This is a genomic window from Streptomyces sp. NPDC005566 (assembly GCF_040605575.1).
Classification (GTDB): Bacteria; Actinomycetota; Actinomycetes; order Streptomycetales; family Streptomycetaceae; genus Streptomyces.
Genome location: NZ_JBEXDB010000001.1, coordinates 219491 through 276384 on the forward strand (window position 1 = coordinate 219491; position 56894 = coordinate 276384).

Sequence of the window (56894 nt, forward strand, 5' to 3'; positions counted from 1 at the left end):
GCGGTCGTTCGCCAGGGACCGCAGAGCGTACGTCTGGGTGTTCTCGTTCCACTCGAAGGCGAAGCCCTCCCAGGCTCCGCCGACGTCGGCGGAGCGGGCGCGCAGCACACCGGTGTTCGGGGCGACGTAATTCACCTCGGTGGCGACGAACTTCCCGTTGCGGGCCGACTGCAGGGCAGTGAGCTCGGGTTCCGCGGCCGTGACGGAAGCACCGGCGGCGGACGGGGCACGCCGGGTGTCCGTCTCCCCGGATATCCGGGCCGGTTCGGCGCCCTCGACCGCTTCCCACCCGCTGGGCACCGCGGCCGGCCGGTCGGCCCCCGGGGCGGCTCCGGCCGTGGGTACGGACAGCGCCGAGGACGCCAGCAGGGCGGTCAGGGACAGCAGGACGGAGGTCATGCGTCTCACAGGTCTTCCTCGTCTTTCGTCAAAAGGATTCCGGGGCGGCGGGACAACGGGTCGACTGCGGAATTCCGGCCGCGTGCTCGGGAGATTCACGGAATTACTTCCTCCGCTGGGAAAAATCATCCTTGAATTCTTCCCGAGCGGCCTCAGCGTAACGGCGGGAGGCTACATCCATCAGCGATTTTGCGGTGGCCCGGAGAATTTCGACGGGGGTCGCACTGCATTTCCGATTCCGCAGTTCTCCGTTAAGGCCGGTGAAACTTCTTGTTTCATTTGACGGTCAAGTCCGACCTGACGTGGGCGTGGACGCGACCATGACCGAGGAAACGGAAAGGCCCCCGGGGACCGGGAACGAGCCGGTCTCCAGGGGCCCTGTCACTTCGGCCGTCCGGCTGAGGGATCCGCACGCTACGTGCCTCGGACACCGGCCAGATGGGCGACGAGCCTTGGCCCGTCGTTCTCGACGCGCTCCAGAATGGCCTCCGCCGTCTCTCGGCGTCGGGTGCCCAGCTCGCGGTAGACGAGCCACAGACCGGTGCGCGCCGCATCCCGGCAGCGGTCACCCAGGTCGGCGTGACCCAGGGCGGCCTCGGTCTCGTCGGACTCGCCCATGACGATCTGCTGAAGGAGTTCCAGGACCATGTCCCGGGCGTCCGCCGACAGTTCGTCGAGCAGGCCCGCCAGAAGGACGGAGACCGTCGGCAGCGCGGCACTGTGCAACTGCCCCTGCACGACCACGACGTTCTCGAGGTCCCAGTAGGCCCCCATGGCCTCGTCCTCGTCGACGGCCGCGATCAGTCGGCGCAGTGCCTCGGGCACACCCCTGGACCGGTTGCCGAGCGTGCGGAAATCCTCCCAGCGCGTGCGGGCGATCTCCACCTCGGCCAGTTGTCCGCCCACCGAACACCCTCCCTGTTCTCGCGCGTCGATCGGGCACGGCTCGGTGTGGTCCGGCGCGGGGCGCCACGGAAGCGCCCGCGCTTCGAGCCGCCGTACCGAAAAGGGCCTCCGAGGTCGGAGGCCCTTTTCAGAGGCAGAAACGCAAAGGCGGCAGACGAGTCGGGCTGTACGCCGGGTTCTGTCGCCCGGTCGCCTCGCGGCGGCCGGGGAGACGGCCATCCATCTAGGACCGGCATTGCTGCCGGTCTCGTGCGGTCTACCCGCGAACTCGGGCGAGCAGCCCTCGGACGTTCGCGCAGGACCGTCTTGCGACGGCCCCTCTTGACCTTGCTCCGGGTGGGGTTTACCTAGCCGCCTGAGTCACCTCAGGCGCTGGTGGTCTCTTACACCACCGTTTCACCCTTACCCGGGACCGAGGTCCCGGGCGGTCTGTTTTCTGTGGCACTGTCCCGCGAGTCACCCCGGGTGGCCGTTAGCCACCACCCTGCCCTGTGGAGCCCGGACGTTCCTCGGGAGGATCCGGAGATCCTCACGCGGCCGTCCGCCCGGCTCGTCTGCCGTGTCGACCATGTTACCCGGCGGGGCGGGGCGCTCGGTTCGCCGTCAGCCCGCGAAGGCCGCGATTCCGGCCTCCCAGGCCGCCGAGAGGTCGGTGCCCGGCGGGAAACGGCCGTTGAGTTCCAGGACCACCATCCCGTGGGCGAAGGCCCAGGCCGCCCGGCCCCGGTCCTCGTCACCACCGGCGGCGCGGAACAGGGGGGCCGCCGCGGCGTCCTGCACCCCGGCGGCGGGCTTCACGGGGCGGCCCATGGTGAGGAGGTAGAGGTGCGGGTGGGCCAGCGCGTAGGTGCGGTATGCCGCGGCGAGGGCCGAGAAGGATCCAGGAGCCTCCCGTTCCGCGGCTTCCAGCACCTCTGCGGCCTCCCCGAGCATCTCGCCGGCCAGGGCGGCCACCACGGACGACTTGTCCGGGAAGTACTTGTAGAGGGAGGGCGCCGTGAAGCCCACCCGGTCGGCCAGCCGGCGCATGGTGAGCGCCTCCGGGCCCTCCTCCTCCAGGAGTGCCCGGGCGGCGGCGATGATCTGCCGGGGCCTGCTGGTCTCCTGGCCGGTGGCGAGGTCGCTCACGCGTGAAACCTTCCTTGGTACGGAGTGCGGGAGTCCGTGTCCGAAGGCGCGATCGTACGAGACGGGGACAAGCCGCCCGCACCCGGCAGGTACGGAGGGCCGCCGTGGAGCCGTCGGAGCCGTCCGGACTGGAGCCGCTTGACCTTGCCGCAGCGTCAGGGTTTCTACTGGCCTCATGCGCATCGGAGAGCTCGCCGCGCTCGTCGGAGTCACCTCCCGGGCCGTTCGGCACTACCACCACATCGGTCTGCTGCCCGAGCCCTCGCGCCGGGCCAACGGCTACCGGGCCTACAGCGTCCGCGACGCGGTCCTGCTGGCCAGGATCCGGCGGCTCACCGAGCTCGGTCTCGGTCTCGACGAGGTGCGGGACGTGCTTGCCGACGATGCCGGACGTGAGCTCGTCGAGGTGCTGGGAGAGCTCGATGCCGACCTTGCCCGGCAGGAACACGAGATCCGGGAGCGGCGGCGCCGGCTGGCCGGGCTGCTGGAGGGGCCGGTCAGCGGACACGAACCCGTCTCCCCCGCACTCGGCGCACTGCTCGGCGCGTCGCCGGACACGGACTCCCCCACGGCGGCCAAGGACCGTGAGCACCTGGCGCTGCTCGATGGGACCGACGGCGCCGAGGAGATGTACGCCGCCCTGCGGCCGCTGGCCGAGGACCCTGCCGTCCTGCGCCTGTACGAGCGGCTCGACGAGCTGGCCGCGGCTCCGGTGGACGACCCGCGGATCGCCCCGCTGGCCGCGGACCTGGCCGCTGTCGTGCCGGACGGGGTGCTCGCCCTGTTCCCGTCCGACGGACCGGTCATGACGGGTTTCGGAGAGGCTCTGCTCAACGACTACGCGCCCGCGCAGGCGGCGGTGGTGCGCCTGTTGATGGCCGGGCTGACGGCACGGGTGAACGGGGAGAGGAACCGATGAGCGTACGGACGGCTCGCGCCGTGGTGTGGGCGGTCCTGCCCGCCGAACTGGCCGTCATGGTCTGCCTGGTGGCGGGCGTACGGATACCCGCGGCCGCGCTGCTCGCGACCGAGGCACTGGTGCTTGCCGCGGTGGCTCTGGAGGCCTGTGTCCTGTGGCCGTTGTACGCCGGGCGGCGGCGGGCGGGTTCGGGCCGCCGGGAGGCGCTGCGGTCTGCACTGCGGGTCCTCGTCCCCGTCACGGTCCGCCGCCTGGTCGCGCACGAGGTGCGGGCCCTGCACAGCCTGTGGCTGTGGCTGCTGAGGCGGCGTCACGGGGTGCCGCCCGAGGCGCTGGCCGTCCCGTACACCGGGCCGCAGACCGCGATGATGTACGGGCTCCTCTTCGTCTCCGTCGTCGAGACGGTGATGCTGGCCCTGGTGGTTCCCTGGCCCGTGGTGCACCGCGTCCTGCTCGTACTGGACGTGTACGGAGTGGTTCTGGTCCTCGCCCTGCACGCCGCCTGTGTGACCCGGCCGCACGTCGTGGGCGCGGACGGCTCCCTGCGCCTGCGCTACGGCGGGCTCTTCGATCTGCGGATCCCCGCGTCCTCGGTCACCGCCGCGCGCGTCGAACGGCGTTACCCCGAAGGCAGGCTGGTCCAGTTGGACCCGGACGGGGTGCTCGATCTCCCGGTGGGCAGTCAGACCACGGTGACCGTGGTGCTCACCGGTCCGGTCACGTTCGTACGGCCGCTGGGGAGGACCGGCGTCGCGCACACCGTCCGCTTCCACGCCGATGACCCGCGCGCCGCGGTCGCCGCCCTCATGCGGGCGCGAACAGCACCTTCGACGAGCCAGGGTCCGCCTGCGTGAGCCGGACCCGCAGCCGTTCGCCGAGCGGGAGGGCGGTGCCGCCCTCGATCCGGGCGACGATCGCCGGGTCCTCGATGTGGACGGTACCGACGGCCGGTTCGTTGTCCTTGACGTCGATCACGTACCCGTCGAAGACCGCGCCCACCTGGTCCTTGAGCAGCGCGGCCTCGACGAGGTCGACGCACTCGCGCTCCACGGTGTTGGCCCGGCGGGTTCCCTCCGCCATCTCCTTCGGCAGTGCGGGCAGCGCCCGGAGCACCCACTCGGGCGGCTCTTGGCCGGCGACCGCCGCGAGGCACAGTTCGGCGGCGTACCGGTCGACGAGGCGGCGCAGCGGCGCGGTGCAGTGCGTGTAGAGCTCGGCGACGGCGGCGTGCACAGCGGGGGTGGGGAGGTCGCCGTGCTCGAAGACGGTGTAGCCGGCGCCGCGCAGGAGGGTGGTGCACTCCTGCAGGAACGCGGCGTGGTTGCCCTGGTGAGGATCGAGCGAGCGGACGACCTCGGCGTACGGGACGTGGTGGGGCCAGTCGATGCGCAGGGCTTGTGCACAGAGTCTGAGGCGAGAGACGGCGCCGTCGGGGGCGACCGGCAGCGTGCGGAGGATGCCGGTGCCCGACTCGGTCATGATCCGGGCGGCGGCCATACCGGTGAGCAGGGAGATCTGGGCGTTCCAGCCGTCGGCGGGCAGAGGCACGCGGTAGTCGAGGTCCAAGGTGCCGTCCCGCTCGACGATCTCCTGTTCGGGCACGTTGAGCGAGATGCCGCCCCGGGCGACTTCCTGCTCCTCGCGCAGCAGTCCGATGTCCCTGAGCAGGGCGAGGGGTTCCTCCGCGGTGCCTGCGTCGATCTGCCGCTGAACGCCCGCGTAGTCGAGCTTGGCCCTGCTGCGTACGAGGGCCCGGCGCACTTCGCAGGCGGTCTGGCGCCCCTCGGAGTCGAGGTCGATCCGCCAGAGCGCGGCCGGGCGGGTCTCTCCGGGGAGGAGGCTGGCCGCCCCCTCGGAGAGCGGGGTGGGGTGCAGGGGCACTTTGCCGTCGGGGAAGTAGAGGGTGGTCACCCGGTGGTGCGCCTCGGCGTCCAGCGCCGAGCCCGGCCGGACGAACGCGGCGACGTCGGCGATGGCGTAGTGCACCCGGAAGCCCTTGCCGCGCCGTTCCAGGTGCATCGCCTGGTCCAGGTCCGTGGAGGTGGGCGGGTCGATCGTGAGGAAGGGCAGGTCCGTGGCGTCCTGGTGGCCCGACAGGACCGGGGAACCGGCGGCCTCGGCCGCCTCGGCGAGCGCGGCGGCCGGGAAGTCGGCCGGCAGATCGAGCTCGGCACGCAGGCCGCGCAGGGCCGCCCGCAGCGGGGTGTCGGCTGCGCCGGTCATGTGGAGCTGGCGGCGAGGCATGCCACCGAGCGTAGGCCGGGGCGGGGCGGTCGGCATCCCGGTCGCCCTGCGGGCGGGCGGCGGGCTCGCCGCGCCCGGCCCGTACCCTTGCCGAGGGGTTCCCGCGCCGCCGGGGGGCCCTCTGTCACGTACGAAGGAGACACCCGTGCTCGTGCTGTTGCCGCCCTCCGAGGGAAAGGCTGCTTCGGGGCGCGGAGCACCCCTGAAGCCGGAGGCCCTCTCGCTTCCGGGCCTCGCCGGGGCGCGGGCCGCGATCCTCGACGAGCTGGTCGAGCTGTGCATGGCCGACGAGGAGAAGGCACGTGAGGTGCTCGGCCTGAGCGAAGGGCTGCGGGGCGAGATCGCGAAGAACGCGGAGCTGCGCACGGCCGGTACCCGGCCGGCCGGGGAGATCTACACCGGAGTGCTGTACGACGCCCTGGACCTGGCCTCGCTGGACCCGGCGGCCCGGCGTCGGGCGGGTAAGTCCCTGCTGGTCTTCTCCGGGCTGTGGGGCGCCGTGCACATCGGCGACCGGATTCCTTCGTACCGCTGCTCGATGGGCGTGAAGCTGCCGGGTCTGGGTGCGCTCAACGCGTACTGGCGCGCCCCCATGGCCTCGGTCATGCCGGAGGCGGCCGGGAGCGGGCTCGTGCTGGACCTCCGGTCATCCGCTTACACCGGGGCGTGGAAGCCGGCGGGCGAGGTCGCGGAGCGCACGGCGAGCGTGCGGGTGCTGCAGTCGCAGAGGGTGAACGGGGTGGAGAAGCGGTCGGTGGTCAGCCACTTCAACAAGGCGACCAAGGGCCGGATGGTCCGTGACCTGCTGCTCGCGGGTGCGCGGCCGAAGGGCCCGGCGGAGCTGGTGGAGGTGCTGCGGGACCTCGGTCATGTGGTCGAGGCGCAGGCTCCGGAGCGGGCCGGCCGGGCGTGGGCGCTCGATGTGGTGGTCACCGAGATCCACTGACGTTGCAGCATGCGCAACGGTCGTTGCGTAGAGTGCGGTGGGCGCGGCAGGATGAGGTCATGACCTCCTCCGGACCTTCCGCATCCCCTTCCGTGCTGGACCTCGCCCCCGTCGTCCCCGTCGTCGTTCTCCAGGACGCGGCCGACGCGGTGCCGCTGGCCCGCGCACTCGTCGCGGGCGGGCTCCCGGCGATCGAGGTGACGCTGCGGACGCCCGCCGCACTCGACGCGATCCGGGCGATCGCCGCGGAGGTACCGGACGCCGTGGTGGGTGCGGGCACGGTGATATCCGCGTCGCACGTGACCGAAACGGTGGCCGCCGGGGCGCGCTTCCTGGTCAGTCCCGGCTGGACGGACGCACTGCTGGACGCGATGAAGGCGTCGGGTCTGCCGTTCCTGCCGGGGGTCTCGACGACGTCCGAAGTGGTCGCGCTGCTGGAGCGCGGGGTCACTGAGATGAAATTCTTCCCGGCCGAGGCGGCCGGTGGTACCGCCTATCTCAAGGCCCTGTCCGCGCCCCTGCCGCAGGCCAGGTTCTGCCCGACGGGCGGGATCTCGCTCGCGTCGGCACCGTCGTACCTGGCCCTGCCGAACGTCGGCTGCATCGGCGGCAGTTGGATGGTGCCCGGCGACGCGGTGGCCGCGAAGGACTGGGCGCGGGTGGAGCGACTGGCACGCGAGGCGTCCGCGCTGCGGGGCTGAGCCGGAGGGCTGATCGGCTGAGTCGCGGTCAGCGCACGACCTGGACGGCGTACAGCGCGCCGATGCCCAGGGCCAGGGAACCCAGCAGGAGCCGCAGCGCCTTCTCGGGAAGGCGGGGCTGGAGGCGCGCCCCGAGGTAGCCGCCGCAGAGTCCGCCCAGACCGCAGACCAGTCCGAGTGGCCAGTCCGGTGCGATGTCGCCCCTGGCGGTCAGGGACAGCAGTGCGTAGGTGCCCGCCCCCGCGAGGGAGGTCACGAACGTGCAGGCGAGGGCCGCCGGTGCGACCTTCGCGACGGGGACCCCGCGCCCGACGAGGATCGGACCGAGGAGGGAACCGCCGCCGATCCCGTAGACGCCGCCCGCGATACCGACCGCGAGGGCGAGAGCGGTGGTGGCACGCGGCGAAGGCTGGGCGGAGGCGGCGGCGCGGCGTGAGGGGCGCAGGGTCCGGGCGCACAGCCAGGCGCCCAGGGGGAGCAGCAGGACGGCGATGAACAGACGGAAGACGACCGGCCCCGGCACGGCGAAGACCCGGATCACCGCACCGATCACGACACCCGGCACCGCGCCCACGACGAGCAGCCGGGTCAGCGGCCCGCGCAGTCGGCCGCTGTTGCGGTAGCGCAGCAGGGCCCCGGGGCAGGACACCACGTTGTACAGCAGGTTGGTGGGGGTCACGGCGGGGCTCGGCACGCCGAGCACGCTGACCTGGACCGGCAGCAGGAACACCGCGCCGGACACGCCCACGGGCGCCGTCGCCACCGATATCAGCAGGCCCGCCAAGAAGCCGAGCAGTCCCGTGGACCAGGTCACCGCATCCCGCTACCGCAGGTGCGAGGTGTCGTTCAGGAGCCTCAACGAGGCGTTTCCGTCCGCGTAGTAGGCGACCGTCGAGACGGAGGCGGGGAGAAGCTCCATCCGGAACATGGAGTCCGGCGGGGCTCCCAGCGCCAGTCTGACCAGGGTCTTGATCGGGGTGACGTGGGTGACCACGAGCGCCGTGCGGCCCGCGTACCGGGAGATCAGGCGGTCGCGGGCCGCGGACACCCGGTCGGCCACCTCGGCGAAGCTCTCGCCGCCGCCCGTCGGTGCCGCGTCGGCGGAAGCCAGCCAGGTGGTCAGGTCGGGGCCGTAGCGCTCGCGTACCTCGGCGAAGGTGAAGCCCTCCCACGCACCGAAGTCCGTCTCGCGCAGACCCTCCTCGATGCGGACCTCCAGGCCGAGCCGGTCGGCGACGGCGGCGGCCGTCTCGCGGCACCGGCGCAGCGGCGAGCTGACGATCTCCTGGACCGTGCCGCGGGCCTCGAACGCCTCCGCGGCACAGGCGGCCTGGTGGCGGCCGGTGGCCGAGAGCTCGGGGTCGCTGCCGCCACTGCCGGAGAACCGCTTCTCGGGGGTGAGGGCCGTCTCACCGTGCCGGAGCAGGACGAAGGTGGCGGGCGCACCCAGGTCGGGTGAACTCCCCCAGCCCGCCTGCGGGGTGACCGCCGCGGCCGGGCGGGCCGCGGCCATCGCGGCGCGTACCTTCGCCGCGCCCGCGACCGCGTCCCCGGGCGGACCTGCCGGGGACTGGTCCGGGGCGGCGGGCGTACGCCGCGGGGCGTCCAGGGCGGCCGTCGAGGACGACGGCTCCCACTGGCCGCCCCGCTTGCCGGCGTCCATCGCCTCGTTGGCGAGCCGGTCGGCGTGCTTGTTCTCGGCGCGCGGGATCCACTCGTACGTGACGGAGGCGGCGGGCAGGATGCGTGCGGCCTCCGCCGCGAGCGGCTTCATGTCGGGGTGCTTGATCTTCCAGCGGCCCGACATCTGCTCGACCACCAGCTTGGAGTCCATCCGGACACGCACCTGCACGGCCTCGTCCGGGAACAGGGCCTTGGCCGCCTTCAGACCGGCGATCAGGCCCCTGTACTCGGCGACGTTGTTCGTCGCGACGCCGATGTACTCGGCGGCCTCGGCGAGCGTCTCGCCGGAGACCGGGTCGATGACGGCCGCGCCGTAGCCGGCGGGCCCCGGGTTGCCCCGGGAGCCTCCGTCCGCCTCGACGACCAGCTGGTGGGGAGCGGCCATTACAGACCCGACTCCGAGGTGCGGATCAGGATGCGGTGGCAGTTCTCGCAGCGCAGCACGGTGTCCGGGGACGCCGCCTTCACGTCGTTGACCTCGGTGATGTTGAGCTCGAGACGGCAGCCCTCGCAGCGGCGCTGGTAGAGCCGGGCCGCACCGACACCGCCCTGCTGGGCGCGCAGCTTGTCGTACAGCTTCAGCAGGTCGGAGGGGATCGCGCCCGCGACGACCTCGCGGTCCTTGGCGACGGTGTCGGACTCGGCGTCGAGCTCCTTGGTCGCGGCGTCCCGGCGGGCGGTCGCGTCGTCGAGCTTGGCCTGGACGGCGCCGACGCGCTCGGTCAGCTCGGTGACGCGCTCCTGGGCGGACTCGCGGCGCTCCATGATCTCGAGGACGACGTCCTCCAGGTCACCCTGGCGCTTGGCGAGCGAGGTGAGCTCGCGCTGGAGGCTCTCCAGGTCCTTCGGCGAGGAGACCGCACCGGAGTCGAGCCGCTGCTGGTCGCGGACGGCGCGCTGGCGCACCTGGTCGACGTCCTGCTCCGCCTTCGTCTGCTCGCGGGTGGTGTCGCTCTCCTCGGTCTGCGAAGCGACCAGCAGGTCGCGCAGTTGGGCGAGGTCGCTGTTGAGCGAGTCGATCTCGGCGTGCTCGGGCAGGGACCTGCCCTTGTGGGAGAGCTGCGACAGACGTACGTCGAGGGCCTGGACTTCGAGGAGTCGGATCTGGTCGGCGGGCGCGGCGTTCAGTTGGGGGCTCCAGAAGAGTGGTGGGTGGTCCAGGGGTCGGTGACCTGCTTCGAGACGTGGACCCGCAGGTCCCATCCGTGGCGGTCGGAAACTGCGTCGAGCTGCGCGGCTGCCTGCTCGCACCAGGGCCACTCGGTGGCCCAGTGTGCGGCATCGACCAGGCCGAGCGTCGAGTGCTGGACGGCCTCGGAGGCCGGGTGGTGGCGCAGGTCGGCGGTGAGGAAGGCGTCGACGCCGGAGGCGCGTACCGCGTCGAAGAGGCTGTCGCCGGATCCGCCGCTCACCGCGACCCGTCGCACGACGGCGTCCGGGTCGCCCGCCAGCCTGATGCCCTGCGCAGTGGCGGGGAGGCGTGCGGCGGCGCGTGCGGCGAGGTCACGGAGGGTCTCGGGGTGGTCGAGCTCGCAGATCCTGCCGAGGCCGCGACGGCCCTCGGGGTCGGTGGGGTCGGGGACGAGGGGGCCGGTGACGCGCAGGTCGAGGGCGCCGGCGAGGGCGTCCGAGACACCGGGGTCGGCACTGTCGGCATTGGTGTGCGCGACGTGCAGCGCGATGTCGTGCTTGATGAGGCCGTGCACGACGCGGCCCTTGAAGGTCGAGGCGGCGACCGTCGTCGTACCGCGCAGATAGAGCGGGTGGTGGGTGACGATCAGCTGGGCACCGAGGCTGCGTGCCTCGTCGGCGATCTGCTGTACGGGGTCGACGGCGAACAGCACACGGTCGATCTCCGCCCCGGGATCGCCGCACACCGTGCCGACCGCATCCCATCCCTCGGCACGCTCGGGGGGCCAGAGGGCGTCCAGCTCGGCGATGACTTCAGACAGACGGGGCACGGAGGAAAGGCTACCTGCCCTCCGTGCCCCGTCGGCCATGGCTGCGGACACCCGTGCGGGCGGACCGGCAGCCGGTGTCAATCGTTACTTCACGAGGTCGGCGCGGAGGTCGCCGGGGACCGGGTCGGCGGAGGTGACGCCGGGGCCGAGGTACCAGGTCTCGTCCGAGACGTCCTTGGCACGGGTGCCGACGTCCTTCGGTTTGCCCGCGTCCTTCTTCAGGTGCGTGGGGATGGCCGCGTCGGCCCTCGGAGGGGGTGCGGCCGACGGGCTTCACCCCGAGCGGGACGACGTCGCCGAACTCGTCCTCGCCGCGCCGCGGGAGTCCTTGCCGCCCGTGGCGACAGCGGCCTTCTTGTCGCCATGGGCGACGGCGGCGGCCGGACCGCCCGATGCGTCGTCTCCCCCGCATGCCGAGAGGGAGAGTGCGGCAGCCACTGCCAGGCCTACAGCGGCGGATCCGCGGCGTCGGAGGGACATCACGTGCTCCGGTTGAAGATCACGCAGGGAATTCTTAGGAGCGCCTCACCTTGGTCACGCGTGTCACCGCGGTGCACAGTCACCCCCTTCCCCTCAGCCGAATCCGAACATCGCCACCCTTACGTGTGAAGTGCGATGGCTCGTGTTGTTCGGCAGGAAGTGCGAAAACTAGCTTCGGTTGCCGGAGGTGACCGAACCATGACTGCCTGTGTCATCGAGAACAAGTCCATGGGGGCCTCGGGGGCTGCCGCGACGGACGGACCCGTACCGGAAGAAGCCGCTGAGCCGGACGACCCGGCGGAGCCCGAGAAACCCCGCAGAACCGGCATGACCGGCGGAACCGACCCGGCCGGCGGGCCCGCACCCGCCGCCGAGTCCTACGAGAGCACCGCGCCGGGCGGTACCGGCAACGCCGCCGCCCCCGCTGCCCGGGGCGTGGCGCCCGGAACCGCGGACCGGCTCCCCGGGGCGCACACGCCCCCCGGTACAGGCGCGGCAGGCGTGTCCGCCGCCGCGGGTGCGCCGCTCGGGATCGGCATCTCCCTCGGGACGTACGGGCCGCGCGGGACCGGCATGACGTCGGGGACGTACGGGCCGCGCGGGACCGGCATGACGTCGGGGACGTACGCCCCGCCCGGGACCGGCACGACGGGGACGTACGCCCCGCCCGGGACCGGCACGGCCCCGGGAACGTACGCGACCCTCGGGACAGGCGTGTCCCTGGCGCCCGGTGGGACGGACAGCACCCCCAGCACTCCCAGGCCCACCGAGGGCACCCGGAGCGCCGCCACCTCCGGCAGCAGGGGCGAGGAGCACGGCCCGGCCGGAACGCCCGGAACACCCGGTGGCACCGATGCCGCAGACGGGAGCGGCGAGCCCGCCGCTCCCCCGGCACCGCCCCGGGGCGCCGCACCGGCCGCATCCGGCCACCGCGCAGCGCCCTCCGCCCCGCCCCGTACGGAAACGCCCGTACGCTGCCTGCCGCCCGTCCTCACCATCGCCGCGGACCGTTCGTACGCGGCGCGGCTCACCAGCGCCGCCGCCACCTCCGATCCCGCCTGGTTCCCGGAACGCTGGACGCTCGACGGCCCCGAGCCCTACGCCGTTCCCCTGCCCCTCGGCCAGCCGGAGGAGCCGGACTCCGAAGTGCTGCCGCTCTCCGACGGGCGGGTACTGATCCGGCGGCGAGTGGCGGACCGGCACACGTTCTCACTGCTCTATCCGACCGGTCCCGGCACCGGTGAACTTCCGCTGGGCGCCATCGAATGCGGGGACCTGTCGCTCCTGCCGCCGTCACCGGACGGCGTGAGCGCCTACGCCCTGCTCCCCGGCGAACGCAGTACCGGCGTCTGGCTGGTCGCGGGCGGCGCCTTCGGCCCCGAGCACGTCGCCGATGTGCCGGGCCACTGCTCGGGCGGGACCTGGCTCGACCGCGAGGGGCGACTGCTCGCGCTGGACCGGCAGTTGCCCGGCGGCGGGCCGGTGAAGGCGGTGGCCGTGGACCTGGGGCGGGGCGGCGAGGTGACGCCGTTGCTGCAGATCGCGCCGGAGAGCAACGACCGGCTGCTGCTCGCCGATGCGGACAGCGGGCTGCTGCTGCTCCGTTCGGACGCGCCCGGTCACGACCGCCTCGGCTGGGGTGTGCTGGGCAGCTGCCTGCCGGTGCGATTCCCGGAGTGCCTGCGCCCGGCGGACGTGGCCGTGACGCCGTTCGCCGTTCAGCCGGGCCAGGTGCTGATGCCGGAGAGCTGCGCGGTGGCATTGCGGATCGACGGAGCCGCGGGCAGCTGGGTGGGCGTCTGGCGTCCGGCGGGACGACGGCTGCACCATCTCGCCGCGCCGGAGGGCTGGTTGACCGGTTCCGGCTTCTGGAGTCGGGAGGGGGTGCTCCACCTGCCGTACGAGCAGACCGGTGCGCCGTGCGGCGTGGCACTGCTGGACGCCCCGGCCGACGACGTTCACGGAGTGGGCGCGAACGGAACGCAACCATCCGTGGAGGCTGTGCCTCCTGCTGTGTGCAGGCCCGTCCCGCTGGGCCGGGCGCCTCTCACCGGGCGCCGGGTACCTGGATAAACTCTGACCAGGGCTACGCAGCCGTTCCGCGTGGGTGCCGACGGTGACCACGTCGGGTGGCGGTGGCGGGGCTTGCGACACACACGTAAGCGATAGCAACGGGGTGACTTCCCACATGTCTGAAGCCCGAACCGACACGACCCAGACGCGTTCGCCGGGGGCGGACGCCGCACGGGCCGAAGCCGGCGGCTCCGGAAAGCACCGAGGGGGTGCGTCGGCGGAGAACACGAGCGTGCAGCCGCACGGCCGTCACCGCCGTCCCTCCGAAGGGGGTGGCGGAGCGGCAGCCTGATCCGCGCCGCACGGGGAAGAGGGCCGTCACAGCCGCGAGGCTGTGGCGGCCCTCTGTTCTGCCCTGCCGGCGCCACCCGGACCGACCACCAACACCGCTGCTCCCCATGACATTTGTCATCGCGGACTCCATACACGCGCCCCTGCCGTCCGCACGCCGTGCTCCGTAGCGTCGTGGTCATGACGCAGACAACGGGGACCACGACGAGCGGACCCGCGGTGGTCTTCACCGCGGTGGTCAAGACGTTCGGCAGGGCGGAACGCACCGTCCGGGCCGTGGACGGCATCGATCTGACCGTCGGGAGGGGCGAGACCGTGGCCCTGCTGGGCCGTAACGGCGCGGGCAAGTCCACAGCCATCAGCCTCCTGCTCGGGCTCGACGACCCCGACACCGGTACGGTGCAGCTCTTCGGCCGCAGTCCCGACCGGGCGGTGCGGGCCGGACTGGTCGGTGCCATGCTCCAGGACGGGCGCCCGATCCCCCGGGTGACCGTGCGCGAGCTGATCACCTTCGTCGCGTCCACCTATCCCCATCCGATGCCGGTGGCCGAAGCGCTCACCCTCGCGGGAGTCGCGGAGTACGCGGACCGGCGCATCGACAAGCTCTCCGGCGGCCAGACCCAGCGCGTCCGTTTCGCCGTCGCGCTGGCCGGCAATCCGCAACTGGTCGTGCTGGACGAACCGACCGCGGCCCTGGACGTGGAGGCTCGCCGGGCGTTCTGGGACTCCATGAGGTCCTTCGCGGGGCGCGGCAACACCGTCCTGTTCTCCACGCACTACCTGGAGGAGGCCGACGAGAACGCCGACCGGATCGTGGTCATCGACCACGGCCGGATCGTCGCGGACGGCAACGGCGACCTGATCAGGCGTTCCGCGGGCGGCAGCCTGGTCTCCTTCGACCTGGTCGGCCGGACGGCCGGAGGCCTGGAGTCGCTGCCGGGAGTCGTGGGCGTCGAGGTGCGCGGGGACCGGGCCCTGCTGCGTACGGAGGACTCGGACGCGACCGTCGTCGAACTGGCCAGGATCGGGGCCGTACGCGGTCTCCAGGTCACCAGGGCCACGCTTCAGGACGCTTTCCTCGCCCTGACCGCGCCTGCGGACCGGGCCGCCGACCACCACAAGGAGACCGTGTGATGTTCCCGTACATCGTGCTCGAGATCCGGCGGACCCTGCGCGACAGCGTGTTCCTCGTCTTCGGGACCGGCATGCCCGTGATGATGTACCTCCTCTTCACCAACCTCGGCGGGGCCGGCGACTACGGCGACTGGAAGGCCGCGTCGATGGTCGGTATGGCCGCGTACGGGGCGCTCGGGTCGGCCATGGCCATCGGTACGGGCATCGCGTCCGACAAGTCCCTCGGCTGGCTGCAGCAGTTGCGGATCACGCCGCTGGACCCGGGCCGTGCCGTGGCGGGCCGCGCGATCAGCGGATCGGTGACGGTACTGCCGACCATCCTGGCCGTTCTGCTCGCGGGTGCGCTGGTCAACGGGGTACGGCTGGCGGCCTGGCAGTGGGTCGCACTGGTGCTGATGCTGTGGATCGGCGCGCTGCCGTTCACCCTGCTCGGCATCGGCAACGGCTACCGGCTCACCCCGCAGGGCACGGGTGTGGTCAATGTGGCCTGCCTGATGGGTTTCGCGATCGTCGGCGGACTGTGGTTCCCGCTCTCGGAGTTCCCCGGATGGGTACGCTCCATCGGCGAGTTCACCCCCGCCCACGGGTTCGCGGACCTCGGCTGGGCAACCGTCGCCGGCCATGCGCCGGGCGCCGGGTCGGTCACCGTACTCGCCGCGTGGCTGCTGCTGTTCGGCGGATACGCCATGATCTCCTACCGTCGGTCCGCGAGAACCGTGTGAAGGAAGCGATGATGGCGCGCACAGGAAAGAAGCCCCGGCGTCCCCGGCCGCCCGGCCCCTACGCCCTGGTGCCCTGGCTGCTGATGGGGCTCGGCGCGTTCTCCAACCTGTGGCAGGGCGAGTCGCCGAACCCCTGGGTCGGCGGCCTCGGCCTCCTCGCCTTCAACTCCCTCTACATCGCGGTGGTGTTCCGGGGGTTCAACCGGACCACGCGGAACAGCCCCACCTCGTACGCACTGCTGGCCGCGATGGGCGTGATCACCTTCGGTCTGGCCATCGGCTACGGCGGCAGCTGGCTGCTGTTCTTCCCGCTGCTCTCCCTGGCCTGCGGCACGATCCTGCGGGGCAAGCAGCTGGGGGCGGCTCTGATCCTCCTCGCCGCGTGCGCGGTGACCGTCGCCGTATGGCGCGGCGACCACGTGTCGGAGCCGTGGACGATCGGCTACGGCACGTTCCTCTCCGGTGCTGTGACGGCCGCGATCCTCACCCTGTCGGAGACGGTGACGGAACTGCGGGCGACCCGGCAGGAACTGGCCCGCAGCGCGGTGGAGAAGGAACGGCTGCGCTTCTCGCGCGACCTGCACGATCTGCTGGGGCACACGCTGTCGGTCATCGTCATCAAGTCGGAGGCCGCGCGCAGGCTCGCGCCACGCGACATCGACGCCGCACTCGCTCAGGTCACCGACATCGAGTCCGTCGGCCGCCAGGCGCTCACCGAGATCCGTGAGGCGGTGACGGGGTACCGCGAGGGAAGCCTCGCCACCGAGCTGGACCGGGCGAGGTCCGCACTGACCGCCGCCGGTATCGAGCCGGTGGTACGCCGCTCGGGCCCGCCGCTCACCCCGCAGACGGATGCGCTCCTCGGCTGGGTGGCGCGGGAGGCGGTCACCAACGTCGTACGGCACAGCGGCGCGACCCGCTGCGTGTTCGTGGTCGCGTCCACGTCCGAACGGGTCCGGCTCACCGTGACGGACGACGGCCGCGGTCCGGGCGAGGAGCGGGGCACGGGGCCGGCCGGTGGCACCGGTCTGAAGGGCCTGGCCGAACGGCTCGCCGCCGCGGGCGGCTCCCTGGAGTCGGGCCCCGCGCCACAGGGCGGCTTCGCCGTGGCCGCGGAGCTGCCCGTGGACACGGCTCCGCACGGCGACCCGTGTACCGCGCCGAGCCCGTGAACGAGATGCCGCAGGCAGGCCCTCGGGCACGGGCAGCCACCGGCGGCCCATCGGCCCACCGTGCAGGGGACGGTCGTCATCCGGATCGTGGAGCATCGGGAGAATGACGCCGGTGAGTTCTGAGCGCGCCTGCCTGATTCGGGGACGACGGACCGATACCCAGGTGGCGCCGCCCCCGGGACCCACCCGCCGGTGAAGCATCCGGGCCCCCGGGGGCCTGCCCCGGTGACGCCACCGGCTTTCTCCGTTCACCGGGATACAGCGGCGGAATACAGCGGAGACACGAAAGCGTTCAGGGTGCACACACTTGGTGGTCGGTGCTGCCCGTCGGCGCGCTGCCGCATGCTCTTCCCCGCTCTTCCCCCGAACCCCTGCCCGGAGGCCCCACGTATGCGACGGACGAAAACCGAACAGCAGGCCGGGGCGCTCCCCGACCCGCGCAGGGGCCGGTCGGGCGGCGTCGTGCCCGTGCTGGCGTTCGCGGGGATCACCGTCGCGGTGATGCAGACCCTGCTCGTCCCCGTCATCAAGGACCTGCCGGCCCTCCTCGACACCGACCCGGCCAATGCGACCTGGGTGATGACGGCGACACTGCTCGCCGGAGCCGTCTCGACGCCGATCATGGGGCGGCTCGGTGACCTCTACGGCAAGCGGCGGATGCTGCTCGCCAGCCTCGCCGTGATGGTGGTCGGCTCCCTGGTCTGCGCGACCACCGACGATCTCGTGGTCATGATCGTCGGCCGTGCGCTCCAGGGCTTCGCCATGGGCGCCATTCCGCTCGGCATCGGCATCATGCGTGACGTACTGCCCCGCGAGAAGCTCGGCTCGGCGATGGCCCTGATGAGCTCCTCGATCGGGGTGGGCGGCGGGCTCGCCCTGCCCGCCGCGGCGCTGATAGCCCAGCACGCCGACTGGCACACGCTCTTCCTCGGCTCGGCCGTGCTCGGGGTGGTGGCCATGGGCCTCACCGCCCTCGTCGTGCCCGAGCCCTCGCTGCGTGCGGCCGGGCGCTTCGATCTCGTCGGTGCGCTGGGGCTCTCGCTCGGCCTGGTCTGTCTGCTGCTCCCCGTCACCAAGGGCGGCGACTGGGGCTGGACCTCGCCCGTCACGCTCGGGCTGATCGCGGCTTCCCTGGTGATCCTGGTGCTGTGGGGGGTCTTCGAGCTGCGCAGCCCGGCTCCGCTGGTCGATCTGCGGACCAGCGCCCGCCGTGAGGTGCTGCTCACCAACCTTGCCTCGATCATGGTCGGGGTCGCCTTCTACGCGGTCTCGCTGGTCCTGCCGCAGCTGTTGCAGCTGCCCACGTCGACCGGCTACGGGCTCGGGCAGTCGATGGTGGTCGCGGGGCTGTGCGTGGCTCCGCTGGGCCTGACGATGATGTTCGTGGCGCCGCTGTACGCCCGGCTCTCCGCCCGCCGCGGCCCGAAGGCCACCCTGATGCTCGGCCTGCTGATCATCGCGATCGGCTACGGGGCGGGGCTCGGCCTGATGAGCGCCGCCTGGCAGACCGTGGTGATCGCGGTGGTGCTCGGGGCCGGGATCGGACTCGCGTACTCCTCGCTCCCCGCACTGATCATCGGGGCCGTCGACGCGTCCGAGACGGGCGCGGCCAACGGCCTGAACACGCTGATGCGGTCGATCGGCACCTCGCTGTCGAGTGCGGTCATCGGCATGGTGCTCGCGAACACCTCGGTGCGCATGGGGTCGGTGGAGGTGCCCACCATGGAGGGCTTCCGGACCTCGTTCGTGATCGCGACGGGCGCCGTGCTGATCGGTCTGCTGCTGGCCGCGTTCCTGCCGTCGCAGCGGCCCGCGCGTCCGGTCCTGCTGGCGAGCAGTGCGGGCGACGCGCTCGCCGCGGCCGCCGCCGACGGCGTCCCGGCCCCGGCGCCCGTGCGCCCCTGACCTGCCAGGAACCGCGCAGCCGCACGCACGCCCCCGCCGACGGCACCGGCGGGGGCGTGCGGCACGATGGGGCGCCGATCGATGCCGCACCACCTGGAGGAAGCCCGTGACCGCCGAGTCCGCCGTCGCACCCGAGCCGGAGGTCCTCGCCGCCTTCGAGGCCGCCAAGGGCTTCATGCCGCTGCGCGAGGGACTCGCGCTGTACGCCGCGGCGGCCGGGGCGGCCGCGCTCGGGCTCCCGCTCCTCGAGGTGGGCACGTACTGCGGGCGCTCCACTGTCCTGCTCGCCGACGCCGCCCGCGCGGCCGGCGTGACCGTGCTCACGGTCGACCACCACCGGGGCAGCGAGGAGCAGCAGCCCGGCTGGGAGTACCACGACCCGTCGGTCGTGGACCCGGAGATCGGCCTCATGGATACGCTCCCGTCCTTCCGCAGGACCCTGTACAGGGCGGGTCTGGAGGAGCACGTGGTGGCGCTCGTCGGGCGGTCGCCGCAGGTCGCGGCCGTCTGGGGCGGCAAGCTCGGCTTCGTCTTCATCGACGGCGGGCACACCGACGAGCACGCGAACGGTGACTACGAGGGCTGGGCCCCTCATGTCGCCGACGGCGGGCTGCTCGTGATCCACGATGTGTTCCCGGACCCGGCGGACGGCGGCCAGGCCCCGTACCGCGTCCACCAACGGGCTTTGTCCTCCGGTGCGTTCACGGAGATCTCGGTCACGGACTCCCTGCGTGTACTGCGGCGTACGGGACCGGGGATCTGAGGGTCACGGATAGCATCGCGACGTGCTCTACGACGACAGCGTTCCTCCCCCCGCACCGCGCGTCGCCGCGCCCCGCAGGCCCGTGCTCGCCGCCGTGGTGCTGGCGTCCGTCTGCCTGACCGCCTCGGGGTGCGGGGGCGACGGCGGTCCCGCTCCCGGGCAGGCGCAGCCCCTGCCCGGGAGCAGCGCGGCCGAGCCGTCCGGGGCCGGGTCCGCGTCCCCCTCCCCGTCCGCAGCGGAGTCGCGGAGCCCCTCCCCCGCGGCGTCCGGGTCCGTCTCCGTGAAGCCTCTGCCGAAGGGGCCGCTCACGGGCAGGACCGTGGTGATCGACCCGGGGCACAACCCCCGCAACCGCGACCGCACGGCCGAGATCAACCGCCAGGTGGACATCGGTACGGGGCACAAGGAGTGCGACACCACGGGCACCGCCACCAACTCCGGTTACGCGGAAGCCCGGTTCACCCTCGACGTCTCGCGCCGGCTGCGTACGCTGCTGGAGGCCCAGGGCGCGAAGGTCGTCCTCACCCAGGACGACGACCGCCCGTTCGGCCCGTGCGTCGACGAGCGGGCCCGGATCGGCAACGAGGCCCGCGCCGATGCCGTCGTCTCCGTCCACGCGGACGGTTCCGCGGCCGGTAACCGGGGCTTTCATGTGATCCTCCCCGCATCGGTGCGCGGCGGTGCCGCGGACACGGCGAAAATCGTGGCTCCGTCGCGCGATCTCGGCGAACGGATCGCGGGAAAGTTCGTCCGCATTACCGGAAGCGCGCCCTCCAATTACATCGGCGGCAATACGGGGTTGGACACCCGCAAGGATCTCGGCGGCCTGAATCTGTCGACCGTGCCCAAAGTGTTCGTCGAATGCGGCAATATGCGTGACCCGAAGGACGCCGCTCTGCTCACGAGCGCGGACTGGCGTCAGAAGGCGGCACTCGGCATCGCCGAGGGCATCAGCAGCTACCTCAAGCGGTAGAACTGCGGTGATAGTGGCGAGACATTGGGGGGATAGTCCGTCCGAGGTCCGGGCAGGCACACAACCCGCCCGGGCAGACGATAGATTCATCCGTACGATGGGGAGCCGCCCCCGAGCTTCGCGCCGTACCCGCCGTTCAGGCGGCATCGACGACCGCCCCGACGAGACGACCGACTAAGGACCTTCACGTGAATATCCGCTCCCTCACTCGAGGCGACGGCGTGGTGATCGGAGCAGCGGTCGTGCTGTTCATCGCCTCTTTCCTCGACCTCTTCGGCGTCGACTGCCCCTCCGGCGTCGACTGCTCCGGCTTCAGCTCGAACGCCTGGGACACGCTTTCGCTCCTGATGGGCATCTACCTGGCCGGCATCATCGGTGCGGCGCTGCTGATCGTGAGCCGCTCCATGCCGGGCCGCAAGGTCGTGGGGCTCGACCTCGGTCAGTTCGGCACCGCCTTCACGGTGTTCGCGCTGTGGACCATGTTCTGGACGATCATCGACGCCAGCAACGCGGGCGCCGGTCTGATCCTCGGGCTGCTGGCGACCATCGCGCTGGCAGGCGGCGCGGTGGCCACCCCGCTGGTTCCCGCCCTCAAGGCCCCGCTCATGGGCGCCCCGCGCCCCGCGCAGGCCGTTCAGCCGCCGTACGGCGCACAGCCGCAGCCCGGCCAGGGCTACGGCTACCCCGGTGGTCAGCCGCAGCCGTACGGTGCGCAGCCGGGCCAGCCCCAGCCGTACGGTGCACAGCCGGGCCAGCCCGGTCAGCCGGACCCGCAGCAGGCGGCGCAGGCTCCCCAGGGCGGCGGAGCACCGGCCGGTGACTTCACGCCGTTCTGGTTCGCCGTGCCGGTGGCCCGTCCGCTGTACGGCGAGGACGGCGCACCGAACCCGATCGCGGAACTCGCGCCGGGTACCTGGTACCTCGCGGTCGAGCAGCGTGGTCCGGGCCTCATCGCCCAGACGCAGGACGGCCGTCGTGGCGTCCTGCAGGACACGACGGGCATCCAGCGCGGCTGAGTCGTCCCGCACACGGTCAGCGGCCCCCGCCCGGATGGGTGGGGGCCGCTGTCGTACGGGAACAGCTCAGCCGAACGACGACCGTTCCAGCCAGAAGTCCAGCAGGTCCCTGTCCCCCAGCACTTCCAGCCCTCCCTCGTCCGGCTTCTGCCGCCGGTTGAACGCCAGCATGAGCTCGGTCAGCGGGCCGCGCAGGGCCACCGTCGCCTTCTCGTGGGCCCGGCGCCAGGTGAAGCCCTCCTCCCCGAACTCGATCAGCCACTCGGCACCCGGCACGTCCGTGGCGTGCAGGTGCAAGGAGCGGCCTCCGCCGCGCAGTTCGGCCGCCTCGGGGTCGCCCTCGGCCTGGGAGAAGGCGACGATCTGCAGCCACTCGTCGATCGTGTCGGCCGCCACGTCGGGTACCACCTCGTACACGGTTCCCGTCGTCAGGGCCGCGTCCGCGCGGTGGACGACGGTCTCGTGCACCATGCGGCGGGCCCAGAAGGCCGTCCGCTGCTCCCACGCCCACGTCCAGACGGCCGTGTCGGGACCGGCCTCGCGCAGGGCGGCCACGGTCGCGGCGGCTCCTTCGGCCAGCCAGGTGTCGAGCGCCCCCGGGTCGTCGTCGCCGGGTCCTTCGGCGTTCGGTACCTGCTCGTCGGGGATCTCTTCGGTGGCCCGGGTGCGGACGATCTCGCCGGCCCAGCGGTGGGCTCCCCCGACGTGGACGACGAGATCGCGCAGACTCCAGTCGGGGCACGTGGGGACTCGCGCGGTCAGGTCCGCACCTTTGACCGCTGCTCTCAACGCGTCTGTCTGGCGCAGGATTTCGTCGCAGTACTGGTCATGCGCAAGGGAGGTCATCCTGGCACCCTAATGCGGTGCGCAGGTCTCTCACCTGGATTATCCGCCGAGTTGAGAAGTGGACGGGATCTTGTCCGTCACCTCGGCACCCGCGCTCTTTCCCGCGTCCTTGATGCTGTTGATGACGTTCTCGAAGGCGCCGACGTCGCCGGCACCCGCTTCGCCCTTGGCGAATTTGGTGGCCATCCCCTTGAGCGATGCGATTCCGGCCGTCAGCGGTGCCACGGCCTTCGACAGGAGCGGATCGCCCTTGGCGTTGTCCGCCGCGGCCTTGAGCCTGTTGTACGCGAACGCGCCCGCAAGGCCCGCCTTGACGACGGCAATCGTCCGCCCGTCGGCGCCCTTCTTGAACCTGCCCGCGCGATAGGGCTTCACGATCCACTGGTAGGCGGCTCCGGCCGCCAGTCCCGCGTTGGCCACGAACCGTGCCTTGGCGTACTTCTGGGCCTCTGCCGAGGTCGTGGGGCTCGCTGTCGCACTGCTGCTCGTGTCGCTGCTCGCGCCGGTGTCCGAATCGCCGCAGGCGGTGCCGCCCACGAGCACGGTGCAGGACAGCAGCAACGCCACGAGCAGCCGGCGGAGCGGGACGGAACGGGGCACGGCGGGCCTCCCTGACCGGGCGTCTCACGGCGAGTGACGCGGCTCGGCACTCGCCGCCAGGCTCGCCCGTGCGGGGGCGGGCCGCCACTCGGCACACGCCGTACGGGTTTCACTCACCGTAAAGCGGCAATCCGGAGAGCATGTCTCCCAGAACAGGCACAGGAAGCAGTACCGCCGCACGACTCATCGCCGTCGTCGCGGACATCATGGCGTTCATCATCATTCTGTGGATCCTGATGTACCTGCTCGACGCCAACCGGGCCAACGACCTGGTGGAGTTCGTCCAGGACTCGGCCCGCTGGTTGGCCGGGTGGTCGTACGACCTGTTCACCTTCGACGAAGCGTGGGCGCGGGTCGTCACGGGCTACGGTCTGGCCGCAGTCGTCTACCTCTTCATCGGGCACGCCGTGGCGGGCCGGATCCGCCGCTTCTAGTGGTCCCCAGCAGTCCCTAGCCGCAGCAGTCGGGTTCCAGACCCGTCGGCAGCCGTTCGCCGCTGAAGACCGCGGTGGTCGCCTCGTCCCCACCGAGCGCGGCCACCGCGAGCAGCAGTGAACCCACGGTCCACGTGGTGAGTTCCTCGGGCCAGAAGGCCCGCTCGCCCTTGAAGACGTATCCCGTCCAGTACATGCCGCCCTCGGCGCGCAGGTGCTGGACGGACTGCAGGATCTCCAGTGCCCGGTCGGACTCCCCGGTCACCCAGAGCGCAAGCGCCAGTTCACAGCTCTCGCCGCCCGTCACCCAGGGGTTGGGCAGCACACAGCGCACCCCGAGGCCGGGCACGACGAAGCGGTCCCAGCCCTCCTCGATCCGCTTGGTCGCGGCGGGCCCGGTGAGCGCTCCGCCGAGGACCGGGTAGTACCAGTCCATCGAGTAGCGGTCCTTGTCCAGGAAGCGCTCGGGGTGGTTGCGGATCGCGTGGCCGAGCGCTCCGGCCGCCAGCTCCCAGTCGGGCTGCGGCTCCTCGCGCTGTTCGGCGAGGGCCAGGGCGCAGCGCAGCGCCTGGTGGATGGAGGAGGAGCCGGTCAGCAGGGCGTCGGTGACGGGGGTGCCGTCGGGTTCGCGCTTCCAGCCGATCTGGCCGCCGGGCTGCTGCAGTCGCAGCACGAACTCGATGGCGGCGTAGACCGTCGGCCACATCCGGTCGGCGAACGCGTCGTCACCGGTGGCGAGGTAGTGGTGCCAGACGCCGACGGCCACGTAGGCACAGAAGTTGGTCTCGCGGCCGAGGTCGGTGGGCTGCTCGGGGTCGCCGTCGTGGTAGGCGGCGTACCAGGAGCCGTCCTCGTTCTGATGACGGGCCAGCCACGCGTAGGCGCGTGCCGCGGCCTCGTGCTCACCGGCCGCGTCGAGGGCCATCGCGGCCTCGGTGTGGTCCCACGGGTCGAGGTGGTGGCCGCGGAACCAGGGCAGGGCCCCGTCCTCGCGCTGCACGGCGCGCAGCGCGGCCACGGACTCGGCGGCCTGTTCGGCGGTGAGGACTCCGGGCAGGACGAGGTGCTCGGTCCGTTCAGGTGTGCTCACGCCTCGGCCTTCGGGAGGTGCGGCTTGGTCGCGTACGCCACGAAACTCTTGCCGACTACGGGGTTGAGCAGTTGCTCGGCGACCCGGGTGGCCATCGGCTTCTTCATGATGTCCCAGACCAGCAGCTTGTGGTAGGCGCGCACCGGCAGCGCCTTGTCGTTGTCGACGCCGAAGGCGCACTTGAGCCACCAGTAGGGGCTGTGCAGCGCGTGTGCGTGGTGGGTGCCGTAGGGCTTGAGTCCGGCCTCGCGGATCCTGCCGAGCAGCTCGTCGGCCTTGTAGATCCGGATGTGCCCGCCCTCGACCTCGTGGTACGCGTCGGAGAGCGTCCAGCAGATCTTCTCGGGGCCGTAGCGGGGCACGGTGATCGCGATCCGGCCGCCGGGCTTCAGCACTCGGACCATCTCGGCGAGCACGCCCTTGTCGTCGGGGATGTGCTCCATCACCTCGGAGATGATCACGACGTCGAAGGAGTCGTCGGGGAACGGCAGGTTGAGCGCGTCACCCTCCATGGCGGTGGCCGTGGCACCCTCGGGGGCCTCCCCGGCCTCCTTCATCGCGGCGAACCACTTCGCGACCTCGCGGATCTCCTCGCCGTTCTGGTCGAGAGCCACCACCTGGGCGCCGCGCCGGTAGCACTCGAAGGCGTGACGGCCTGCGCCGCAGCCCAGATCGAGCACCCGGTCGCCTGCGGCGAGCGGGAAGCGGGTGAAGTCGACGGTCAGCACGAGGGCCTGCCTTCGAGGTCGGAGGTACGGGGTCCGGGGGCAGCGGCGGAGGTCACCTGCGGGCTCTCCTGGCGGCGATCGCCTGACGGTACAGCTCGGCGGTGCCGAGGGCCGCCCTGGCCCAGGTGAAGTTGGCGAGCACCCGTGCACGGCCTGCCGCACCCAGGCGGGCGCGCAGCTCCGGGTCGCCGAGCAGCCGGCCGAGTGCGGCGGCCAGGGCCCCGGCGTCGCCGGGAGGCACGGCGAGGCAGGTCTCCCCGTCGGGCCCCGCGACCTCGGGGATGGCGCCGCCGGTCGTGGCGACGAGCGGGGTGCCGGTGGCCATGGCCTCGGCGGCGGGGAGGGAGAAGCCCTCGTACAGCGACGGGACACAGGAGATCTGGGCGCTGCGGACGAGGCCGACGAGTTCGGCGTCGCTGATGCCCTTGACGAACTCGACGGCGTCCTGGAGTCCGTAGCGCTCGATGGCCTGGGCTACGGGTCCGTCCTCGGCCCGCTTGCCGACGACCACGAGGTGCGCGTGCGGGTTCTCGGTACGGAGCTTGGCGAGGGCCTCGACGAGGTGGACGAGGCCCTTGAGCGGGACGTCGGCGCTGGAGGTGGTGACGATCCGGCCGGGCACCTCGGCGACCGAGGGGTCGGGTGACCACAGGTCGGTGTCGGCGCCGATGTGCACGACCCGGACGCGGTCCGGGCGTACCCCGAGGTGTTCGACGATCTCCTGCTGGGAGGAGCCGGACACGGTGAGGACGGACGGCAGCCGGCGGGCGACGCGCTTCTGCATGCGCGTGAAGGCGTACCAGCGGCGTACGGAGAGCCGGCGGAAGCCGGATTGCGCGGCGTCCAGGTCGAGTCGACGGTCGACGGTGATCGGGTGGTGGATCGTCGTGACGAGGGGGGCGCCGAGGTCGCCGAGCAGGCCGTAGCCGAGCGTCTGGTTGTCGTGCACGATGTCGAAGTCGCCGCGGCGGGCCAGGAGATGGCGCCGGGCGCGCAGGCTGAAGGTGAGGGGTTCGGGGAAGCCGCCGGTCCACATGGTGGCGACCTCGGCGAGGTCGATCCAGTCGCGGTACTCGCCTCGTCCCGGGGTGCGGAACGGGTCGGGCTGCCGGTACAGGTCGAGGCTGGGCAGCTCGGTGAGCGGAACGCCTTCGTCGAGCACGGGGTAGGGCTGGGCGCCGATCACTTCGACGCTGTGGCCGAGCCGGGCCAGTTCGCGGCCGAGGTGGCGCACGTACACGCCCTGCCCGCCGCAGAAGGGGTTGCCCTTGTAGGTCAGCAAGGCGATGCGCAACGGACGGTCACTGTCGGTGTCCGATGCGCCGCTGCCCGTGAAGGGGCCTGACTCTATGGCCTCAGCGGTCACACTCGGCCCCCTTCTCACTGCGTTTTCGCCGGAGCGTAACCGGTCGCGCTAATCTAGAACAAGTTTCAGACTCGGTCGTTCAACCAGCACCGAATCTACCGGCAGGTAGCGTCGGTGTGACGGCCGCATCAGGTGATTCGCGCCACGGCGGGCGCCCTGGCATGCTGTGCGCCCCCGGAGGCCGGTGCCCACCGGACGAGGAACCGGTTCCCTTCTCCGCGGACCGACCGGCTGCGCAGGTCAGCGGCGTCGGCAGCGGCGCCGGTCCCCACGGCCCGGACCGGCGGTGCGAACCAGCGTGCCGCCCTCCGGTGCGGACGGAAGCCTTGGATGGGGACAGATGACAGCGGAACCCGGACCGGCAGCGCCTCCCCTGACGGAACGCCAGGAGGCACGCCGCCGCCGCATTCTGCAGGCGGGCGCGCAGCTCGCCGGCCGGGGCGGTTTCGAGGCCGTGCAGATGCGCGAGGTGGCGGACGCCGCCGGGGTCGCCCTGGGAACGCTCTACCGCTACTTCCCCTCCAAGATCCATCTGCTGGTCGCCGTCATGCAGGACCGGCTCCAGCATCTGCACCTCACGCTCCGTAAGCGGCCGCCCGCCGGGGACGACGCCGCCGAGCGGGTCGCCGAGACCCTGATGCGGGCCTTCCGGGCGCTCCAGCGCGAACCGGATCTCGCGGATGCGATGGTCCGGGCGCTGACGTTCGCCGACCGCGGTGCGAGCACGGAGGTGGATGCCGTCTCGCGTCTGACGACGGCGATCGTCGTGGACGCGATGGGGCTGGAGAACCCCACCCAGGAGCAGCTGGCCGTGGTCCGCGTCATCGAGCACACCTGGTACTCGGCGCTGATCACCTGGCTGTCGGGACGGGCGTCGATCGCGCAGGTGAGGGGTGACATCGAGACGGTGTGCCGGCTGGTCGGCCCGTCGGCTCCGGAACGCGGCACCGCCGGGCGCTGAGCGGCACGGCCCGGCACCCCATGTACGGCACCCACACGGTGCACCCGTCAGGTGAGGTGCCCTGCACCATGTCGACGGCGCCACGGTGTTCGTACGGTTCGGCCGACATCACCCGAACCATGCCGAGGAGCCGGTCCCCATGCGTCGCAGAGCCGAAGGCACCGTCCAGCACAGAACCCTGACCGCGACCGCGCTGGCGGCCGCCGGCCTGCTCCTGGTGGGATGCACCGCCGCGGGGCAGGCGGGCAGCGACTCCGCCGGAGGGGAGGACGAGACCGTCAAGGTGGGCCTGGTCTACTCCCGCACCGGACTGCTCGCCGCGTACGGGAAGCAGTACCGCGACGGGTTCATGGCGGGCCTCGACCACGCCACCCAGGGCACCGGCAAGGTCGACGGCCACACCATCGAGGTCACCGAGCAGGACGACGCGGGCGACCCCGGCAAGGCCGTCTCGGCCGCGAAGAACCTGATCGGCAAGGGCTACAAGGTGCTGGCCGGCACCACCGACTCCGGCGTCGCCCTCCAGATGGCCCCGCTGGCCGCACAGAACAAGGTGCTGTACGTGAACGGCCCGGCCGCCACGGATGCCGTGACCGGGATCAACGAGTACACCTTCCGCTCGGGCCGGCAGTCCTACCAGGACATCCTCACCGCGGGCACGATGCTCGGCGACGCCGCGGGCAAGAAGGTCACCGTCCTGGCTCAGGACTCCACCTTCGGCCAGGCCAATGTCGCCGCGGTCAAGGCGGTGCTCGGCGCGAAGGGCGCGACGGTCGGCTCCGTCCTGGCCCCGCCCAGCGCCACGGATCTGACCCCGTTCGCCCGGCAGGTCAAAGCCGGCGGCCCCGACCTGGTCTTCGTCGCCTGGGCCGGAGCGACCGCCCCCGCCCTGTGGACGGCCCTCGACCAGCAGGGGGTGCTGACCGCGAGCAAGGTCGTCACCGGACTCGCGGGAACGGCCTCGTACCCGGTCTTCGGAGCCGCCGGGGCCAAGGTCTCCTTCCTCGCGCACTACTTCCCCGGCGCGGGCGGCGGGAACGCCGTGGAGAAGGCCATGCTCGACGGGGTCACGAAGGCGGGCGGCACCCCCGACCTGTTCACCCCGGACGGTTTCACCGCGGCGCAGATGATCGTGCAGGCCGTCAAGGAGGGCAGTGCGACCGACACCGCCGCCATGGTGAAGGCCCTGGAGGGCTGGACGTTCGACGGTGTGAAGGGCCAGGAGCAGATCCGCGCGGAGGACCACGCGCTGGTTCAGCCGATGTTCGTGGCCAGACTGAACGGGAAGGGCGCCACCGCCGAACCCGAGCTGCTGAGCACGCAGCCCAAGGACGCGGTCGCACCGCCCGTGAAGCCCTCGGCGGGCTGAGCGGTGACGGCACCCGGCACCATCACCGCGCACGACGAGGGAGCGCGTACGCGTGCTCCCGTGCTCCGACTGGACGGTCTCGGCTGGAGCGTCGGCGGGGCGACGATCCTCGAGGACATCACACTGAGCGTCCGCGAAGGCGAGTTCCTTGCCTTCATCGGCCCCAACGGGGCAGGAAAGACCTCCCTGTTCAACCTGATCAGCGGACTGAACCCGCCGACCGGGGGAACCCTCGCGCTGGACGGTACGGACATCACGGGGCTGCCCGTGCACACCCGCGCGCAGCGCGGGATCGGCCGGACGTTCCAGACCTCCAGCCTCTGGCCGCAGATGACGGTGGCCGAGCACATCAGGCTGGCCGCACAGGCCCGCCACGGCGGCTCGTACCGGCTGTGGCGGCGCGCTTCCCCGTACACCGCCGAGGTGACCGGCGTACTGGAGCGCACCGGTCTCGGCCACCGCGCCCGGGCGACGGCCGCGGAGCTGTCCCACGGCGAGAAGCGCAAGCTGGAACTGGCGGTGCTGCTGGTGGGTGAGCCCCGGCTGATGCTGCTCGACGAGCCGATGGCCGGGGTGAGCGCGGAGGAGGTCCCGGCGCTCACCGAGCTGATCCGCACCCTGCACCGGGACGAGGGCCGCACCGTCCTCATGGTCGAGCACCACATGGACGTCCTGCTGGGTCTCGCCGACCGGCTCGCCGTGATGCACCACGGCCGGCTGCTGGCGCTGGACACCCCGCAGGCCGTGACCGCCGACCCGGTCGTCCAGCAGGCGTACCTCGGGGAGGGACTGTGACGTCCGACCCGAACGTCCTGCTCGCCGTGCGGGACCTGCGGGTCCTCATCGGCGGCAGGCACATCCTGCACGGCGTCGACCTGGACGTGGCACGCCACGGGGTGACCGCGCTGCTCGGCCGCAACGGCGCAGGGAAGACCACGACCGTGCGCGGCATCCTCGGTCTCGTCCCGCGCGCCGGGAGCGTGCGGCTCGACGGCGAGGAGACCGTGGCGATGCCCACGCACACACTGGTCCGGCGGGGCATCGGGTACGCCCCCGAGGACCGCGGGATCTTCGCCGGGCTGACCGTGGCGGAGAACCTTCGGCTGGCCGAGCGCCGCGGCGCTGGCGAGCCCGCCTATGCCCTGGTGCATGAACTCTTCCCCGAACTGAAACTCCGAGAACGGCAGTTGGCCGGGACACTCTCCGGCGGCCAGCAGCAGATGGTGGCCATCGGCCGCACCCTGCTCAACGGCAACCGGCTGATCATCGCCGACGAGCCCACCAAGGGCCTGGCGCCGAAGGTGGTCACCGAGGTGGCCGGAGTGCTGGAACGGGCGGCGGAGGCCGTGCCCGTCCTGCTGGTGGAGCAGAACCTCGCCGTCGTACGGCGCCTCGCCGAGCACTGCGTGGTGCTCGCCGACGGCCGGACGGCCCACCGGGGCACGGCGGACGGGCTGCTCGGCGACGCGGAGGCGACCCGCCGGCTGCTCGGCGTCGGACAGGGCCCGCTCACCACACACCCCGCGGAGGCGGATTCCTGATGTCCACCATCGTGCTGCTCACCATGACCGGTCTCGGTCTGGGTGCGCTCTACTTCCTCATCGCGTCCGGGCTCTCGCTGATCTTCGGCCTGATGGACGTGCTCAACTTCGCCCACGGCGCGCTCCTTTCCATCGGCGCCTACGGCACCTGGTGGGCGGCCTCCGGGAACCTGCCCGGCGCGGATGCCGGCGGCTGGGGCTTCGTCCTCGCCGTGCTGTTCGGTACGGCGGTGGGCACCCTCGCGGCCGTACTGCTCGAACTGGCCGTCGTACGCCCCCTCTACACCCGGCCGCGCGAGCAGGTGCTCGCCACGGTCGGCGTGGGACTCGCCGTCCCCGCCCTCCTGTCGGGCATCTGGGGTTCGGACGCCCGGACCTTCCCCGGACCGCAGGCACTGTCAGGCACCTTCGGCCTGCTGGGCGCCGAGGTCCCCGTCAACCGGCTCGTCCTGATCGCGGCGGCGGTGCTCGTCCTGGTGGCGCTGCGCCTCTTCCTCGGCCGGACCCGGCACGGCCTGGTCGTGCGGGCCGGGGTGGAGGACCGGGCGATGGTGACCGCGCTCGGCATCGACGTCCGCAGGGCGTTCACCCTCGTCTTCGCGATCGGCGGCTGCGCCGCCGCACTCGGCGGGGCGCTCGGCGGGCTGTACTTCGGCTCGGTCGACCCCCGTCAGGGCACCTCGCTGCTGATCTTCGCGTTCGTCGTGGTGGTCACCGGAGGCATGGGGTCGGTGACCGGCGCCGCAGTGGCCGCCGTGGTCATCGGCCTGGTCCAGCAGTTCGCCAACTACTACACCGCAGCGGGCCTCGGCGACCTGGCCGTCGTCGTCCTGCTCGCCGCGCTGCTGCTCGTCCGGCCGCGCGGACTGACCGGGAGGCTCGCGTGAGTACCGCCACCCAGACACCCGACCGTACGGACGGCGGACCGGCGCCCACCGCGCCCCCGGCCTCCGGGAGGGCCACCCGGCTGCTGCGCCGGTGGCCGGCCGCCGTGCTGGTGCTCCTGGTCGTCGCGCCGTTCAGCGCGCTTCCCCTCCCGGGCCTGCTGGACGGACCGGTCGGCAGCCCGGGAAGTCTCCAACTCCTCGCCACCTGCCTGCTGTTCGGGGCCCTTGCGACGGGCTACGACCTGCTGCTCGGCCGTACGGGCCTGCTCTCCTTCGGGCATGCGCTGTACTTCGCGGCGGGCAGCTACGCCACCAACATGTTCCTGCTGGAGGCGGGCCTGCCGTTCGCCGTCGCCGCCGTGCTGGGCGTGTGCTTCGGAATCGCGCTCGCCCTCGTGCTGGGGTCGGTGAGCCTGCGGGTCACGGGCATCGGCTTCTCGATGGTGACACTCGCCTTCGCCCAGGCGGGCTCGATCCTGGTCTCCCGCAACCCCGGCGGATTCACCGGCGGCGAGGAGGGCCGGGCGGCTCCTGCGGAGCTGCTGCCGTCCTCACTGGTCGGCATCGACAACACCGCGAACCTCTACTGGATCGCTCTCGCCTACCTCGTCCTCACCCTCGGCGTCGTCCACTGGGCGGTCCGCTCCCCCACCGGACGGGTCTGGGAAGGCATCAAGGAGAACGAACGCCGGGTGGAGGTCCTGGGCCTGAAACCGTACGGGTTCAAGCTGACCGCCTTCGTACTGGCGGGGGCGCTGGCGGCGGTCGGCGGCCTCGTCCACCTGCTGCTCACCGGCGGATCCACCCCGCAGACGACCACCTCCGACTTCACTCTCTCGCTGCTGGTGATGGTGGTCCTGGGCGGGTCCGGCACCCGCTGGGGGCCGATGGTCGGCGGCATCCTCTACACCTGGGCGGACCACCGGCTCGGCGACCTCGCCGGGTCGGGAGCGGTCGCCGACCTGCCCGCCGTGCTGCGCGTGCCGCTCTCCCAGCCGCTGTTCCTGCTCGGGGTGCTGTTCGTGGCCGTGGTACACCTGCTGCCCGGCGGCCTGGCCCGTCTGCCGTCCCGTCTGCGCCGACCCCGTAAGGAGAACCCGTGACACCGTACGAGGAGATACGTGTCCCCGTGACCGGCGGCGAACTGGCAGCGCTGCGCTGGCCCGCCCGGGACCCCGGCGCTCCGGTGGTCGTGGCCCTCCACGGCATCACCGCCAACGCGCTCTCCTGGGGCGCCGTGGCGGGGGTGCTCGCGGGCCGCGCCACCCTGGTCGCCCCCGATCTGCGCGGCCGCGGCGCGAGTGCCGCACTGCCCGGCCCGTACGGCATCGCCGCGCACGCGGACGACGCCGCCGCACTGGCCGGGGCGCTCGGCCGGGACCGGGTGGTGCTGGCCGGCCACTCGATGGGCGCGTTCGTGGCGGCGCTGGCCGCCGTACGGCATCCGGGCCGCTTCGGTCCGCTGGTGCTCGTGGACGGCGGATTCGGCTTCCCCGCCCCCACGCACCTGTCCGCGGACGAGCTGCTGACGGCCGTGATCGGCCCGGCCATGGACCGTCTGTCGATGACGTTCTCCGACCGCGCCGCGTACCGGGCCTTCTGGCAGGCCCACCCGGCGTTCCAGGGCGACGCCTGGTCGCCGGAGGTGGACGCGTACATCCAGCGCGATCTGACGGGCGAGGAGCCCGCGCTGCGGTCGAGCTGCCGGCTGGAGGCGGTCCGCACGGACGGCATGGGCCTGTTCGAGGACGAGGTGCTGTCGGCGGTACGCACACTCCAGGAGCCGGCCACGCTGTTGTGGGCGGAGCGCGGCCTGATGAACGAGGAGCAGGGCCTGTACGACGCGACGCGACTGGCAGCGGCGGGACTCTCCGGCACGGGGGTCCGGGCGGTACGGATCGACGGCGTCAACCACTACACGGTGCTCACGGGTGAGCCGGGGGCCACCCGGATCGCCGAGAGTCTGCTGGCGGATGCCGGACCGAACGGGCGGGAGACGTCCGGCGGTTGAGAGCAGGATCCGCACCCCGGGCGGCCCGGATCACTCGTCCCGGCCGCCCGACAGCAGCTGCAGCCGCAGCGCGAGCTGGAGCTCCAGCGCCCGGTCCGGCTCGTTCCAGTCGCGGCCCAGCAGCACCTGGATCCGGTCCAGCCGCTGCACCACCGTGTTCACGTGGACGTGCAGCTCGTCCTTGGCCCGGATCAGGCTGCCCCCGGCGGCGAAGTACGCCCGCAGCGTCCGGACGAGGTGCGTGCCGCGCCGCTCGTCGTACCGCAGCAGCGGGCCCAGCACCGCCGTCACGAAGCCGTCCACGTCCTTGGCGTTTCCCAGCACCACGCCGAGGAAGCCGAGTTCGTCGACACAGGCGCCCTCGCCCGTACGTCCGAGCACCCGCATCGCCCGCAGACAGCGCGCGGCCTCGGCATGGGCGGCGGCGAGTTCGCGCGGGCCCCGGGCGGGCCCGGTGCCGGCGACGGTGACGGGTGCCTGGACCAGGTACCCGAGCTGCGTGGCCGCCGCCCGCGCGGCCTCGCCGGCGGCCGCGGCGGACATCGGTGACCGGCCTCCGCAGGCGATCAACAGCACCACGGTGCCCGCGTGTTCGGCGCTCACTCCATGGATGTCGCCACCGAACAGGTACCGCATCGCGGCGCCGCCGAGCTTCTCCCGGGCCGCCGCCTCCGCCACGAGCAGCAGATGCGGCCGGTCCAGATCGATACCGAGCCGTCTGCCCCGCTCGGCCAGTCCCGCCGGGTCGCGCTCCGGGTCGCTGAGCAGATCGCTGATCAGCTCGCCCCGTATGCGGTTCTCGGTCTCGGCGACCGTGCGGCGCAGCAGCAGGAGCAGACCGGTGACGACAGCGGCACGTTCGAAGAGCCGCCGGTCGGAGTCGTCGAGGTGGTCCGGCCGGTGCAGCACCAGGCTGGCCAGAAGCTCCTGCCCGGCGAGTACGGCGCAGATCCACCGGCCGTCGCGGTGCACCGCGCGCCCCCCGCTCCGGGACTCCTCGGCGGTCCCGGCGAGCCAGCCCGCGTCCATGCTGTCGACGGCGAACACCCCGCCGTTCGGCGATACGGCCGCCAGCGGCCGCCCGACCGGATCGTGAATGGTCAGGGCACTGTCCAGCAGCCCCGCCACGGACGCGGCGACATCCTTGACGTCGCCCCCGCGCAGCACCAGGTCGGTGAGCCGGTCGTGGGCCTCCTCGGCCCGTTGCATGGCGGCCGAGTGCGCCCTCACGGCGGCGTTGGCCCCGGCGAGCTCTTCGTTCGCCCCGGCGAGTTCGGCGAGGGCCGCCCTGGTGTCGTCCAGTGCCCGGGCGGTGTCGATCGCGATCGCGGCGTGCGCGGCCAGCGAGCACAGCAGGGCCACCTCCTCGGGGCTGAAGACGCGGGGAGCCCGGTCCGCGGCGAAGAGGACGCCGATGACCTTTCCCGTACCGCCGCGGCTGGAGCCGAGCAGCAGGGGCACGCCCAGGATCGCGACGAGCCCTTCGTCCAGCACACCGGCGTTGATGTTGCGGGTGTGGCGGAAGCGGTCGTCGGTGCGGTAGTCGGGGGTGGCGTACGGGCTCGCCGTCTGCGCCACGAGTCCGCCGAGGCCCTCGCCCAGTTCGAGGCGCAGCCGCTGGAAGAGGACGGACACCGATCCGTCGGTGACCCGCATGTAGGTGTCGCCCGCCTCCTCGTCGGGGAGCGTGAGGTAGGCGGTGTCGGTGCCCAGCAGCATCCTGGCCCGCCGCACGATGGCCTTCAGCACGTCGTCCAGGTCCCGGGAAGCCGCCAGGTCGCCCGCGGTGTCGAAGAGAGCGGTGAGCTGGAGTTCCCGGCGCCGGTGCTGGCGCAGGACTCCCCTGATCCGCAGGGCGGTCGCGGCCGCCCGCTCCACCTCGGCCAGTTCGGCGGCGGACACCCCGGCGGCCCGGGCCTCCGAGGTGATGGCGCCGATCTCCTCGGCGGGGGCGTCGTCGGCCAGCAGGTCGAGGAGGCGCGCCAGGAGAGGGGCGGCGGAGGGGGACGGTTCAGACATGGCGGCCATCGTTCTTCGGGGAGCGGGCGGAAGGTCAGTTGGCGGTCCAGCCGCCGTCCATCGCGAGGGAGGTTCCGGTGATGTGGCCCGTGCCGGGACCGCACAGCCACAGGACGGCGCCGGCCACGTCGCCGGGTTCGATCAGCCGCTTGATGGCGCTGCGCTCCAGCATCACCCGGCCCACCACGTCCTGTTCCGAGATGCCGTGGCTGCGGGCCTGGTCGGCGATCTGGTTCTCGACGAGTGGGGTGCGGACGTAGCCGGGGCTGACGCAGTTGCTCGTCACCCCGTGCTCCGCCGCTTCGAGTGCGACCACCTTGCTGAGTCCCTCCAGTGCGTGCTTGGCCGAGACGTAGGCCGATTTGTAGGGGCTGGCGCGCAGCCCGTGTACGGACGAGATGTTGACGACGCGCCCCCAGCCGCGTTCGTACATGCCGGGGAGCGTACGGCGCAAGATGCGGAACGGTGCTTCCACCATCACCCGGTGGATCAGTGTGAAGCGGTCCGGCGGGAAGTCGTGCACGGGCGCCACGTGCTGCAGCCCCGCGTTGTTGACCACGATGTCAGCGCCGTCGGGCAGTGCGTCCACCGCCTCGGCCACGGAGAGGTCCGCCACCCAGGCCGTCCCGCCGATCCGATCGGCCAGTTCCTTCACGGCGTCGGCGGCCTTGTCCACCACGTGCACATGGGCGCCCGCGGCGGCGAGGGCCTGCGCGCAGGCCAGTCCGATGCCGCTCGCCGCACCGGTGACCATCGCGGTGCGCCCGGCCAGGGGCCGGTCCGCGGGGGGCGTGGGGGGTTCGTGATCAGGGGTCCGGGAAGTCTGCATGAGCGTCACCGTAAGGACGTCACCGCCCGCATCACACGGGGTCGGTGCACACACCCTCGGGCGACGGCATGGTGGCGGCGTACATGGTGCGGGCGGAGCGGCGGGCGCGCGGATCCGGGGCGGCAGCCGGGTGCCGGAAGGGCGGGAGCCGGACGCCGGAGGGCCGGGAGCCGGACGCAAGAGGAGTGCCGCACACAGCGCGGCGCGGCGGATGTCCCCCTGCCACATGGGCGGCGCCCGGCCCGGCTCATAGGTTCCGGCAGCAGTCCGCACGTCCGACCAGGGAGGCCCCACCGTGCGCCCACCGATCCTGCGACGCCTGTTCCGCCGCGTCGCCTCCACCGCAGTCCTCGGTCTTCTCGCCGCGACCCTCGGTACGGCGGTGACCGCCCCGCCGGCCGCGGCCGCCGCCGGTCTGACGCAGGTCACCGGCTTCGGCACGAACCCCGGCAACCTGCAGATGTTCTCGTACACCCCGGACAACCTGGCGGCCGGAGCGCCGCTGGTCGTCGCCCTGCACGGCTGCACCCAGACGGCCAACGCCTACTACACCAACTCGGGCTGGCCGAAGTTCGCCGACGCCTGGGGCTTCGACGTCGTGTTCCCGCAGACGACGTCGGCGAACAACGCGCTGTCCTGCTTCGGCTGGTTCGACCAGGCGGAGAGCACCCGGGGCCGGGGCGAGGCCGCGTCCATCGTGCAGATGGTCGAGTACGCGAAGCAGACGTACGGCTCCGACGGCCGCCGGGTGTACGTCACCGGGCTCTCCGCGGGCGGCGGCATGACGGCGGATCTGCTCGCCGCGTACCCGGATGTGTTCGCGGGCGGGTCCGTGGCCTCCGGACTGCCCGCGCAGTGCGCCACCAGCCAGGCCGCCGCGTCCGGCTGCCAGACCGGGCCGCAGAAGCTGACGCCCGCCCAGTGGGGCGACAAGGTCCGCAACTCCTACCCCGGCCACACCGGTCCGTGGCCCCGGGTCGCGATCTGGCAGGGCACCTCCGACTACACGGTCTACCCGGCCAACGCCACCGCGCTGCGCGACCAGTGGACCGATGTCTGGGGCATCGGCCAGACCCCGTCCAGCACCCGGAGCCTGCCCGGCAACACCACGCAGACCACCTACGACGACGCCTCCGGGCAGCCGGCCGTGGAGATGTTCTCCGTGTCCGGCATGGGGCACGGTCTGCCGGTGGGCCCGGGCTCGGGCGCCGATCAGTGCGGGTCGACGGCCGCGTACTTCCTGAACACCCTCTGCTCCACGTACTACACGGGTGTGTTCTGGGGTCTGGACAAGGGCGCCCCGGGCGGTGGGGACGGGCTGCCGGCCCCCGCCGGGCTGAAGGTCACCGGGGTCACCGACAGCACCGCGTCGCTGTCGTGGAACGCGGTCGCGGGAGCTGCCTCGTACAAGGTGTTCCGTGACGGCACCGCTGTGGGCTCGCCCGCATCGGCGTCCTTCACCGACACCGGGCTGTCCGCCGGGGTCTCCTACCGCTACACCGTGGCGGCGGCCGACTCCTCGGGCACCGCCGGAGCCGTCACGTCCGCGGTGACCGCGACCACCTCCGGAGGTTCGGCCCCCGCCCGGTGCTTCACCGCGACGAACTACGCGCACGTGACGGCGGGGCGGGCGTACACCTCGGGCGGTTACGTGTACGCGAACGGCTCCGCGCAGAACATGGGGCTGTACAACGTGTTCGTCACCCACACGCTCAGGGAGTCACCGGCCGGCCACTTCGTGATCGCGGACTCCGGTTGTCAGGCCGGGTCCTCGTAGTCGCCGCGGATCGCTTCGGGAAGCTCGCAGCCGTCCTCGACGGCTGTGAGCGACACGATCTGCTCCGTGCCGAAGCCCTCCATCGCGTAGTGCCGGGCGAACACCTTCCACCCGCGTTTGGCGAGGGTACGGAAGGTGACGTCCTGCTCGGCGTGGCTGGAGACGATCTCCCAGTCCTGGGTGCGCAGCGCCTTGACCGTGGCCTCGAAGGCCCGGGCCGCGTCCGCCGCGGGCGCGTCCCCCGTCCAGGGCGCCACGCAGTCCTGCCAGGCCCCCTCGGGCATGCCGGCCGTGGAGGTGTCGCCGGGCGGAAATCCCGCCGCGTCGGCGAGGGCCGCTATCTCGTCGCCCACCGTCTGCTTGGTGAACGGTGCGGTGGGCGACGGCGACGCCGTCGGCGCGCTGTCGCTCCCGCCGACGAGACCGCAGCCTGCGGCCATGGTCATGAATGCGCTCACCGCGGCCGTCACGGCCACCGTTCTTCTCGTTCGCACAGGTGCTTCCCGCCCCGGTCGTTCTCACCCACGGGCGGGTGCCCGTGCGATCCCCGCCGGAGTTTCGCATGCACTCTGACCTGCTGGGAAGGCCTTTCCTCCGGCGTCCTGCGGCAGGTCCACCGCGTGCGGAGCCGTCCGCACACAGGGGCGCCGAGGCGCCCCGGTAGAGTGAGCGGGTCGTCATCATGCCCGTACGGGGGGAAGCCGGTGCGAATCCGGCGCTGACCCGCAGCCGTCATCCGCCCTCCGGGGCGGTGAGCCGGAATGCCCCGTCCGCGAGCGTGACCGGCTCGCGCCACCGGAACCCCGGTGGCCGGCACCGTCGAGGTATACGGGGCCGGAGCCCGGTGCATCCGTGTGCCTGTGCCCGGTCCTCGCAGGAGAGGCCCAGCCCGCCATGACCGTACGCCGCCGCGCGGCAGCGCTCGCGATCACCGCTGTGCTCTGTTCCGCAGCCGCCCCCGCAGCGGTCGCCGCACCGAGTCCTTCCCCGTCGGCGGACCTGCCGGCCGGGCTGTACGGGACGAAGGACCCCACGTACGACGGTGTGTGGCGACAGTCGCTGGCCTTCCTCGCCCAGAGGATCGAACTGGTCACGCCCGCCACGGAGTCGGTGGACTGGCTGGTGGGCCAGCAGTGCGACGACGGCGCCTTCGCGTCGTACCGCGACTCCTCGAAGCCCTGCGACGCGAAGACGGTGGCGGACACCAACGCGACCGCGGCCGCGGTCCAGGCCATGGTCGAACTGGCCGTGCACCGCGAGGTCGTGGACAAGGGCGTCGGCTTCCTCAAGTCCGTGCAGAACAAGGACGGCGGCTGGGGGTACAACCCGGGCAGCCCGAGCGACGCCAACTCCACCGCCGTCGTGATCGGAGCGCTGGCCCGCGCGGGTGTGCCGCTGGCCGACATCACGACCGACGGCGGGAAGACGCCGTACACGGCGCTGCAGACGTTCGCCCTGCCGTGCGGCACCGAGGGCGGCGGCGCGTTCGCGTACCAGCCGGACAAGGACGGCAAGCTCACCGCCAACGCGGACGCCACGGCGGCGGCGGTGCTCGGCTCGATGGGCAAGGGCCTGGCCGCCGGCACCTCCAACGCGGTGAAGGCCCCCGTCTGCCACAAGGGCACCGGCCTCACGGCCGAACAGTCCGCGCAGAACGGGGCCTCCTACCTCTCGGGCGCACTCGCGAAGTCGGGTCATCTGGACCTCCCCCCGATGCCGGGCGCCGAGGACTCCGCACCGCAGCCGGACTTCGGCAACACCGCCGACGCGGTCGTCGCCCTGGCGGCGTCCGGCCACAAGGACAAGGCGGCCGGAGCGGTCACCTACCTGCAGAAGAACTCTCAGGCATGGGCCAAGGAGGGCGGCCCCGCCGCCACGGCCCAGCTGGTGCTCGCCGCACACGCGACGGGCGCGGACGCCCGAGACTTCGGCGGCGTCGACCTCGTCAAGCAGCTCAACGCGTCCGGCCCCAAGCCCGCCGCCACCGCCGTGCCCTCGCCGACCGCGTCGGCGCAGCAGCCGAAGGACACGAGCAGCGACGACGGCGGCCTGGGTGTCTGGTGGCTCGTCGGTATCGGTCTCGCCTTCGGTGCGGGCATCGGCTTCCTGCTCAGCGGCCGCCGGAAGAACCAGGGCCTGTGAGGCGCACGCCGGTCACCGCGGGGCTTCTCCTCCTCGTCGGCGCTCTGCTGACCGTGCTGGGCGCGGGCAGCGCGCAGGCGGCCGGTTACCGCTACTGGTCGTTCTGGGAGGGCGACGGCGGGAAGAACTGGTCGTACGCCACGCAGGGCCCGTCCCTGGCCCGGCCGGACGACGGCGCGGTGCAGGGCTTCCGGTTCTCGGTGAGCGAGGACTCCCAGGATTCGGCGCAGCCGCGCCGCGCCCCGGACTTCGCGGCGATCTGTGCGGGCACCCCCGCGAAGGACGGCAGCAAGCGGATCGCGCTGGTCATCGACCCGGGTACGGCGGCGGACGCCCCGGACGGCGAGAAGCCGCCGGCGCTGCGTACCGCGTGCGCCCGGGTGGAGCCGGACGCGAGCACCGCCGAGGCACTCGCCTCGGTGGCGAAGCCGCTGCGGTACGACAGTTCCGCGATGCTCTGTGCGATCTCCGACTATCCCGCGTCGGGCTGCGGCGAGCAGATCGGTGAGGACTCCGGCGCCTCGGACGCCGGCAGTCCGGCCACGGCGTCCGCCACGGACGGGGCCTCCGACTCCTCCGGCGGCGGTCCGTCGGCCGGTGTGCTGGCCGGGGTCGGCGCGGTCCTCCTGCTGGGTGTCGCCGCGGTGCTGCAGGCCCGACGCCGGCGATGACGCGTTCCACCGGCACGGCCCGGCTCCACCGTGCGCTGCTCGCGCCCCAGGCCACCCGCAGCAACGCGCTGCCGGCCGGTGCCTGGTGGCTGTGGGCGCTCGGCCTCGCCACGGCCGCGTCCCGTACGACCAATCCGCTGCTGCTCGGGCTGCTGGTGGGAGTGGCGGGCTACGTGGTGGCGGCCCGCCGGACGGATGCCCCGTGGGCCCGCTCCTACGGTGCGTTCATCAAGCTGGGGCTGTTCGTCGTCGGTGTGCGGCTGGTCTTCTCCGTGTTCCTCGGATCGCCGATCCCCGGGACGCACACGGTCTTCACGCTGCCCGAGGTTCCGCTGCCCGACTGGGCGCAGGGGGTCAGGATCGGCGGCCGGGTCACCGGGGAGCAGTTGGTCTTCGCGTCGTACGACGGGGCGAAGCTCGCGACCCTGCTGATCTGTGTGGGGGCGGCGAACTCGCTGGCCAACCCCGCCCGGCTCCTGAAGTCGCTGCCGGGCGCCCTGTACGAGGTGGGAGTCGCCGTCGTCGTCGCGATGACCTTCGCGCCGAACATGGTCGCCGATGTGGTGCGGCTGCGCACGGCCCGGAGGCTGCGGGGGCGGGCGACGGGCGGGGTCGGCGCGGTGCTCCAGATCGGGCTGCCGGTGCTGGAGGGTGCGCTGGAGCGTTCGGTGGCCGTGGCGGCGTCGATGGACGCGCGGGGGTACGGGCGCACGGCCCAGGTCCCGCCCGCCGTCCGCCACACCACGAACGCGCTCACGCTCGGCGGACTGCTGGGCGTGTGCGCGGGAACGTACGGCCTGCTGGCCGTGCAGGGCGCGGTGTACGGGCTGCCGCTGCTGCTCGCCGGGCTGGTCGCGGCGATGGCCGGGCTCAGGCTCGGCGGGCGCCGCTCGGTCCGTACCCGCTACCGGCCCGACCGGTGGGGTGTACGGGCCTGGCTGGTCGCGGGCTCGGGTGCGGTGGTCGCGGCGGCGATGATCTGGGCGGCGAGCGTCGATCCGGCGGCGCTGCGCCCCGGTGTCGTACCGCTGATCGCTCCCGTGCTGCCGCTGTGGCCCGCTGCCGCGGTGCTGGCCGGGCTGTTGCCCGCCGTGGTGGCGCCCGTCCCGCCGCCGAACTCCCGCACGTCCAAGGAGCAGCCGTGATCCGGTTCGAACAGGTTTCGGTGCAGTACGAGGGCACGGACCGTCCCACGCTCTCGGGCGTCGACCTCACCGTCCCCGAGGGTGAACTGGCGCTGCTCGTCGGCCCGTCCGGAGTCGGCAAGTCGACTCTGCTGGGTGCCGTCTCGGGTCTCGTGCCGCACTTCACCGGCGGTGTGCTGAGGGGCCGGGTCACGGTCGACGGCCGTGACACCCGTACCCACAAACCACGTGAACTCGCCGATCTCGTCGGCACGGTGGGCCAGGACCCGCTCGCCCACTTCGTCACGGACACGGTCGAGGACGAGCTGGCGTACGGCATGGAGTCGCTGGGCCTCGCCCCCGATGTGATGCGGCGGCGGGTCGAGGAGACGCTGGACCTGCTGGGTCTGGCAGAACTGCGCGACCGGCCGATCGCCACGCTCTCCGGGGGCCAGCAGCAGCGCGTCGCGATCGGCTCGGTCCTCACACCGCACCCCAAGGTTCTGGTCCTCGACGAGCCGACGTCCGCGCTGGACCCGGCCGCCGCCGAGGAGGTGCTGGCGGTGCTCCAGCGTCTGGTGCACGACCTGGGGACGACGGTGCTGATGGCCGAGCACCGGCTGGAGCGGGTCGTGCAGTACGCGGACCGGATCGTCCTGCTGCCTTCGCCCGGCGCGGCCCCGGTCATCGGCGCACCCGCGGACATCATGGCCGTCTCGCCCGTACGCCCGCCGGTGGTGGCCCTCGGCCGGCTGGTGGGCTGGGAGCCGTTGCCGCTGTCGGTACGCGACGCACGGCGCCGGGGTGCGGAGCTCCGGGAGCGGCTGGCGCAGGTGCAGCCGCCCCCCGGGCCTGCCTCCCCGCCCTCGTCCCCGCCCCCGGTCGTCGCCCCCCTCCCCGCTCCCGCCGCCGCACCCCCGGGGTTCATCGGCCGACTGCTCGCCCGTGGCCCGCGCACCGCGCCCGGACCCGGTGCGGACGATCCCGTCACCCGGGTCGAGAAGCTGGGTGTACGGCGCGGGCGCGTCGAGGCGCTGCGCCGGGTGACGCTGTCCGTCGCACCGGGCGAGACCGTGGCGCTGATGGGCCGCAACGGTGCGGGCAAGTCGACCCTGTTGTCCACGCTCGTCGGAATGATCGAGCCGACCACGGGTTCCGTGCGCGTCGGCGGCCTGGTCCCCTCCCGTACGGCCCCGCGCGACATGGTGCGCCGGGTCGGGCTCGTACCGCAGGAGCCACGCGATCTGCTGTACGCCGACACCGTCGCCGGCGAGTGCGCGGCGGCCGACTCCGACGCGGGCGCTCCCGCGGGCAGCTGCCGTGCCCTGGTCTCCGAGCTGCTGCCCGGGGTGCCGGACGGCAGCCACCCGCGCGACCTGTCCGAGGGGCAGCGGCTCGCCCTGGCCCTGGCACTGGTGCTCACCGCCCGGCCTCCGCTCCTCCTCCTGGACGAGCCGACGCGCGGCCTCGACTACGCGGCGAAGGCCCGCCTGGTCGGGGTGCTTCGCACGCTGGCCGCCGACGGCCACGCCATCGTCCTGGCCACCCACGATGTGGAGCTGGCGGCGGAACTGGCCCAGCGGGTGGTCATCCTCGCCGACGGCGAAGTCGTCGCCGACGGCCCGACCCGGCAGGTCGTGGTCTCCTCCCCCGCGTTCGCCCCGCAGACCGCGAAGATCCTGGCCCCGCAGGAGTGGCTGACCGTGGCGCAGGTACGTACGGCACTGGAAGCGTCCGCCCCGGGGGAGCCCCCCGCGTGAACGGCTCCCGTCCGGCGCGCCCGGTCCGTATCGGCCCGCGTGCCGCCGCCGCACTCGTCCTGGTCAGCGCGATCGGGGTGATCGCCTTCGGCTGGCCGCTGCTGGCCGGCGAGGGCTCCGGTGTGACCGCCCACGCACAGGACGCGCCGTGGCTGTTCGCCGCGCTGCTCGTCCTGCTCGTCGGCGTGGTCGTCGCGACGGTCGCGGACGGCGGCCTGGACGCCAAAGCGGTCGCGATGCTGGGCGTCCTCGCGGCGGTGGGCGCCGCGCTGCGCCCCCTGGGTGCGGGGACGGCGGGCCTCGAACCCATGTTCTTCCTGATGGTGCTGAGCGGCCGGGTCCTGGGCCCCGGCTTCGGTTTCATGCTCGGTTCGGTGACGTTGTTCGCCTCCGCCCTGCTCACAGGAGGGGTGGGTCCGTGGATGCCGTTCCAGATGCTGTCGATGGGCTGGTTCGCGATGGGCGCGGGCCTGCTGCCCGGCCCGGATCGGCTGCGGGGCAGGGGCGAGGTGCTGATGCTCGCGGCGTACGGATGTGTGGCGGCGTTCGCGTACGGCACGGTGATGAACCTGCAGGGCTGGACGCTCGTGACGGGGCTCGGTTCCGGGATCTCCTTCGTCGAGGGCGGCCCGCTGCACGACAACCTGGTCCGCTTCCTCGCCTACTGCGTGGCCACCTCGCTCGGCTGGGACCTGGGCCGCGCCGTCCTCACCGTGGTCCTCACCCTCACGATCGGGCCCACCCTGCTGAAGGCGCTGCGGCGGGCCACCCGGCGTGCGGCCTTCGAGGCCCAGGTCACATTCGAGGTCCGGAAGGAGTGAGGGCGCCCACAGGACCTCGGTCCTGTACGACCCGGCCCCGTAGGGCGTGGTCCCCCGCCCGGGCCCCGTCTCCGGCGCAATGTCCGGGGCCTTCGTCCCCCGGGTACTACGCAGGGTCGTACCGGCCGTCGTTGCGCGGCCCGGACCCCGTCGCCCACGATGGATGACGTCGCCGAGCACCGCAGCGTCCGCCCCGACGGACCGCGGTCGACGAGTACCGGTCCCGCACGTCAGGGCCGGCCGCGACCTCCCCGTCCCCGACGTTAGGTTCCACGTGTCGTTCGCCCGTCGCATCCTCGCTCAGCCCCGTACCACCCGTCGCAAGGCCGCCGTCACCGGCGCCTCCGTGCTGCTGGGTGCCACCGGACTGGCCCTCGGCGTGACCCCGGCGATGGCCGCTGCCCCCGCCGCCGCTCCGACGGCCGCGGCGAGCGCGCAGGACACGGCGAAGAAGATGATCGACGACAACGCCCAGTACGAGTGCTTCAACAAGATCGTGGACCACGAGAGCGACTGGGACGTGCACGCCTCCAACGCCTCCTCGGGCGCGTACGGCCTGGTCCAGGCCCTGCCGGGATCGAAGATGGCGTCGGCGGGCTCCGACTGGCAGACCAACGCCAAGACGCAGATCAAGTGGGGCGTCGACTACATGGAGGACCGTTACGGCAGCCCGTGCGGCGCCTGGGACTTCTGGCAGTCCAACGGCTGGTACTGATCCCGCCGCACCACTGACATCAGCATGCCGAAGGGCCCCGACCGGTGAATCGGTCGGGGCCCTTCGGCATGCGCACCCGTTCCGTCCGGCCCGGCCCCCCGTACGGCCTGACCACGGCACGCAGGGATCATGAGCCGCATGCATGACCTGCTCTCCGCCTTCGCCCCCATCTGGACGCTGACCGCCATCGGTTACGCAGCCGGGCGGGGGCGGCTTCTCGGGGAACAGGCCGAGGCCGTACTCGGCCGCTTCGTCTTCCATGTGGCCATGCCCGCGGCCTTGTTCATGATGGTCTCGGACGCACGCCTGGGTTCCTTCGTGAACGCGACGGTGATCGCTTTCGCCGCGGGCACGGTACTCGTCTCCGGTCTCGGCCTGCTGGTGGCCCGGCGCTTCTTCGGCCGCAAGACGGCCGACGGCGCGATCAGCGGGATGGCCTCGGGCTACGTGAACTCGGCCAACCTCGGCATTCCGGTGGCCGTCCAGGTGCTGGGCGACGCGTCGTTCGTCGCCCAGGTCATCCTGTTCCAGGTGCTGGTGGTGTCGCCGGTGATCCTGACGCTGCTGGACTCCGGCACGGACCGGGGTAGCGCCCACTGGCGTGCGGGACTGCGCCGCATGCTGACCATGCCGGTCCGCAACCCCGTCATCATGGCCTCGCTGCTCGGCGTCTGCGTGTCGGCCACAGGGCTTCGGCTGCCTGAGGTGTTCACCCACTCCTGCGATCTGCTGGGGTCCGCAGCGGTTCCTACGGCCCTGATCACGCTGGGCCTGTCGCTGCACACCCGACCGGAACCGGCGGCATGTACGGCCCCGGTAAGCCGGGCGGAACTGGGGACGGTCGTGGCTCTCAAGACGCTCGTGCAGCCCGTGATCGCCTTTGCCGTCGGCGGCCCCCTGCTCCTGGACCTCCCCGGGCCCCAGCTCCTCGCGGTCGTGCTGTGCTCCGCCCTGCCGACCGCCCAGAACGCCTTCATCTACGCCGGGCAGTACGGGCTGGACACCACGCTCGCCCGCAATTCGGTGGTGGTGTCCACGATCGTGTCGATGGCCACGCTGTCCCTGGCGGCCTGGGCGCTGGGACCGTCGCACGGCTGAGCCGTTCGAGTGGCGGCTCTGCGGTTTCGGGCGGATGCTGGACAGACGCGGCGATCCCGGCCGAAGGGGTACCAGGAGGCGGAAGTCTCCCGGTACCCCTTCGGCCACTTCCGCAGGCCCCCAAGAGTCCGCACCCGTCATCGGCGGACCGCGGCGGTGGCGTCGGTGCGGCGCCGGATCACGCCCGGCCACGGTCGGCGGGTGGTGTCACGGGTATCGGTGGCCGCCCACAGGGCGACGGCGATGAAGACCAGTTGCTCGGGAATCCTGAACCACAGGGGCGTTGCCGGGTCACCGTTGAACGGGATGCTCTCGACGGCGGCGTAGACATTGGCCGGGAACATCAGCACGAAGAGCACTGTCAGGCCGATCCCGGCCGCCCTGCGCGTCGCGGTCCGGACGAGGCCGACAGCGCCGGCGAGTTCCAGCACCCCGGTCAGGTAGACCATCACGCGGGGGAACGGGACGAAGGGCGGCACCATGGCTGCCATGTCGTCGTGACCGGGCATCATGCCCATTCCCCTGGGGGCGAAGTGCGCGGTCGCGGTGGCCACGAGCATGACAGCGAGGCCGTGTGCCGCACTGGTTCGCCAGCCCGCGAACCGGCCGACACCCAGCAGGCCGAGGAGGCGACATCCCAGGGTCGGGCCGGCAAGGAGCATGAGGGTTCCGAACACAGGTGACCTCCGACAGAGACGGAATGAGCTGGGCGAACAGGACTGCACAGGAGGGGTTCAGTCGCGTCGCGGCGTGAACTCCAGGCGTGGCGGCCGTCGTTACCGTGCGCACCGGTCGAACAGCGCTGCCATGAGCTCGATGCTGCACCGGCTGCGAGCTCCGGATCCCCAACTCCCCCTGCCACGCCGCCATCCGACACCGCCCTACACTGGCCCGGTGGATTCGGTCACGCTGGACGCACTCGATCTGCGACTCCTGCACGCCCTCCAACTCGACGGGCGCGCAGCCTTCAGCCGGATCGCCGCCGTTCTCGATGTCTCCGACCGCACCGTGGCCCGCCGCTTCGGCCGGCTCCGAACCACCGGGATCGCCCGCGTCGCCGGAGTGACCGACAGCCACCGCACCGGCCGTGCCGACTGGTTGGTGCGCCTGCGCGTCCCGCCTTCGGCCGTCGTCCCGCTCGCCCGCACGCTGGCCCGTCGCCCCGACACCGCCTGGGTGACCCTCGCTTCCAGCGGCACCGAGATCATCTGCGTCTTCCACGTCGCCGAGGAGGGCCCGGCACCCCTGGGCGCTCTGGGCCGCCTTCCGCAGGGCACGCGGATCGACGCGCAGCGACTGTTGGGCCCGGCGATGGACCACCGCTGGACAGGCCGGACATCGGCGCTCACCGAGGAGCAGATCGCCGCGCTGAGGCCGGCTTCGACCGCCGGTACCGCTCCGGTCCCCCTCACCGACCTCGACCGCCGGCTGCTCCCCGCCCTCGCCGCGGACGGCCGTGCCGCCTACCCGGATCTCGCCCGGCAGGTCGGCTGGTCGGAATCCGCCGTCCGCCGCCGTCTGGACGAGCTCCGGCGGTCGGGTGTCCTCCGGTTCGACGTCGAGATCGACTCGCGCCTCTTCGGCTTCTCCGTGCAGTGCCTGCTCTGGCTGACCGTCACGCCCGCCCGGACCGGCAGCGTCGCCCGGGCCCTGGCCGCCGATCCCGAAGCGGCTTTCGTCGGCAGCACGACCGGCCCCCACAACGTGTTCGCCATCGCCGTCTGCCGGGACGCCGGTGCCCTTCACACCTATCTCACCGACCGCATCGGTTCACTCGACGGCGTCGACCGCATGGAAACCGTGCTGGTCACCTCCTACACCAAACGTGCCGCCCAAGCCCGATAGGACCTGAGCACGTCAGCGTTCGCTGCCCACCGGTTCACCCATCGGGCTCCCGGCATCCTCCGCACGCCCGGCTCCGGCCGCGGGACCCTCTGCCGCGGCCGGCTCGCGCCGGAGCGTGCGGGGCCCGGACAGCACGTACGTCAGGCCGAAGCCCATGCCCACGACGGCCGCGCCGCCGACCGCGTCCAGGACCCAGTGATTGCCCGTGGCGACGATGGCGGAGACCGTGAAGAGCGGGTGCAGCAGGCCGAGCGCCTTCATCCACGCCTTCGGCGCGAGCATCACGATCACCACACCGCACCACAGCGACCAGCCGAAGTGCAGCGACGGCATCGCCGCGTACTGGTTGGTCATCGAGGTCAGCGTCCCGTAGTCCGGCTTGGCGAAGTCCTGGACGCCGTGGACGGTGTCGATGAAGCCGAGGCCCGGCATCAGCCGCGGCGGGGCCAGCGGGTAGAGCCAGAAGCCGATCAGGGCGAGGACCGTGGCGAAGCCGATGGAACTGCGGGCCCAGCGGTAGTCCGTGGGCCTCCGTACGTACAGCACGCCGAGGATCGCGAGCGGCACGATGAAGTGGAACGTCGAGTAGTAGTAGTCGAAGAAGTCCCGCAGCCAGGTGATTTCCACGACCGCGTGGTTGGCCCAGTGCTCGATGTCGATGTGGAGCCACTGCTCGAGGGAGTGGATCTGCCGGCCGTGCTCCTCGGCCGTGGGGCGGCCCGCGGTGGCCGCCAGCCGCACCTTCGCGTACGCGGAGTAGACGACCCGGATCAGCAGGAGTTCCAGCAGCAGGTTGGGCCGGCTGAGCACCCTCCGCCAGAACGGCAGCAGCGGCACGTGTCGGAAGCGCGAGGCGACGGGCTGGGCGTAGTCCGTGGGGATCGGCCGCTGCCAGTGCGGCGAGGTGCGCGACAGGAACGGCGCCACGCAGGCCGCGCCGAGCGCCGCGATGAGCAGCACGTTGTCGCGTACGGGAAGGAGCGCGCCGATGTTCGGCAGCAGCATCTTCCCGGGCAGCGTGAGGACGAGCACCACGACGGCCGGCCAGACCAGCCGGTCCGACGCCCGGGTGCCGACCCGTCCGACGACGGCGAGGAGGACCCAGAGCAGCTGGTGCTGCCAGGCGGTCGGCGAGACGGCGACGGCCACACAGCCGGTGACGGCGACGGCGAGGAGCAGCTGTCCGTCCCGGGCGTAGCGCACCGCGCGCCGCAGCCCGATGAAGGTGACGGCTGCGGCCAGGGCGAGGAAGAGCGCGATCTCCAGGGGGCCTTCGAACCCGAGGCGGAGCAGCGCGCCGTGCAGGGACTGGTTGGCCAGGCTGTCCGGGCTGTCGCCGAGCCCGGCGCCCGCGACGTGGTGGACCCAGTAGGTCCAGGAGTCGTGCGGCATCGCCGCCGCGGCCAGGGCGGTGCAGGCGGCGAACGCGGCACCGCCGGTCACCGCGGCCTGTCTCCGGCCGGTGAGCCAGAGCAGCCCGGCGAAGAGCAGGACGACCGGCTGGAGGGCCGCGGCGATGCCGATGAGGACACCGGGGAGGCGTTCGCCGCGCACGGCGAAGCAGGCGACGAGCACCAGCAGGACGGGCAGGATGCTGGTCTGTCCCAGGTACAGGGCGTTGCGGACGGGCAGCGACAGCATGAGCAGGGCGATCGCGACGGGCGCCGCGAGGAACGTGGTGCGGCGGCTCACGGGGGTGGGCAGGGCGCGGGCGGCGACCAGGCCGAGCGCCGCGACGAGCAGCAGGGACCCGAAGGTCCACACGACGCCGAGGGTCTGCTCGGCCGAGGCCGTCAAGGGCTTCAGCACCAGCCCCGCGAAGGGGGTACCGGTGAACCGGCCGGAGTCGTACACGGATCCGGCGACGTGCAGGACCCCGTTCTCACCGATCCAGGTCTCCAGGTCGGTGAGGCGTTCGCCGGGCGGCTGCCGCAGCACCACCGCCATCTGCCGTACGGCCAGCACGGCCACGAGCAGCCAGAGCACGGTCCTGGCCGCCCCGGTCCTCGCCCCCAGGTCCGCCGTCGTGTTCCCCCGCACACTGCGCTCCGCTTCTGCCACGCGCGCCGCCCCTCCCACCGTTCGTGCACCGTCCCCTCGACCCGGGTATGTGCGGATGAAGCCTCGCATTGCCCCATCACGAAGACACAATCACCCCCTCTTCACCTGACTGACACCCCGCTTTTGCCCGAAAGAATGCTCAGAACATGAAAGCCGTCCCTGTGCGGCGCCCGGAGTCGGGCGGTCCGGTTGCCCGTCAGCCCTCGTACGTGGGGGCGCCCGCCTGCCAGCCCGCGAACAGGGGCACGTCCGCGGAGCCGTCCAGGACGACGATCCCGAACGGGCGGTCGAACGCGAGGTGCCGCACCACCCGCGGCCGGGGCGCCGCCGCGCGCCGCATCGCCACGACGGTGACCGCGGCGGCCTCCACACCCTCCTCGGCGATCTTCAGCACGGCCTCCTGGACCACCTCCGAGATGTGGAGGGGCTGGGGCGACAGTCCCGAGAAGTCCGCTTCGGCCGCGCTGGTCGCGAGCCGTACACCGAGCGCGGGCAGCTGTTCGGTGACCTGGACGTGCGTACGCAGGGTGAATCGAGGAACTCCGATGGTCACCTGGTCGGCATCCAGCGGGGCACCCCCCTCCCGAGGGGCCCACGCGAGCGGCAGGACCTGCGCCGCCCCCGCGCCGGGCTCCCCGAGGGCGAGCCTGACCCGTGCCGGAGCCGCCCCGCCCGGCTCCGTACGGCAGCGGAGCTCCACGACGTTCGCGCCCGCCACCGTCCACGCGTCCCGAAGCGGCACCGTCGCGTGCATCGTCGCTGCCGGGCGGGTCCTGCCCGCCGCGTCGGTGAACGGGACCTCACGGGTGCGGTTCACGTCGAACGGGGTCTCCCAGAGCGCCTTCAGGGCCAACGCGTTGACCAGCGCGAGAGCGACACCGTCCAGCTGCAACGGCAGCCGTTCGATCAGGCCGCCGGTCCGCTCGCGCACCCAGGCGTCGATCTCGCCCGTGCCGACCGGCCCGAAGCCGATGTCCGGCAGCGCGTCCGTGTACTCCTGACGGACGGGCACCCTGCTCCACACCCGGGTCGCCACCCTCAGCGCCTCGGTACGCCCCCACTCCCGCGCCGCCTCCGTCACGACGGCGGCCGCCTCCACGTCCGCCACCCCGAGCAGCGCGCGGAGTTCACCGGCCGTCGCCCCGCGGGCTCCGGCCGCGACGGCGGCCATAGCCAGCCACAGTCCGGCCGGCGAGCAGACGAAGCCGTCCTGCGGACCCGCCCCCGCCAACTCCCGTATCCACTGCTCGCCGAGCCGCTGCACCACTGCCGCCCGGGTCGCCGGGTCCGAGTCCCGCACCATCGCTGCCCCCTGCACGTATTAATGGTTCGTCATCCGGTCACACCCGAGCCAGAATGAACCAATGACCTGGATCGTCGCCCCCGAACGCTTCGACACGCCCGATGCGGAGCTCCTGCGCAGGGACTACTACGACGAGGTGGCGAGCCGCTACTGGGGACGGCCGGCGACCACCGGTGAGATCGACGAGGGGCTGACCGGCGACGGCGTCGAACTCCTCGCGCGGCCCACCGGCGAGTTCCTCGTCGGCCGGTACGGCGGCAAGGCGGCGAGCTGCGCGGGGCTGCGCCTGGCCGACGCGGGGACCGCGGAGCTGACCCGGGTGTTCGTACGCCCCGGGTTCCGCTCCACCGGGGGCGGCGGGCTGCTGCTGGCGGCGATCGAGAGTGCGGCACGTTCCTTGGGAGTGCGGCAGATCCGGCTGGACACCCGCAACGACCTGGTCGAGGCGCGCGGGCTGTACGCGAAGCACGGCTACCGGGAGGTTCCGGCGTTCAACCAAGGGCCGTACGCGGAGCACTGGTTCGCCAAGGAGTTGTGAGCCCGCGTCACGCGTCACGCCCATGTGCTGGGACCGGTGAGGCCACCATGCCGTCAGGCCAAGTGGTCGCGGGGCGGTTCGGGCATGTGCGGCCGTTCCTTGCTCGACCCGCTCACCTCGGCGGTGAGCTCCGCCACGAGATGCACCAGGTCGGTGGGCCGCTCCGGACCCCACCAGTCCCCCAGCATCTCGGCCAGGGAGTCCTCACGGGCCTTCGACAGCTTGACGACGGCCTCGGCGCCCAGGTCGGTGAGCACCATCTGCAGGCCCTCGCGCCGGACCAGGCCGCGCCCCTCCACCTGGCGGGACGCCTCGGTGATCACCCGCAACGGCACGGGGGCCGCCTCCGCGAGCCTGGCGGGTTCGACGGTGCCGTGCCGCTTGATCCGCAGCAACAGCCAGCTGGACGCGGGCAGCAGGTCGTACCCGGCCCTGGCGGTGATCTTCTCGTAGATCTCCCGGCGTCCCTCCCGGGTGGCGAGCACCGAAAGGGCGCGGGCGCACTCGTCGTACGAGGAGCGGTGGACCGGGTTCGACGCCAGGGTCTCGCTGGTGTCGGGGGCCGTCACGGAACCGCGCAGGGGGTCCTCCCTGAGGAACCAGGCGACGACGAAGGCGACCACGACGACGGGGGCCGCGTAGAGGAAGACGTCGGTGATCGAGGTCGAGTACGCGCTGAGGACCGAGGGGCGCAGGTCGGCCGGGAGCCGGCTGATGGCCCGTGGGTCGGCGGCAAGGGCTTCGGCGTCGACCCCGGGCGGCAGGGAGCGCCCGGCGAGCGCGTCGCCGAGTTTGCCGGTGAGCCGCGTGGTGAAGATGGTGCCGAAGACGGCCACGCCGAACGAGGCGCCGATGGACCGGAAGAAGGTCGCTCCGGACGTGGCGACGCCGAGATCCTCGTAACTGACGGCGTTCTGCGCGACCAGCACCAGCACCTGCATCACCAGGCCGAGCCCGGAGCCGAAGACGAAGAAGCAGATGCTCATCTGCCAGGTGGAGCTGGTCTCCGACAGCTGGTGGAGCAGCATCAGACCGGCTGCGGTGAGAGCGGTTCCGACGAGCGGGAAGACCTTCCAGCGGCCCGTCCGGCTGACGATCTGTCCGGAGGCGGTCGAGGTGATGAGCATGCCGAAGACCATCGGCAGCATGTGCACACCGGACATCGTCGGTGTGATGCCGTGCACCACCTGGAGGAAGGTCGGCAGATACGTCATCGCACCGAACATCGCGAAACCGATGATGAAGCTGATGACGGCGACGAGGCTGAAGGTCCTGATCCGGAACAGCTTCAGGGGCAGCACCGGTTCGGCCGCCCGGCGCTCGACGGCGATGAACGCCACGAGGAGCACCACGGCAAGGACCGCGAGGGCGACGATCTTGACGGAGTCCCAGGCCCAGGTGGTGCCTCCGAGTGAGGCGACGAGGACCAGGCAGGTGGCGACGGAGGCGATGAGGAAGGTGCCCAGGTAGTCGATGGTGTGCTTGGTGCGGCGGACCGGAATGTGCAGCACCGCCGCGATGACGAGCAGCGCGACGACCCCGACGGGCAGGTTGATGTAGAAGACCCAGCGCCAGCTGAGGTGCTCGGTGAAGAAGCCGCCCAGCAGCGGCCCCAGGACACTGGTCACACCGAAGACCGCGCCGAACAGCCCCTGGTACTTGCCACGCTCGCGCGGCGCGACGATGTCTCCGACGATGGCCATGGACAGCACCATCAGCCCGCCGCCGCCGAGTCCCTGGAGCGCGCGGAAGCCGATCAGCTGCGGCATGTTCTGGGCCATGCCGCAGAGGGCCGAGCCGATGAGGAAGATGACGATGGCCGTCTGGAAGAGCTTCTTGCGGCCGTACTGGTCGCCGAGCTTGCCCCAGAGCGGGGTCGCCGCCGTCGCCGCCAGCATGTAGGCGGTGACCACCCAGGACAGATGGTCCAGGCCGCCCAGCTCGCTGACGATCGTCGGCAGTGCGGTGGAGACGATGGTCTGATCGAGTGCGGCGAGCAGCATGCCGAGGAGCAGTGCGCCGATGGCCACCAGGACACTTCGCCGGGACCTGCCCTCGCCCGGTGCAAGGGGCTGCGGGCTCAGCTGCTGGGCCATGAACGTCTCCTCGGGTCCGCTTCTCCCCCATCCTGGCCGCTGTGTCCCGTTATGGCCTGCCGAGCAGCGGTGCGGGCGTTGGGCTTCCCTGCGGCGGCCTGCATAATCGCAGCAGTTCAAAGGGGAGGGGAACCCACGATGACCGGACATACATGCCCGGAGTGCGGCGGCGAGCAGAGTGCGAGACCGGGACCCGGGGGTGCGGGCCCCGGGAGCACGGGGCACCGGTGTGCCTGTGGGGCCCGTGCGGACCGGTCGCCCGGCGAGGAGCACCGGGCCGCGTTCTCGGCCGAGATGGCCGCGGCCGAGGACTTCGACCCGCTCCGGATCCGGCCGTACGTGACGCTGACGAGCGACGCCGGGCAGGAGCACGCCGCGCCCGCGACGGCCACGACGATGCCGATCTTCATGGGCGGTGCGGCGGGTGCCGGTGCGACGGGTGCCGGCGCGGCAGGTGCCGGTGCGAGGGGAGGCACCGCGGGCCCGTTGCCCGACGCCGTCCCGGCGGACGAGACCCGTCGGCGTACCGCCGCCGCCTACGCCGGCAGCGGCCCCGAACCCGTTCAACCGCGCCGACGGCGGCCGTTCGCCGTCCTCGCCGCGGGAGCCGCTGTGGCCGCGGTGGTGGGGACGGCCGCCTTCGCGGGCGGCCTGTTCGACAGGGACGACAGCCGGGAGGAGGCGCTGCCCGAGGTCGCGACGAGCGTCCCGGACGCGAGCGGACCTGCGGGCTCCGTGTCGGAGTCGCCGTCCGCGTCCCCCTCCGCGACACCCTCACGGTCCGCCTCCGCGTCGGCGTCGTCGTCCCCCTCGGCGTCCGCGTCGAAGAGCCCGTCGGCGTCGCCTTCCGCCACTGCCTCGCGGACACCGTCGCCCTCGGCGACCCCGACGCGGTCCGTGGACGAGACGTCGGCGCCGCCCGCCCAGATCGCCGGGCCCACGCTGCGGCGCGGGGACGAGGGCGCGGAGGTCGCCGAGCTCCAGCGCCGGCTGCAGGAGATCTGGATCTACCGGGAGCCGGACGACGGGGAGTACTCGGAGCGCGTGGAACGGGCTGTCCGCGAATTCCAGACCTGGGTGTCGGTCCGGAACGATCCGCCGGGTGTGTACGGGCCCGAGACCCGTCGCGCACTGGAGGCGCAGACGACCGGCGAGGGGCGGCGGTCCTGACGCGCGGATGGACGGGGAGTGCGGCCCTGGCGTACGGGAGGGGGCGCCCGGGGCCGGGTGGACAGGGCGGCCCGGTCCGCGGGATTGGCGTTCCGGCGACGGTTTTTGTATCGTGGTGGAACAAAGTGGCCTCCGCCCGTTTCCCCTGACCGGCGGGCGGGGCCGCTTGTTCTCTTGACCTGCCCCGTGCCGGTCGCACCCCCCGCGCTCTGGAGCCCGCCGATGTCGGCCACCGTCCTCGAAGCCCGCGCCCTCCTGTTGGACATGGACGGCACCCTCGTGAATTCCGACGCGGTGGTGGAGCGCTGCTGGCGACGATGGGCACTGAAGCAGGGCCTCGACCCCGAGGCGGCCCTCAAGGTGGTCCACGGACGCCAGGGGTACGCCACGATGGCCGCCCTGCTGCCGGACCGCCCCATGGAGCAGAACTACGCGGAGAACCGGGTCATGCTCGCCGAGGAGACCGCCGACATCGACGGCGTGGTGCCCATCGGTGGCGCCGCCGCCTTCATGGCATCCCTCGCCGGCCTGCCGCACGCGCTCGTGACCTCGGCCGACGCGGCGCTCGCCCGGGCCCGCATGACGGCCGCTGACCTGCCGATGCCGGAGATCCGGGTCACAGCCGAACTGGTCGGCGCCAGCAAGCCGGACCCCGAGGGCTTCCTCAAGGGTGCGGCCGAGCTGGGCTTCGACCCGGCGGACTGCATCGTCTTCGAGGACTCCGAGGCGGGCATCGCCGCCGGCCGGGCGGCCGGCATGCGGGTCGTGGGCATCGGCCCGCGCGCGGCAGCGCTCTCCCCGGACGCCCACGTCGAGGACCTGACGCAGCTCCGGGTGGAAGCGGTCGGCGACGGTTCGATCCGTCTGCACATCGACGCCCGCTAGCCGCACCCCCTCGCACCCCTCGCATTGCTCGCGCGCTTCACGTCGGCGCGCCACACCCCGCACGCCCCGTCCGCCTCACGCCCTGTCCCTCGCACGCCGCACGTCTCATCCGCGGCGCAGGCGCCCCCGCGCCACCAGTTCCAGGACCAGCGCGACGGCAACCGTCTGCACCGCCATCAGTGCCACCAGGACGAACAGCTGCACGGCGCCCGCCTCCACGGGTGAGGCGCCGCCCAGCAGCATGCCCACGAAGGCGCCGGGGAGCGTGACGAGCCCCACGGTCCGGGTCTGGTCCAGCCCCGGCAGGAGCGCGTCCGACGCCGCCGGACGGGCGATCTCCAGCCGGGCGTCCCGGTCGGGAAGGCCGAGCGCCATGCCGGCCTCGACCTCACCCCACCGGGTCCCGAGTTCGTCCAGCGCGCGCCGCCCGCCGAGCACGGTCGCGGTGAGCGCGCCCCCGATGAGAATGCCCGTGACCGGGATCAGCGCGATGCCCCGCACCGGGACGAGCCCGGTGAGCAGCAGCGCACCGACCACGGGGACGACTCCGGCACCGATGGGCAGCGCCGCCCACCACCAGGTGCGGTTGGTGGTGATCCGCCGCCCGGCCGTCCACACCGCCACCGCGAACATCAGCGCCAGGAAGCCGAGGAGCGGCCCCGCCGAGCGCACCACCCAGCCGATGAGCAGGGAGACGACGGTGAGTTGCACCGCGGCCCTCAGCCCGGCGACGACGATCTCCCTCGCGCGCCCGAGCGAGGCCCCTGCGGCAACGATCGCGGCGAACACCA

The 56894-nt window shown here is 72.5% G+C and carries 54 protein-coding genes, 1 other RNA gene and 1 riboswitch (2 of these 56 running past the window's edge); of the genes, 32 read left to right on the plus strand and 23 right to left on the minus strand.

The window, feature by feature from the left end:
- The 4 genes from ABZS61_RS01030 to ABZS61_RS01045 form a co-directional block, all read right to left on the minus strand.
- Positions 1-399, minus strand: the 5' portion of a protein-coding gene (locus ABZS61_RS01030; protein ID WP_356415109.1) for a hypothetical protein. Its footprint begins 261 nt before the window's first position; 399 of the gene's 660 nt are visible here — the first part of the coding sequence; it begins with the start codon at positions 397-399; its stop codon lies off the left edge, out of view.
- A 414-nt stretch (positions 400-813) separates the two neighbouring features.
- Positions 814-1305, minus strand: a complete 492-nt coding sequence (locus tag ABZS61_RS01035) for a hypothetical protein (RefSeq protein ID WP_356414155.1) — start codon at positions 1303-1305, stop codon at positions 814-816.
- Positions 1306-1456: 151 nt separating this feature from the next.
- Positions 1457-1858, minus strand: an RNA gene (gene rnpB, locus ABZS61_RS01040) — RNase P RNA component class A.
- Between the two features lie 50 nt (positions 1859-1908).
- The gene (locus tag ABZS61_RS01045; RefSeq protein WP_356414158.1) at positions 1909-2433 is read right to left on the minus strand and encodes a TetR/AcrR family transcriptional regulator; all 525 of its coding nucleotides are present in this window, start codon (positions 2431-2433) and stop codon (positions 1909-1911) included.
- 175 nt (positions 2434-2608) lie between these two features.
- Here ABZS61_RS01045 and ABZS61_RS01050 point away from each other — a divergent pair, with 175 nt between their 5' ends.
- Both ABZS61_RS01050 and ABZS61_RS01055 read left to right on the plus strand, forming a co-directional pair.
- Positions 2609-3352, plus strand: a complete 744-nt coding sequence (locus ABZS61_RS01050; protein WP_356414161.1) for a MerR family transcriptional regulator — start codon at positions 2609-2611, stop codon at positions 3350-3352.
- The gene (locus tag ABZS61_RS01055; protein WP_356414164.1) at positions 3349-4206 is read left to right on the plus strand and encodes a hypothetical protein; all 858 of its coding nucleotides are present in this window, start codon (positions 3349-3351) and stop codon (positions 4204-4206) included. Before ABZS61_RS01050 ends, ABZS61_RS01055 begins: the two co-directional genes overlap by 4 nt.
- On the opposite strand, the gene ABZS61_RS01060 is transcribed toward ABZS61_RS01055, so the two are convergent.
- Complete coding sequence (locus ABZS61_RS01060) at positions 4157-5575, minus strand: RNB domain-containing ribonuclease (protein WP_356415112.1); 1419 nt, start codon at positions 5573-5575, stop codon at positions 4157-4159. The two genes, ABZS61_RS01055 and ABZS61_RS01060, sit on opposite strands and share 50 nt — an antisense overlap.
- A gap of 166 nt (positions 5576-5741) precedes the next feature.
- Between ABZS61_RS01060 and yaaA the strand changes: the two genes are divergently transcribed.
- Both yaaA and eda read left to right on the plus strand, forming a co-directional pair.
- Entirely contained in the window at positions 5742-6542 is an 801-nt protein-coding gene (yaaA, locus tag ABZS61_RS01065; protein ID WP_356414167.1) for a peroxide stress protein YaaA, read from the plus strand.
- A 59-nt stretch (positions 6543-6601) separates the two neighbouring features.
- On the plus strand, positions 6602-7243 hold the full coding sequence (gene eda / locus ABZS61_RS01070) for a bifunctional 4-hydroxy-2-oxoglutarate aldolase/2-dehydro-3-deoxy-phosphogluconate aldolase (protein WP_356414170.1): 642 nt from the start codon (positions 6602-6604) through the stop codon (positions 7241-7243).
- Positions 7244-7271: 28 nt separating this feature from the next.
- Here eda and ABZS61_RS01075 read toward each other — a convergent pair whose 3' ends face one another.
- From ABZS61_RS01075 to ABZS61_RS01095, 5 genes are all read right to left on the minus strand, one after another.
- A complete protein-coding gene (locus ABZS61_RS01075) occupies positions 7272-8057 on the minus strand; it encodes a sulfite exporter TauE/SafE family protein (protein WP_356414173.1) in 786 nt (261 codons plus the stop codon).
- Positions 8058-8066: 9 nt separating this feature from the next.
- The gene (locus tag ABZS61_RS01080; protein ID WP_356414176.1) at positions 8067-9311 is read right to left on the minus strand and encodes a bifunctional RNase H/acid phosphatase; all 1245 of its coding nucleotides are present in this window, start codon (positions 9309-9311) and stop codon (positions 8067-8069) included.
- On the minus strand, positions 9311-10054 hold the full coding sequence (locus ABZS61_RS01085) for a C4-type zinc ribbon domain-containing protein (protein WP_356415114.1): 744 nt from the start codon (positions 10052-10054) through the stop codon (positions 9311-9313). The genes ABZS61_RS01080 and ABZS61_RS01085 overlap by 1 nt, the downstream gene beginning before the upstream one ends.
- Positions 10051-10887, minus strand: coding sequence for a Nif3-like dinuclear metal center hexameric protein (locus ABZS61_RS01090; protein ID WP_356414179.1), 837 nt, complete (start codon positions 10885-10887; stop codon positions 10051-10053). Before ABZS61_RS01090 ends, ABZS61_RS01085 begins: the two co-directional genes overlap by 4 nt.
- Positions 10888-11160: 273 nt before the next feature.
- Positions 11161-11367 (minus strand): hypothetical protein, encoded by a 207-nt coding sequence (locus ABZS61_RS01095; RefSeq protein ID WP_356414182.1) that lies wholly within the window; start codon positions 11365-11367, stop codon positions 11161-11163.
- A gap of 714 nt (positions 11368-12081) precedes the next feature.
- On the opposite strand from ABZS61_RS01095, the gene ABZS61_RS01100 reads away from it, so the two are divergent.
- The 8 genes from ABZS61_RS01100 to ABZS61_RS01135 all read left to right on the plus strand — a co-directional run bounded on the left by ABZS61_RS01100 (position 12082) and on the right by ABZS61_RS01135 (position 21416).
- Entirely contained in the window at positions 12082-13440 is a 1359-nt protein-coding gene (locus ABZS61_RS01100) for a hypothetical protein (protein WP_356415118.1), read from the plus strand.
- 471 nt (positions 13441-13911) lie between these two features.
- Positions 13912-14865: an ABC transporter ATP-binding protein gene (locus ABZS61_RS01105; protein WP_356414185.1), complete on the plus strand. Its 954-nt coding sequence runs from the start codon at positions 13912-13914 to the stop codon at positions 14863-14865.
- Positions 14865-15587, plus strand: coding sequence for an ABC transporter permease (locus ABZS61_RS01110; protein WP_356414188.1), 723 nt, complete (start codon positions 14865-14867; stop codon positions 15585-15587). The genes ABZS61_RS01105 and ABZS61_RS01110 overlap by 1 nt, the downstream gene beginning before the upstream one ends.
- Positions 15588-15598: 11 nt before the next feature.
- Positions 15599-16759: a sensor histidine kinase gene (locus ABZS61_RS01115; protein WP_356414191.1), complete on the plus strand. Its 1161-nt coding sequence runs from the start codon at positions 15599-15601 to the stop codon at positions 16757-16759.
- 390 nt (positions 16760-17149) lie between these two features.
- Positions 17150-18664, plus strand: a complete 1515-nt coding sequence (locus tag ABZS61_RS01120) for an MFS transporter (RefSeq protein ID WP_356414194.1) — start codon at positions 17150-17152, stop codon at positions 18662-18664.
- Between the two features lie 106 nt (positions 18665-18770).
- Complete coding sequence (locus ABZS61_RS01125) at positions 18771-19427, plus strand: class I SAM-dependent methyltransferase (protein ID WP_356414198.1); 657 nt, start codon at positions 18771-18773, stop codon at positions 19425-19427.
- A gap of 22 nt (positions 19428-19449) precedes the next feature.
- Positions 19450-20400, plus strand: a complete 951-nt coding sequence (locus ABZS61_RS01130) for an N-acetylmuramoyl-L-alanine amidase (RefSeq protein WP_356414201.1) — start codon at positions 19450-19452, stop codon at positions 20398-20400.
- 188 nt (positions 20401-20588) lie between these two features.
- Positions 20589-21416, plus strand: coding sequence for a hypothetical protein (locus ABZS61_RS01135; RefSeq protein ID WP_356414204.1), 828 nt, complete (start codon positions 20589-20591; stop codon positions 21414-21416).
- A 66-nt stretch (positions 21417-21482) separates the two neighbouring features.
- Here the strand turns inward: ABZS61_RS01135 and ABZS61_RS01140 are convergent, their stop codons facing one another.
- Together ABZS61_RS01140 and ABZS61_RS01145 are read right to left on the minus strand one after the other, a co-directional pair.
- Positions 21483-22262, minus strand: a complete 780-nt coding sequence (locus ABZS61_RS01140; RefSeq protein WP_356414207.1) for a maleylpyruvate isomerase family mycothiol-dependent enzyme — start codon at positions 22260-22262, stop codon at positions 21483-21485.
- Positions 22263-22301: 39 nt separating this feature from the next.
- Positions 22302-22862, minus strand: coding sequence for a hypothetical protein (locus ABZS61_RS01145; protein ID WP_356414210.1), 561 nt, complete (start codon positions 22860-22862; stop codon positions 22302-22304).
- Between the two features lie 140 nt (positions 22863-23002).
- Here ABZS61_RS01145 and ABZS61_RS01150 point away from each other — a divergent pair, with 140 nt between their 5' ends.
- Positions 23003-23296 (plus strand): hypothetical protein, encoded by a 294-nt coding sequence (locus tag ABZS61_RS01150; RefSeq protein ID WP_356414213.1) that lies wholly within the window; start codon positions 23003-23005, stop codon positions 23294-23296.
- A gap of 16 nt (positions 23297-23312) precedes the next feature.
- Here ABZS61_RS01150 and ABZS61_RS01155 read toward each other — a convergent pair whose 3' ends face one another.
- From ABZS61_RS01155 to ABZS61_RS01165, 3 genes are read right to left on the minus strand one after another with little or no spacing between them, the layout of a single operon-like run.
- On the minus strand, positions 23313-24386 hold the full coding sequence (locus ABZS61_RS01155) for a prenyltransferase (protein ID WP_356414216.1): 1074 nt from the start codon (positions 24384-24386) through the stop codon (positions 23313-23315).
- Positions 24383-25114 (minus strand): methyltransferase domain-containing protein, encoded by a 732-nt coding sequence (locus ABZS61_RS01160; RefSeq protein WP_329211574.1) that lies wholly within the window; start codon positions 25112-25114, stop codon positions 24383-24385. The genes ABZS61_RS01155 and ABZS61_RS01160 overlap by 4 nt, the downstream gene beginning before the upstream one ends.
- A gap of 52 nt (positions 25115-25166) precedes the next feature.
- On the minus strand, positions 25167-26480 hold the full coding sequence (locus tag ABZS61_RS01165; RefSeq protein WP_356414220.1) for a glycosyltransferase family 4 protein: 1314 nt from the start codon (positions 26478-26480) through the stop codon (positions 25167-25169).
- 340 nt (positions 26481-26820) lie between these two features.
- On the opposite strand from ABZS61_RS01165, the gene ABZS61_RS01170 reads away from it, so the two are divergent.
- The 7 genes from ABZS61_RS01170 to ABZS61_RS01200 all read left to right on the plus strand — a co-directional run bounded on the left by ABZS61_RS01170 (position 26821) and on the right by ABZS61_RS01200 (position 33249).
- Positions 26821-27441 (plus strand): TetR family transcriptional regulator, encoded by a 621-nt coding sequence (locus ABZS61_RS01170; protein WP_356414223.1) that lies wholly within the window; start codon positions 26821-26823, stop codon positions 27439-27441.
- 139 nt (positions 27442-27580) lie between these two features.
- Positions 27581-28810: a substrate-binding domain-containing protein gene (locus ABZS61_RS01175; protein WP_356414226.1), complete on the plus strand. Its 1230-nt coding sequence runs from the start codon at positions 27581-27583 to the stop codon at positions 28808-28810.
- A 3-nt stretch (positions 28811-28813) separates the two neighbouring features.
- The gene (locus ABZS61_RS01180; protein ID WP_356414229.1) at positions 28814-29605 is read left to right on the plus strand and encodes an ABC transporter ATP-binding protein; all 792 of its coding nucleotides are present in this window, start codon (positions 28814-28816) and stop codon (positions 29603-29605) included.
- Entirely contained in the window at positions 29602-30351 is a 750-nt protein-coding gene (locus tag ABZS61_RS01185; protein WP_356414232.1) for an ABC transporter ATP-binding protein, read from the plus strand. The genes ABZS61_RS01180 and ABZS61_RS01185 overlap by 4 nt, the downstream gene beginning before the upstream one ends.
- A complete protein-coding gene (locus tag ABZS61_RS01190) occupies positions 30351-31238 on the plus strand; it encodes a branched-chain amino acid ABC transporter permease (RefSeq protein WP_356414235.1) in 888 nt (295 codons plus the stop codon). The genes ABZS61_RS01185 and ABZS61_RS01190 overlap by 1 nt, the downstream gene beginning before the upstream one ends.
- Positions 31235-32341 carry a branched-chain amino acid ABC transporter permease gene (locus tag ABZS61_RS01195; protein ID WP_356414238.1) on the plus strand — a complete coding sequence of 369 codons (1107 nt, stop codon included), beginning with the start codon at positions 31235-31237 and terminating at the stop codon, positions 32339-32341. Before ABZS61_RS01190 ends, ABZS61_RS01195 begins: the two co-directional genes overlap by 4 nt.
- Complete coding sequence (locus ABZS61_RS01200) at positions 32338-33249, plus strand: alpha/beta hydrolase (protein WP_356414241.1); 912 nt, start codon at positions 32338-32340, stop codon at positions 33247-33249. Before ABZS61_RS01195 ends, ABZS61_RS01200 begins: the two co-directional genes overlap by 4 nt.
- A 30-nt stretch (positions 33250-33279) precedes the next feature.
- On the opposite strand, the gene ABZS61_RS01205 is transcribed toward ABZS61_RS01200, so the two are convergent.
- The gene (locus ABZS61_RS01205) at positions 33280-35268 is read right to left on the minus strand and encodes a GAF domain-containing protein (RefSeq protein WP_356414244.1); all 1989 of its coding nucleotides are present in this window, start codon (positions 35266-35268) and stop codon (positions 33280-33282) included.
- Positions 35269-35302: 34 nt separating this feature from the next.
- A complete protein-coding gene (locus ABZS61_RS01210; protein WP_356414247.1) occupies positions 35303-36097 on the minus strand; it encodes a 3-hydroxybutyrate dehydrogenase in 795 nt (264 codons plus the stop codon).
- A gap of 295 nt (positions 36098-36392) precedes the next feature.
- On the opposite strand from ABZS61_RS01210, the gene ABZS61_RS01215 reads away from it, so the two are divergent.
- Positions 36393-37874: a PHB depolymerase family esterase gene (locus ABZS61_RS01215; protein ID WP_356414250.1), complete on the plus strand. Its 1482-nt coding sequence runs from the start codon at positions 36393-36395 to the stop codon at positions 37872-37874.
- On the opposite strand, the gene ABZS61_RS01220 is transcribed toward ABZS61_RS01215, so the two are convergent.
- Positions 37856-38320, minus strand: a complete 465-nt coding sequence (locus ABZS61_RS01220; protein WP_356414253.1) for a hypothetical protein — start codon at positions 38318-38320, stop codon at positions 37856-37858. The two genes, ABZS61_RS01215 and ABZS61_RS01220, sit on opposite strands and share 19 nt — an antisense overlap.
- Positions 38321-38528: 208 nt before the next feature.
- A riboswitch (cobalamin riboswitch) is annotated at positions 38529-38663 on the plus strand.
- A 105-nt stretch (positions 38664-38768) separates the two neighbouring features.
- Here ABZS61_RS01220 and ABZS61_RS01225 point away from each other — a divergent pair.
- The 7 genes from ABZS61_RS01225 to ABZS61_RS01255 all read left to right on the plus strand — a co-directional run bounded on the left by ABZS61_RS01225 (position 38769) and on the right by ABZS61_RS01255 (position 46205).
- Positions 38769-40016, plus strand: coding sequence for a prenyltransferase/squalene oxidase repeat-containing protein (locus ABZS61_RS01225; protein ID WP_356414256.1), 1248 nt, complete (start codon positions 38769-38771; stop codon positions 40014-40016).
- On the plus strand, positions 40013-40687 hold the full coding sequence (locus ABZS61_RS01230; protein WP_356414259.1) for an SCO2322 family protein: 675 nt from the start codon (positions 40013-40015) through the stop codon (positions 40685-40687). Before ABZS61_RS01225 ends, ABZS61_RS01230 begins: the two co-directional genes overlap by 4 nt.
- On the plus strand, positions 40684-41832 hold the full coding sequence (locus ABZS61_RS01235) for an energy-coupling factor transporter transmembrane protein EcfT (RefSeq protein WP_356414262.1): 1149 nt from the start codon (positions 40684-40686) through the stop codon (positions 41830-41832). Before ABZS61_RS01230 ends, ABZS61_RS01235 begins: the two co-directional genes overlap by 4 nt.
- Positions 41829-43571, plus strand: a complete 1743-nt coding sequence (locus ABZS61_RS01240) for an ATP-binding cassette domain-containing protein (RefSeq protein ID WP_356414265.1) — start codon at positions 41829-41831, stop codon at positions 43569-43571. The genes ABZS61_RS01235 and ABZS61_RS01240 overlap by 4 nt, the downstream gene beginning before the upstream one ends.
- A complete protein-coding gene (locus ABZS61_RS01245) occupies positions 43568-44392 on the plus strand; it encodes an ECF transporter S component (RefSeq protein WP_356414268.1) in 825 nt (274 codons plus the stop codon). Before ABZS61_RS01240 ends, ABZS61_RS01245 begins: the two co-directional genes overlap by 4 nt.
- Before the next feature lie 274 nt (positions 44393-44666).
- Positions 44667-45107, plus strand: a complete 441-nt coding sequence (locus ABZS61_RS01250) for a lytic transglycosylase domain-containing protein (RefSeq protein ID WP_356414271.1) — start codon at positions 44667-44669, stop codon at positions 45105-45107.
- A 129-nt stretch (positions 45108-45236) separates the two neighbouring features.
- The gene (locus tag ABZS61_RS01255) at positions 45237-46205 is read left to right on the plus strand and encodes an AEC family transporter (RefSeq protein ID WP_356414274.1); all 969 of its coding nucleotides are present in this window, start codon (positions 45237-45239) and stop codon (positions 46203-46205) included.
- A gap of 137 nt (positions 46206-46342) precedes the next feature.
- Here ABZS61_RS01255 and ABZS61_RS01260 read toward each other — a convergent pair whose 3' ends face one another.
- On the minus strand, positions 46343-46882 hold the full coding sequence (locus ABZS61_RS01260; RefSeq protein WP_356414277.1) for a hypothetical protein: 540 nt from the start codon (positions 46880-46882) through the stop codon (positions 46343-46345).
- 217 nt (positions 46883-47099) lie between these two features.
- On the opposite strand from ABZS61_RS01260, the gene ABZS61_RS01265 reads away from it, so the two are divergent.
- Positions 47100-48050 (plus strand): AsnC family transcriptional regulator, encoded by a 951-nt coding sequence (locus tag ABZS61_RS01265; RefSeq protein ID WP_356414280.1) that lies wholly within the window; start codon positions 47100-47102, stop codon positions 48048-48050.
- Positions 48051-48062: 12 nt separating this feature from the next.
- Here ABZS61_RS01265 and ABZS61_RS01270 read toward each other — a convergent pair whose 3' ends face one another.
- On the minus strand, positions 48063-50111 hold the full coding sequence (locus ABZS61_RS01270) for a bifunctional glycosyltransferase 87/phosphatase PAP2 family protein (protein WP_356414283.1): 2049 nt from the start codon (positions 50109-50111) through the stop codon (positions 48063-48065).
- A 196-nt stretch (positions 50112-50307) separates the two neighbouring features.
- Entirely contained in the window at positions 50308-51414 is a 1107-nt protein-coding gene (locus ABZS61_RS01275) for a serpin family protein (protein WP_356415121.1), read from the minus strand.
- Positions 51415-51475: 61 nt separating this feature from the next.
- On the opposite strand from ABZS61_RS01275, the gene ABZS61_RS01280 reads away from it, so the two are divergent.
- Complete coding sequence (locus ABZS61_RS01280) at positions 51476-51952, plus strand: GNAT family N-acetyltransferase (RefSeq protein ID WP_356414286.1); 477 nt, start codon at positions 51476-51478, stop codon at positions 51950-51952.
- Between the two features lie 53 nt (positions 51953-52005).
- Here the strand turns inward: ABZS61_RS01280 and ABZS61_RS01285 are convergent, their stop codons facing one another.
- On the minus strand, positions 52006-54048 hold the full coding sequence (locus ABZS61_RS01285) for an MFS transporter (RefSeq protein WP_356414289.1): 2043 nt from the start codon (positions 54046-54048) through the stop codon (positions 52006-52008).
- A 138-nt stretch (positions 54049-54186) separates the two neighbouring features.
- Between ABZS61_RS01285 and ABZS61_RS01290 the strand changes: the two genes are divergently transcribed.
- Positions 54187-55218, plus strand: a complete 1032-nt coding sequence (locus tag ABZS61_RS01290) for a peptidoglycan-binding domain-containing protein (RefSeq protein WP_356414292.1) — start codon at positions 54187-54189, stop codon at positions 55216-55218.
- 222 nt (positions 55219-55440) lie between these two features.
- Positions 55441-56103 (plus strand): HAD-IA family hydrolase, encoded by a 663-nt coding sequence (locus ABZS61_RS01295; RefSeq protein ID WP_356414295.1) that lies wholly within the window; start codon positions 55441-55443, stop codon positions 56101-56103.
- A gap of 105 nt (positions 56104-56208) precedes the next feature.
- Here the strand turns inward: ABZS61_RS01295 and ABZS61_RS01300 are convergent, their stop codons facing one another.
- A protein-coding gene (locus ABZS61_RS01300) for an ABC transporter permease (protein WP_356414298.1) crosses the window boundary here: on the minus strand, positions 56209-56894 show its 3' portion. It continues 49 nt past the right edge of the window; 686 of the gene's 735 nt are visible here — the last part of the coding sequence; the start codon falls outside the window, past its right edge — the gene reads right to left on this strand; its stop codon occupies positions 56209-56211.

Coding starts and splice junctions, on each gene's coding strand:
- ABZS61_RS01050 (WP_356414161.1), top strand. CDS start 2,609: ATGCGCATCGGAGAGCTCGCCGCGCTCGTCGGAGTCACCTCCCGGGCC.
- ABZS61_RS01055 (WP_356414164.1), top strand. CDS start 3,349: ATGAGCGTACGGACGGCTCGCGCCGTGGTGTGGGCGGTCCTGCCCGCC.
- ABZS61_RS01060 (WP_356415112.1), bottom strand. CDS start 5,575: ATGACCGGCGCAGCCGACACCCCGCTGCGGGCGGCCCTGCGCGGCCTG.
- eda (WP_356414170.1), top strand. CDS start 6,602: ATGACCTCCTCCGGACCTTCCGCATCCCCTTCCGTGCTGGACCTCGCC.
- ABZS61_RS01080 (WP_356414176.1), bottom strand. CDS start 9,311: ATGGCCGCTCCCCACCAGCTGGTCGTCGAGGCGGACGGAGGCTCCCGG.
- ABZS61_RS01095 (WP_356414182.1), bottom strand. CDS start 11,367: ATGTCCCTCCGACGCCGCGGATCCGCCGCTGTAGGCCTGGCAGTGGCT.
- ABZS61_RS01105 (WP_356414185.1), top strand. CDS start 13,912: ATGACGCAGACAACGGGGACCACGACGAGCGGACCCGCGGTGGTCTTC.
- ABZS61_RS01110 (WP_356414188.1), top strand. CDS start 14,865: ATGTTCCCGTACATCGTGCTCGAGATCCGGCGGACCCTGCGCGACAGC.
- ABZS61_RS01115 (WP_356414191.1), top strand. CDS start 15,599: ATGGCGCGCACAGGAAAGAAGCCCCGGCGTCCCCGGCCGCCCGGCCCC.
- ABZS61_RS01120 (WP_356414194.1), top strand. CDS start 17,150: ATGCGACGGACGAAAACCGAACAGCAGGCCGGGGCGCTCCCCGACCCG.
- ABZS61_RS01140 (WP_356414207.1), bottom strand. CDS start 22,262: ATGACCTCCCTTGCGCATGACCAGTACTGCGACGAAATCCTGCGCCAG.
- ABZS61_RS01150 (WP_356414213.1), top strand. CDS start 23,003: ATGTCTCCCAGAACAGGCACAGGAAGCAGTACCGCCGCACGACTCATC.
- ABZS61_RS01170 (WP_356414223.1), top strand. CDS start 26,821: ATGACAGCGGAACCCGGACCGGCAGCGCCTCCCCTGACGGAACGCCAG.
- ABZS61_RS01175 (WP_356414226.1), top strand. CDS start 27,581: ATGCGTCGCAGAGCCGAAGGCACCGTCCAGCACAGAACCCTGACCGCG.
- ABZS61_RS01190 (WP_356414235.1), top strand. CDS start 30,351: ATGTCCACCATCGTGCTGCTCACCATGACCGGTCTCGGTCTGGGTGCG.
- ABZS61_RS01205 (WP_356414244.1), bottom strand. CDS start 35,268: ATGTCTGAACCGTCCCCCTCCGCCGCCCCTCTCCTGGCGCGCCTCCTC.
- ABZS61_RS01210 (WP_356414247.1), bottom strand. CDS start 36,097: ATGCAGACTTCCCGGACCCCTGATCACGAACCCCCCACGCCCCCCGCG.
- ABZS61_RS01220 (WP_356414253.1), bottom strand. CDS start 38,320: ATGACCATGGCCGCAGGCTGCGGTCTCGTCGGCGGGAGCGACAGCGCG.
- ABZS61_RS01225 (WP_356414256.1), top strand. CDS start 38,769: ATGACCGTACGCCGCCGCGCGGCAGCGCTCGCGATCACCGCTGTGCTC.
- ABZS61_RS01235 (WP_356414262.1), top strand. CDS start 40,684: ATGACGCGTTCCACCGGCACGGCCCGGCTCCACCGTGCGCTGCTCGCG.
- ABZS61_RS01255 (WP_356414274.1), top strand. CDS start 45,237: ATGAGCCGCATGCATGACCTGCTCTCCGCCTTCGCCCCCATCTGGACG.
- ABZS61_RS01275 (WP_356415121.1), bottom strand. CDS start 51,414: ATGGTGCGGGACTCGGACCCGGCGACCCGGGCGGCAGTGGTGCAGCGG.
- ABZS61_RS01280 (WP_356414286.1), top strand. CDS start 51,476: ATGACCTGGATCGTCGCCCCCGAACGCTTCGACACGCCCGATGCGGAG.
- ABZS61_RS01285 (WP_356414289.1), bottom strand. CDS start 54,048: ATGGCCCAGCAGCTGAGCCCGCAGCCCCTTGCACCGGGCGAGGGCAGG.
- ABZS61_RS01290 (WP_356414292.1), top strand. CDS start 54,187: ATGACCGGACATACATGCCCGGAGTGCGGCGGCGAGCAGAGTGCGAGA.
- ABZS61_RS01295 (WP_356414295.1), top strand. CDS start 55,441: ATGTCGGCCACCGTCCTCGAAGCCCGCGCCCTCCTGTTGGACATGGAC.